This window comes from Mesosutterella faecium (genome assembly GCF_022809315.2).
GTDB lineage: Bacteria > Pseudomonadota > Gammaproteobacteria > Burkholderiales > Burkholderiaceae_F > Mesosutterella > Mesosutterella faecium.
Map to the genome: position 1 here is coordinate 1,302,412 of NZ_JAKZJU020000001.1, position 54,201 is coordinate 1,356,612.

Sequence of the window (54,201 nt, forward strand, 5' to 3'; positions counted from 1 at the left end):
CGTATTCTCCCCCTGAGGCGTCCTTCCTGATTTCAAGCTTTCCTCCTCGTTTTTCAACGCACCAGACCGATGCCGGGTTGGCCATTCCGATGGGGGCGGGCCCGGCGGAATTGTCGCGGTGCAGGGGCGCGCAGCCGGCGGTGCAGATGCCTGCTGCAAGGGCGACGGAGCCGGCCGCAATCAATTTGTTAATCTTATTCAAAGAGTTGTTGTTCCTAATCCTCATCCCCATATTCTTTTCTCTCCGCTAGAATAAATGTTCACCGTTTGGTCATAAACGGGTGCTATGGTAATTGCGTCAAGCTTCGTGCGTCTTGAAAAACTGATTTCAGGCGCTTCCTCTTTTTTGGTTAGGTTCAAAGAAAGATTTTATGGAAAACAAGAGCTCATCGCGTGTCGCGGCCGATAAAAATGCATCTGCTTCCCCGAAAACAGCACCCCGCAGGGCAAAGCGCACAGCCCGGGCTGCCGGAAAAGCGGCCGGCGCTAAAAAGGAGCTGCCGCTGACCTCTCCGAGTCTGTACACCAACAGGGAGCTGTCGTGGCTCTCGTTTAACCGCAGAGTGCTTGAAACGGCGCTCGAAGAGGACCGGCCTCTTTTGGACCAGGTGAAGTTTCTGAGCATTTTCTACACGAACCTTGATGAATTCTTCATGGTGCGTGTATCCAACATCTTCAAGCAGTACCAGACCGGAGCTTCCACGCTGGGACCGGACAAGATGTCGCCTGCGAAGCAGCTGGCCGAAATTCGCAAGCTCACGATGGAGCAGGTGGAGGCCGCCGCGAACCACTGGATCAACAAGCTTCAGCCCGCCCTGGCGGAGGCGGGGGTCCGCGTGGTTGAGTATTCGGATCTTGACCCCGAGCAGCAGAAGTACCTGCTCAACCGCTTCAAGAATGACATCTACCCGATTCTTACTCCCCAGGCGATCGACCCCGGGCATCCGTTCCCGAAAATTTCCAACCTCTCCATCAATTTTCTCATCGAGGTGGCTGACTCCAACGATGTGAGGCACTATGCGAGGCTGCGGGTTCCGCACAACATCCCAAGGTTTTACTTTGTGCCCCGCAATCCCTCGCAGGACGAACCGCAGGTGTCGGCCTCTTTCGATAAAAACGTCGACATCGTGCAGACCGAGAAGATCATCGGCGAGTTCCTGCCGTTGCTTTTCCCGGGCTACAAGGTGACGGCAAAGGGGATGTTCCGCATCACGCGCAACACCGATGTGGAAATTGAGGAGGACGAGGCCGACGATCTTCTCGAGGCGGTCCGCGATTCTGTGCTCCGCCGCCGGTTCGGGGGTGTCGTCCGCCTTGAAACCGAGTACAGAATTCCCGCGAAGCTCACGTCGTTCCTTGTGAGCAAGCTGCACCTTCAGCCCTCTCAGATTTACACTGTGAAGGGCCCGATGGCTTTTTCCGGGTTCATGCAGCTCAACGACCTCAACATTCCCGCGCTGAAGGACACGCCTTATTACGCGAGCTACAACCCTGCGACCCAGCCGGTTGAAGAGCTTTTCGAGAACATCGCCCGCGAGGACATCCTGCTCTATCACCCGTACCAGACGTTCACTTCGGTGGTGGACTTCGTGCAGCAGGCGGCGCGCGACCCCAAGGTGCTCGGCATCAAGATGACGCTCTACCGCGTGGGCAACAACTCCCCGATCGTGAAGGCCCTGATGGACGCCCGCATGGCAGGCAAGCAGGTGACCGCCGTGGTCGAGCTGAAGGCGAGGTTTGACGAGGAGCGCAACATCAACTGGGCCGAGGAGATGGAGCACCAGAACGTCAACGTCGTCTATGGCTTCGTGGGCCTGAAGGTGCATGCGAAGCTCTGCCTCGTCATCCGCAGGGAGGACAGCGGCATACGCACCTATGTCCATATCGGCACCGGCAACTACAACCCGGGTTCGGCGAAAAACTATACGGACCTGGGGCTTCTCACCGCAGATCCGGCGATCTGCTCGGATGTGACCGATCTCTTCAACGTGATGACGGGATACGCGAAGCGCACGAGCTATAACCGGCTGCTTGTCTCGCCCACGAGCATGCGCTCGGGGCTGGAACGCAGCATCCGCGCCGAAATCGAGCGCCACAGGCGCGAAGGCAACGGACGGATTGTGATCAAGTGCAACCAGCTGGTTGACGCGGGCATGATCAAGCTTCTCTACGAAGCCTCGATCGCCGGCGTCAAGGTCGACTGCCTGGTGCGCGGCATCTGCTGCCTGAAGCCCGGCATTCCCGGCGTCTCTGAAAACATCACAGTTCGCGCCATTTTGGGCAAGTTCCTCGAGCATGCCCGCGTCTACTGGTTCGGGCCCCTCGAGGATACGGAAAAGAGCTTCTGCTACATTGGCTCGGCCGACATGATGGGGCGCAACCTCGACCGCCGCATCGAGGTGGTGACGCCTATTCTCGACGGCCGGCTGAAGAAGCGGCTCGCTGAGGAAGTGCTGCAGCTGCAGCTGGCGGACAATCAGCGCACCTGGCTGCTGGAGAAGGACACCTACACCCGCATTGTGAAAAAGCCCTCGGAAAAGAGCGTCAATGCGCAGGAAGAACTGATCCGCCGCTACGGCGAGTAAAGGGCGGCCTATGGAAACAGCGCAGTACGGCCCCCTTCCTGCTGAAACGGAAACTTCTCCAGACAACCCGAGTCCGCTTCCCCCGGGGGCCCACCGCGTGGCCGTTGTGGATCTCGGAAGCAACTCGATCCGGCTGCTTCTCGCGCAGGTCGACGCCCAGGGGCGGGTTCAGGTTCTCAACTGCGTGAAATCCATGGTGAAGCTGGGCGAGGGGGCCTTCGAGCACGACGCGCTCCAGCCCGCCGCCATGGACCGCACCATCGCGGTTCTGAAGACGTTCGCGCGGACCTGCCGCATGTACGGCGTCGAGCAGATCGCTGCCGTGGCCACGGCCTCCGTACGCGAGGCCTCCAACGGCCGTGCGTTCGTGGAACGGGCGAAGCTCGAGACCGGCGTGCGCTTCAATGTCATTTCCGGGCCTGAAGAGGCCCGCCTGGTCAGCATCGGGGTGGAGGCGGGGCTTCCCCTGTCGGACCATCCCCGGGTCTTTATGGATATCGGCGGCGGCAGCACCGAATTTGCCGTGTCCCGCAACGGCGAGATTCTCGCCGCGGAGTCGCTGCATGTCGGCTGCGTGAGGCTTGCGGACCGCTTCTTTCGAAAGGAAAGCGGGAAGGTCCCGCGCTCCCTCTTCGAGGAGGTGAAGGACTATGTCCGTGAAAAATCCTTCCTTCCCTTCGAGCGCGTCAGGGCCTGCCGCCCCGCGGAGATGATCGCAAGCTCTGGCACCGCCGGAGCCCTTGGAGCGATGGCCGAGGCGATGAGGCATGGCAGCGCCGACGATCAGGGCGGGTGCTATGTGCTTCTTGACGAAGCCCGGGCCATTTCCGAAAGGCTCTGCGGCACCACTCCCGCCGAGCGGCTTCGCCTTCCCGGCATGTCCGCAAGGCGCGTTGACGTGATCATCCCCGGCGCGGCGATCTTCCTGACGGCGATGGAGGAGCTGGGGTTTGACAGGGTGGAGATCACGGAGCGGGGCCTTCGCGACGGGGTGCTCCTGCAGCATCTGGAGAACTCCGGCCTTATTCCCGGCAGGGCCCGCGAGCGGGAGCAGAAGATCAATGCGGTCAAAGGATTTGCCAGGACCTTCAGCGCGGATCTGTTCCATGCGAAGAAAGTCTCGGGCTTTGTCCTGCAGCTTTTTGACCAGGCAAGGCGCGAAAGCCTCGTGGAGCTTGATCCCGCCTGGCGCGACATCCTTTTTTACGCGGCCTGGCTCCAGGAAACGGGAATCGCCATTTCGTACCACAACCTCGCAGAGCACAGCGCTTACATTGTGGCGAACTCCGAGCTTCTGGGATTTACCGAATACGAGACCCAGCAGATCGCCGCGGTCATCTTCCGGAGCCGGTACCAGGGGCGGGAAGAACCCGGCTATATCGCCCTGTCATCCAATGACTGGAAGGAGGCGGCTCTGGTCGGGCTCCTTTTAAAGGTCGCCGAGGGGCTCGACAAGAGCCACCGCGGGGCCGTGACGGGCTTTAATCTGGAAGCCCGCGGCAGGCAGGTGGTGATGGGGGTGAGGGCGGACTCAGAAAGCCCGATTGAGCGCGAAAATCTGACCCGAATCGCCAAAACCATGACAAGCAGGCTGGGGAGAACCTTTACCGTGGTCTGGTCCGCTTCATAAGGGGCAATGCGATGAGGATCTACGGGCTCATTCTCGCCGGAGGCCGGGCGACCAGGATGGGAGGGGTCGATAAGGGGCTGCAGCTTTTCCGCGGCCGCCCTCTGGCGCTCAACGCCTTTGAAAGGCTGAAGCCTCAGACGGACGAAATCCTCCTGAGCGCGAACCGCTCGGAAGAGGCTTACAGGAGGATGCTTCCTGCCGGTACAAAAATCCTGCCTGATCTCCGCCCGGACTTTGCCGGGCCGCTGGCGGGGCTCGAAGCGGCTATGTCCTGCATCCCGGAGGGCGAGAGGAAGAAGGCCTGGCTGGTCACAGTGCCCTGCGACTGTCCCTTTTTTCCCGAGAATCTGGTTGAAAGCCTAAAGGAGTCCGGAACTCCTGCCGTGGCTGCGGCCGGCGGTCGGCTGCAGCCTTCGTTTCTCTGGGTTCCGGCTTCTTTTTTGCCGCGGCTTTCGGCCTATCTGGATTCGGGTGAGCGCAAGCTGGGCCTTTGGGCCCGTCAGGCCGGGTGCCTCGAGGTGAATTTCCCCGATGCTGCGGCTTTTCAAAACTGCAACTCTTTTGAAGAACTTTCCTTCGCGGAGGCGCTCAGCGCCCCCTCGCGCAAGGGATCAGTTTCTGTGTGATTCATAGCGCCAGGCGTCCTGGCAGATCTCGTCGAGGCCTCTTCGGGCCTTCCAGCCCAGGATGCTTTCGGCCTTGCCGGTTGCTGCGATGAACTCGGGGCGGTCCCCGGGTCTCCTGCGCGCGATTCGGAAAGGGATGCATCGTCCGGCAGCGCGCTCGCATGCGCGCAGGACCGAGAGCACGCTCGCGCCGGCGCCGGAGCCCAGGTTGAAAATCTCCGTTCCCTGATGCCCGAGGCTGTACTCGGCGGCTTTCACGCAGCCTTCCGCCAGATCCATGATGTGCAGGTAGTCCCGCACCGCGGTGCCGTCAGGAGTCGGGTAGTCGCCGCCAAAAATTTCAACCTGCGGGAGCTCTCCCCGGGCGGCCTGCCAGATGCGGGGAAAAAGATTGCCTTGGGGCTGCCTCGCCTTTTCTCCGAGCAGCCCGCTCGGGTGCGCTCCGGCCGGATTGCAGAACCGCAGGATGACGCTGCTCAGATCCGGGTCTGAATCGCCCAGCCTTGAGAGAAGCCGTTCGATCATGACTTTCGTTTCGCCGTAAGGGTGAGGCGCCGCGGCGGCGACGGTTTCCGGGCAGGGCGAGGGAGCATTTTCGGGATAGACCCCCACGGTGGAGGAGAACACAAGGCGCTTCAGTCCGCAGGCCCGCATGGCCTTGAGCAGGGTGAGGGTCCCCGATACGTTCACGTCGTAATAGTCAAGAGGCTTTTGGAATGACTCGCTGATGCTTTTAAACGCAGCGAAATGAAAAACGACGTCGGGCCCGAAGGCTTTGAGCGTCTGCAGAAGACGCTCGCCGTTTCTGATGTCGCCCTGCTCGAACGGGAGCCTTTCTCCTGTGATTCTGCGGAGGGCTTCTAAAGTTTCCGGACAGCTGTTGAACAGGCTGTCGTAGAGAAAGACCTGATGGCCCGCCTCGAGCAGGGCCGCCGCCGTGTGCTCCCCCACAAAGCCGCAGCCGCCGGTGATGAAAACTTTCATAAAAGCGCCGCTCCGTCCGTTCAGCCCGAAGCCCTGCCTTTAGACCGCAAATCCCACTTTTCTGGCGAAATGCACCGTCGCCGCAATGAAGCCCTGCTTGGATCCGCAGTCGAATCTCCGGCCCTTGAAGCGGCAGATGCGCATAGGAGTGCCGCGTAGTGAGGAAGCCATGGCGTCCGTGAGCTGTATTTCTCCGCCGACTCCGGGCCGCACTTTTTTGAGTTCCTCGAAGAGGCCGGGCTCGAACACATACCGGCCGATGACGGCAAGGGTGGAAGGAGCCTCCTGCGGCTTTGGCTTTTCGACCAGGCCGGCCACTAACGCGGGATCCTGTGCGTTCAGGCTCACGATGCCGTACTTCCCGGTGTCTTCTCTTGGAACATTTTCGACGGCAATGACGTTTCCGCCGCCGCTGCGCTTCCGTAGTTCGCAGAGTTCTCCAATGCAGGATTCAGGCGCATCGACCAGATCATCCGGAAGAATGACGGCGAAGGGCTCGTTACCCACTGCCTTTTGCGCGCAGAGCACGGCGTGGCCCAGCCCCAGGGGGGCGCCCTGCTCAATGAAAGAGAACACCGCGCCCTTCGGGCAGATTCCCCGCACAAGCTTCAGAAGGTCTTTTTTCCCCTTTTTCTCCAGCTCTTCCTCGAGTTCCGGGCTGGGCTTGAAATGGTCCTCGATGGCCTTTTTCGACGGGCTCGTCACAAAGACCATGTTTGTAATGCCTGCCCTGGCCGCTTCTTCCACGGCATACTGGATGAGAGGCTTGTCAACGACCGGCAGCATTTCTTTAGGAATGGCCTTGGTGGCGGGCAGAAACCGGGTGCCAAGTCCGGCGACGGGAAAAACGGCTGTGCGAACAGGCTGCATGGGCGTCGAAAACTCCAATGACAAATAAAGGGACAGGGGAATTATAGGGGAGGTCTTTCGGAGTCAAGTCCGTCGTCGGGCTCGAGCGGAACAATGCCCGCGATTTCCTTTTCATACTGTTGGAAAAGCCCCGTGAGCTTTTTCGCATACCACTCCGCGAACACCCGGCAGCGCCTGATGTGCCAGCTCGATTTCGAGAGAACTACGTAGCACTGCGCGGGAGGGCGCTTCCAGCCGGGAAGCACGGGCACCATCCGGCCTTCCTTCAGGTCTTCCCAGCACTGGACGACGGGCATGTCGAGCGCCACGCCGTAGCCCTTCAGGACGCCTTCCCGGATCGACAGCATGTCGGTGCTCGCGATGGTGCGTCCGTACGGGATCACCTCGTTTTCATGTCCCTTCCAGAGCACGCGGGTGGTCGAGCGCATCGGGCCCGTATAGAGAAAGACGGTGTGGTGCGCGAGATCCTGGGGGTTGAGCGGCATGCCGTGCGCCTTGATGTAGTCGGGTGAGGCGACCGGCAGGTACACGCAGCGCCCGCGCGGGATCTGTATGAGGGAAGAGTCTGAGAGCTTGCCGGTGAGCGCCGCCATGTCGCATTTCTGGCTTTTGACGTCCGAGGCCTGCATGCCGACCAGGATGTCGAAGCTGATGCGGGGATAGAGCTTGTAAAACTCCTCGAGGATCGGCATCAGGTTGCGGGTGGCGAAGCTGGGCGGCACGGACAGCCGGATCTGGCCTTCGAGCGTCGCTGTGTCGTGCGTGAAGCTCTCGATGAATTTCCGGTGGGCGGCGAGGATCGGCTCGATTTTCCGGGCGGCCCATTCGCCGCGGCTCGTGAAGGTGAGGGGGCGGGCGCTCCGGTTCACGAGCTTTTGCCCGATCGAGTTTTCAAGGGCGGAGATCGCCCTGCTCACGGTAGAAGGCTCCACGCCGAAGGCCTGCGCCGTCACGGAAAAGCTTCGCGACTGGATGAGCGAGGCAAAGAGCTTCCAGGCGTAGAGATCATCAGATTTGGGCATTCGCGCGAACCTTCCTGCCATCCATGGCTGATTTTGCGTGAACAGTATGGCATCTATTTGCGATAAACGCAAAAAGAGGCGGCCGCTGCGGCAGGAGCCGGACCGGAGCTGCGCAAGTCCCCCGGGCCGCCTGCCGGCGTATCATCAGCAGAATCTCCCTGAAGCGAATTCTTCCTTTTCCCATGTTCCGGCAGTCTCTCTGGTCCATCGCATCGGCCGCCTGCTTTTCCGTCATGGCGGCCTTCGTGAAGCTCGTGTCCGATCAGTTCGGGCCGATCGAGCTTATTTTCTACCGGTCGCTCTTCGGAGTGCTTTTCATCGCCTTCATGGTCCGCAGCACCGGCGTGACGCTCAAGACCCACCGCCTGATGGACCACGTGCTGCGCTCCTCGCTCGGAATCCTTTCGATCGCGCTCTGGTTTTTTGCGCTGCCGCGCATGGACTTCGGCGCCTGCATGACGCTCACCTACACGACGCCGATTTTTCTGGCCGCCTGGTTCATCGGCCGGGCGCTGGTGCGCCATGAAAAGGCCCCTTGGAAAGTGACGGGCGCGATCCTCGCGGGCTTTGCCGGGATCGTGGCCGTGGTGCAGCCCTCTTTCGCGGCCGACGAAGCCGTCCCCGCAATGGCCTGCATCCTGCTCTCTCTCATCGACATGGCGGTGTACTGGCAGATGAAGAGGCTGGGCGACATGGGCGAGCCTTCCATGCGCATTGTCTTTTACTTCACGGTGTTCGGCACGATCTTCGGGCTGCTGGGCACGTACCTGTTTGAGGGCGGCCTGCACCTGCCCACGCCCGAAAACGCGCTGGGGCTTCTGGGCATCGGCCTCATGGCGACCCTGGGGCAGATCGCGGTCACCCGCGCCTACGCCCAGGGCAACATGCTGCTGTCCTCCTGCCTCGGGTTCCTCGCGATCCCGATCTCTGCGGTCATCGGCTTCATCTGCTTTGGCGACAGGTTTTCCGCCGCGGCGCTGCTCGGGATGCTCCTCATCACCTTCTCCGGCCTTTTCGCCACGGTGTTCACCAAGCGCGAGGAGGCGCAGGCCCGGAGCGAAGGGAAAGCCGCGGCTTAGCCCCGGCCTTTTCTGCAGACAAGAAAAAGCGGGGCGGCCCCTTGACGGCGTCTGCCCCGCTTCTCTTTAAAAGCGGCCTTCCCGGGCGGCGCGCGGCCGCCCTGAAAGGAGGCTTTCGCGGCCTTACTTCCTGCCGCAGATCTTCTTCACCATGCCCGTGAACATCCGGAAGCCCACGTCCAGCGCGGGTTCGTTCACGTCGAAGTTGAACTGATGGTGGCCGGCCTTGCGGTCAGCTCCGGTCACAAAGAACGCGGCCTTGCCGCCGTGCTCGGTCACGCGCTTGGCCAGCAGCGAGGCGTCCTCGGAGCCTCCGAAGTTGGCTTCGCCCGTGATCTGCTTCACCTCCGGGATCGTGCCCGCCACTTCGCGCAGCATCTTCACCATCTCGGGGTCGTTCTTCATGTCGCAGGCCGCGCCCATCGTGCGGACGTCGTACTTCACGCCGTAGCTGATCGCGCAGCCCTTGATGATGTTCATCGCCTGTTCGCTCATGTAGTCGTTGATGGCGGCGGTCTCGCCGCGCACTTCCATCACGAGCTTCGCGTGGGCGGGGATCACATTGCGTCCGGTGCCGGCATGCAGGATGCCCACGTTCACGCGGGTCATGCCGGAGCCATGGCGCGGAATGCCGAGCAGCTGCATCGTGGCCGCGCAGGCGGCGGCCAGGGCGTTGCGGCCCGCGTTCGGCTCGACGCCGGCGTGGGCGGGCTTGCCGTCGTAGGTGACGTCGTACTTCGTCGTGCAGAGGAAGCCCCAGGGGTCGATCACAACTTCGCCGTACTTCGCGACCATGCCGATGTGCGAGCCGAGGAAGTAGTCGACGTCGTCGAGCACGCCCGAGGTGGCCACGGCGTTGGCTCCCCGCACGCCTTCTTCAGCCGGCTGGAAGACGATCTTGATGCGGCCGGTGAGCGAGTCCTTGTTGTCCACGATCCACTTCGCGGTGGTGAGGCCGATCGACATGTGGCAGTCGTGCCCGCAGGCGTGCATGAAGCCGTTGTGCTTCGAGCGGAAGCCGTCCTTGTTCGGGATGTGGTTCGGGTCGTCGGTTTCCTGCACGGGGATGCAGTCGATGTCGAAGCGCATCGCCATCGTGGGGCCGGGGCGTCCGGTGTCGAGGACGCCCACGCAGCCCGTGTAGCCCTCGGTCGCCTTCAGGAACTCTTCGGAGACGCCGTGCTCGCGCGCGGCCTGCAGCCCGGCCTGCACTTCCTTTTCATCGCGGCCGAGGCAGGCCTCGGGCTTCACGACCTTGGTGCCGAGGAGAACCTCGTAGCCCCAGGCCTTCAGCTTGCGGGCGAGGTAGTTCGTCGTTGTGAATTCCGTCCAGCCGGGCTCGGGCCACTGATGAAGTTCGCGGCGCTGGTCGACCAGCTGCTTGTAATACGATGACAAGGCCATTTCCATGCTCCTTTTTTTAACGTTCGGGCGCAGCGCAATGGCCAGGCGCTTGGGATGGCGCCTGAGACATAGGGCTGCGGCCCCGCTGAAATGCCATCTGCATAACGGTAAAATTATAATCTCTAGGGAATCGGACGTACGCTTTTTTCGCCGTCCGGGAAAGCCGCTGAAGGCTTGCTGATACAGGAGGGATGATGAAGAAAATTCAGGCGCAGCTCGCCCGGTCCATGGATTTCCTCGGGCAGTGCCCGCTCGTGGTCGTGACGGCCCGCCGCGGCGCGCTTAACTATGCGATGCCAGTCGCCTGGGTGATGGGCAGCGACTACGATCCCCCGCGGGTCGCCATGACGCTGGGCGCCTGGAATGCGACTTACCCCGTGCTCCTCGAGTCGGGCGAGTGCGTGCTCAACGTGGTGCCCCCGGAGTTGGCCCGCGAGGTGTTTGAGCTTGGGAGCGCGCACTGCGACGGAAAGGCCGACAAGCTCGCGCGCTTCGGCCTCGCGTGGCACGACGCGGACAGCGTGAACGCCGCCGTGCTCGAGGGGGCCTTTGCGGCGCTTGAGTGCCGCGTGGTGAAGAAGGATGAAGCCCTGGGGCTTTTCATTCTGAAGGGGCTGCGCTTCTGGCTCGCGGAGGACTGGAGCGCCGGGCGCTACCACGTGCTGCATTCGCTGGGCGACGTGCTTTACTCCGACGACGGGCGGCGCTTCGCCCGGGCGGATCTTCTGGGAGACAAGGCCTGAGCAGCCCCTTTCTTTCTAAGAAAATGAAAAATGCCGCTTCTCCCTGCAGAAGCGGCATTTTTTATGGACTGGATCTGCTTAACTTCCTCATCAGGCGCCGTTAAACGGGAAGCGGGCGCTCACGCTTCGGGTGAGCAGCGTCATGAGCTCGTTTTCGAGGGCTCTGGCCTGTCTCAGGGCGTCCTCCAGGACCGCGGTGTTCTCGCGCTCGAGATAGAGGTCGGCTGCCGCCTCGCCCTTCAGGGCGAGCAGGTCGCAGTAGCGGGTCTCGATCAGCGCTGTTTTGCGCAGCGCCTGGGCCTCCCAGCGGTCCCAGACCCGGCGGACGACGGGCTCCAGCCGGCCGTAGTCCATCATCGCGAGCGTCTGGGGCTTTCTGAAGGCCCAGCCGGCGCTTTGCCCGTCCGCGTCGTGGGTGCCTGTCCGATAGGCCTGCGGCACGTCGCGGAAGCCCTCGAAAAAGGGCACGAAGACCGAAAGCGAGGGCATGCCCCACGACACCCAGCTCACGGCGCCGACCGAAAGCGGCAGCCAGGGCTTGCGCACGAGGATGTGGGAGTGCGAGCAGCGGAAGACCGAGATGGGGCGCGCCTTCACGTGCGGGTTCCCGGTCGCATAGGGGTCGGAGTCCGTGCCCTCGAAGCGGTTGCGCAGCCCCGCGGCGACATCGAGGATCGTGAGCGGCCGCGCGGGCCTGAAGAAGACGGGGAAGTCCGGGTCGTCTTCGGAGCGCAGGGGAGCGCCCCCGCGGTACTTTTCAATGAGGACGCGGTTCCTCGGATAGTTGTAGTAGAGGTCGGAGGGCTTTTCGTCCACATAGGCCGCCCGCACGTCAAACGGGCGCTTTCCCGTGGGCCAGAGCCCGTGCGCTTCGGCAAAGGAGACGAGCCCCGGCGAAGAAAGGAAATTCTCCGTGTCCTGCGGGTCGAACGCCCGCAGCCGCGCGTGGTTCGCGGTGACGTAGCAGCACTCCTGCGGAAGCCTCGCCGCGGCCCACTGGTGGGCGCAGCACGTCTCAAACCACCAGACCTCGCGCTCGTCCACGAAGGCGACGCCGCAGCCTTCGCCCGCGCCGTGCTCCTCGATTGCACGGCCCAGGATCCGCACGCCCTCGCGGGCGGAGTGCGACAGCGGCAGCACGTAGTCCTCGATCATGTCCTCCACGACGCCGGTAAGCGGCAGGTAAGGGTCGAGCGCAAGCGAAGCCTCGCTCGCGAAGATGGTCTCGGTCGCCGTGATCCCGACTCCCGCCTCGTTGAAGCCCGCCTCGCCTTCCGAGGCCCCGTCGGTCGCGGAGTCCGAGACCGACTGGTAGCCCAGGGCCGCCGCCTCAAAGGGAGCCGCGAAATCGTTTCTGAAGGAGCGGAAGACCCGGCCCGGACGGGCCTCCTGAGCGGGGTGCCAGAGCAGCCGCTTCGCGTCGTCGGGCGCGCAGTCTTCGTTTCTTGCAATGATGAGGGAGTGATCGGCAGTCGCGCCGCTTCCTGCAAGAATGGTGGTGCAGGGCATGGATTTAAAGCCTCTTGTAGTGAAAGGGGAAAACGGCTTTATTGTAAGGACGGCCGCCGGACCCGGACGGGGCGGGCAGCGGGGGGCAAAACTTGGGGGGCGGCCCCGGACGGAGCCGCCCCCCTTTGGAAGACCCCGGGCGCACCGCTTTCTGCGGCCCGCTCGCCCGAGGACCCTCCCTGTGTTTTCAGCCCAGATGGTTCAGGACAAACTTCACGAAGACCGCCGAGCCCATCGGCAGCAGCGTGTCGTCCATCGTCATGTTGATCTTGTGCAGGCCCGGGGTCACGCCGGTGCCCACTCCAAAGTAGCCGTTTTTGATGGAGGGCTTCGCGAGCTTGTAGAAGTGGAAGTCCTCGCCGCCGCCTCCGCAGCCCGGAGCGAGGCGGTCGGCTCCGGCCGTGTCGCGGATGCACTGCGCGAGCTCCTCGGTGATGTCGGGATCGAGGTTCGCGGCCGGGCAGATGACGTCGTACTTCACATCGACGGTCGCCCCGTAGGCCTCGGCCGTGTTTTTGAAGATCCGGTTCATCTGCTCGGTGAGCGACTTGACGAGCTCGTTGGTCTGCCCGCGGAAGTCAAAGCACAGGGTGGCGGTCGCGGGCACGACGTTGAAGGCCCCGTCGTCGGCGCGCAGCTGCGTGGGCTTCACGGACCAGACGTTTTCCGGGTTCATGTGGATCTGCGCGACGGCGTTGACGATCGCGGTGGCGACATAGATCGCGTTCACGCCCAGATGCGGGCGGGCGGCGTGGCTCGATTTCCCGTGAATCGTCACATGCACGTGGCCGGAGGACGTGTGGCACACCGAGGGGCACAGCGTCCCGGGCTTCAGGTCCTGGACGGGACGCACGTGCGCCCCGATGATGATGTCCACGTCGTCAAGGATGCCTTCCTTGATCAGGGCCTGCGCCCCGGTGATCGGCTCCTCTGCGGGCTGGAAGATGAGCTTCACCTTGCCGCGCCTGATTTTCCCCACGAGGCGGCTGGCCGCCTCGAGCAGCATCGCCATGTGGCCGTCGTGCCCGCAGGCGTGGATCGCCACGGTCTTGCCGTTCTGCTCGAAGGGAAGCGCGTCCATGTCCGCCCGCAGCGCGATCACGGGGCCGGGCGCGCCCGAGTCGATGTATCCCGTGACGCCGTAGGTCTCGCCCACGCGGTGGGCGTCAATGCCGATTTCCTTGAGCCGCCGGATCACGTAGGCGGAGGTGTTTTTGACGTCCATGCCGATTTCCGCGAGCGGATGCAGCTCGCGGCGCAGCTTCGTTGAATCCAGTATCTGGGCCATGACAGAACTTCTCCTCGGGGGCGGCCTTCGACGGGCTTTTCGCACCCTTCTTCTGGTGGATCAGGAGTCCGGGAGCCGCCTGACGCAAGTGAAAAAAAGAATTAAGAACTGAAAAAGTCTATACCCGCGGCAGGAGGCCGGAAAGAAAGCAAGGGGGCGTCCGGGGGCCGGAAGGCTTTTTCTCCCGGAGCGGGGGGAGCCTTCCGGCCTGAAAGGATCAGGACGGGCGCCGGCCCGGGCCGCCGCTTTTTGCGCCGTCGCCCGCCCGCCTGAAGAACTCCTGCACGGAAAGCTCTTCGGAGGGGTTTGGAGCCGGAGCCGCTTCCTTTTCCTTTCGGACCGCCTCCATCGCGCTGCGGCGGGCCTGCATCGAGGCGTCTGCCGAGAGGTCCAGCTTTTCGCCCTCCTCGCGCGCCTTCTCCGGATCGGTCATGCGGCGCGGTTCAGGCGCCCCGGCCGCGGGGCCGGCCCCCTTGGGGGAGGGCGGCTCTTCGGCGCGGGGCGCGGCCGCAGCCTGCTGCTGCAGCGTTCCCTCGGCCGCCCCGGGGCGCGCGGCCCTCACCGCGGCAAGCCGCTCGCGGCGGTACTCGCGGATCTGCCCGATCACTTCGGTGAGCATCTCGTCGTTGGTGCGGTAGGCCGCCACCGCCTGCTCGTAGTCGTAGCGGCTCGAGGAAATCTCGCGCAGCGTCTTTTCGGTGTGGAAGCGGAAGATGTCGGCGATCTCCTTCGCCTCGTAGGGCGAGAGGAGGCCGAGGTCGATCAGGCAGCGCCGCCCTGCGAGCAGCGAGGGCTCAAGGTTCCTGCTGTAGGGGTGCACGCCCTTGTTCATGAAGTCGAGCTCGTCCTTCACCTCGCTCACCTGCGAGATGATCTCGACCAGCGGGAAGGCCTCGCGGGCCGCCTCGATGATGTGCCGGGCGCCGGCCTTCTCGTTTCCCACGGCGACGACGAGGATCTTCGCTTCGTCGGCGCCCGCGGCCCGCAGCAGCCTCAGGCTCGAGGCGTCGCCGTAATAGACCTTCACCCCGAAGTGCCGGGCCTGGCGCACGCGGTCGGGGTCGCTGTCGATGATCGTGGGGGTCACGCCCATCGCGAGCAGCATCCGCGCGACAAGCGCCCCGAAGTCGCCGAAGCCCGCGATGATCACCTTGCGGTTGGGGGCCGCGGCCAGGGCTTCCGCATCGTCCTTGGGCCCGCTGCGGTTCACGCGGTTGAGCCAGTAGCGCGTCGCGCCCGTCATGAGCTTCATCAGGATCGGCGTCGTGCCCATCGAAATCGCGACGGCGGCGGTGAGAATCGCGGCCCAGCTGCCGGGAAGCACTCCCTGGCTCTTTGCGATGGCGAAGACCACGAAGGCGAATTCCCCGCCCTGCGAGAGCACGACGGCGAACTTGAGCCTGTTTGCCGCTCCCTTGATCCGCATCGCGATCGCGACGAAGAAGATCATCACGGTCTTCACCGCGAGCAGGGTCGCGATCACCGCGGCGAGCGTCACGGGCTCGGCGAAGACGAGGTTGAGGTCGATGCTCATGCCGACCGTGACGAAGAACAGGCCGAGCAGGAGCTCCTTGAAGGTGGAGATTTCAGCTTCGAGCTGGTGGCGGAAGCCGGAGCTGCCGAGAATGACGCCGCCCACGAACCCGCCCATCGCCGAGGAGAGCCCCGCGGCCTCCATGATCCAGGCCGAGCAGACCGTGATCAGGAGGGCGAACGCGGTGAGCATCTCCCGCGCGCCGCTTCTCACCGTAAAGCGCAGGAACGGCACCGTGAGGAACCGCCCGAGCCCCACCATGACGACGAGCGCGAGCAGCGCCCGCACCACCGTGTTCATGAAGGCGGGGGAGCCGCCCGCGGCTCCCGCCGCCCCGGCCGCCCCGGCCGTCACCGCGGCCACGGCCGGAATCGCGCCGATGAGCGGAATGGAGGCGAGGTCCTGAAACAGGAGGATCGAGAAGGCGTTCTGCCCGGAGGGCTGCGCCATCATGCCCCGGGCGTTCATCTCCTGCACGGCGACCGCGGTCGAGCTCATCGCCAGGGCGAAGCCAGCGAGCACCGCGGGCGCGGGCTCGAGGCCCGCCGCGTACATGATCCCGGCAAAGGGCAGGGCGCAGAGCAGCATCTGCAGCGTTCCGCCCCCGAAGACCGGCAGGCGCATCTTCCAGAGCCTTCCCACGTCGAGCTCGAGCCCGATCAGGAACATCATGAGCACGATCCCGAACTCGGCGAAGTTCATGAGGGTTTCGACATGGGTCACGGTTCCGAGCCCGTAGGGCCCGACGAAGATGCCGGCCGCGAGGTACCCGAGCATCGTGCCCAGCCCCAGCCGGGACATGACGGGCACGAAGACCACGGCCGCGGCGAGCGCGACCAGGGAGCCGGCCACGATCGTGTCGGTGGCCGGCATGATGGCGCTCGCCCCGGCGTAGAACTCCGTGCAGAGATCGATGAACTTGTGCAGCGCGGCCTCAATCATTCTCGGCCTCCCATTCGGCCATCCGGTCGGCCACGGAGTCGAGGACCGAGGCAAAGTCTCCGCTGGTCATCGGGACGCGCGAGTCGATCACCTGGGGCTCGAGCCAGGTGGCGCCGCAGCTCTCCCACATGCGCTTGATCGGCGCCTGCACCTCCGAGATCTCGACCGGGCCCTGAAAGCCCCGGCCGTGGAAGCCCGAGCCGATCGAGGGCATCCACAGCACCGCTTTGCCGCGAAGCGTCGGGGCGCCCTCGCCGTAGGCGAAGCCGTAGCCGAGCACCGTGTCGAACCACTGCTTCAAAAGCGCCGGCACGCTGTACCAGAAGACCGGGTGGAGCACCAGCAGCAGCGAGGAACGGGAGACCGCCTCGCGCTCCTCGGCGACGTTGATCGCCCCGTCGGGATAGAGGTCGTAGAGCATGCGCGCGTCCATCCTGGGAAACTGGTTCTTCAGTCCCATCAGCAGCGGATAGGACACGATGGAAAAGCGCGGATAGGGGTGTGCGAAAAGCGCAGTGATCATCTTCGACTAAAGCCGGCCGGGCTCCCCGGGCGGTGAAAAGCGGGCTTTTTCAGGAAACTTCCGGGCCCGCTTCCGGGCGGCGGGAGCGTTTTTTGGGGTTCTTTCGCGTATTGTAAGGGGGCGCGGGGCGTCTCTAAGGGGCTTACGCGCACGAAAAAGTGTTTCCGAATTTCTCTTCAGGGCTCGCCGCTCATGCCGAACTCGATCGGGATGCGCACGAAAAAGACGTCCACGCCTTCTTCCCGCAGCCTTGTGAAGAGCCTCTCCGCGTCTTTTTCGGAAAGCGCGAAGCGCACTTCGACGCAGGTCTGCCCGGACTCGAAGAAGGAGGCGCTTCGCAGCCAGCCGTCGCGCCCGTAGCCTTCGGCCGCCGAAAAAAGCGAGCCGCCGGGAATCCCCATCGAGCGGGCGGTCTCAAGAATCCAGCTGCCCAGCGGGCGGCCGTCCTTTCTGCGGCTCTGCTCCGTGAAAAACGAGATTTGGAAGCCTCGGTTCATTTCGGTCCCCTTCAAAGTCCATGCAGGCGGCGAAGCGCCGCCACGGTGGCGATGCCGGCGGCGGTTGCGGCGAAGGATCCCGCCACATGCAGCCCCACTTCCGCGGCCGCCATGAGGTACTCGCCCCGCGAGAGCAGGGCGACCGTCTCGGCCGAAAACGTCGAAAAGGTGGTGAGTCCGCCGCAGAAGCCCGTCACGATGAGCAGCCTCCAGACGGGCGAAAGCCCGGGCATGGAGGCGAAAAACGCGGCCGCGGCCCCGATCAGGTAGCCGCCCAGGAGGTTCGCGGCGAGCGTTCCCGGCGGAAGCGCCGGAAAAAGGCCGTTCAGCCATAGGCCGAGCGCCCAGCGCAGCAGCGCCCCCGAGGCCGCTCCGGCCCCGATCGCGAGAATGGAGAGAAGCATCGGGAAGGCGTCCTTTTGTCGTCAGATCCAGAGAAAGCGGACGTCCCGGCGGATTTCGGGCGAGAGCGCGCGGCTTACCGGGCAGGAGGCGACCATTTTTTCAATGACGCCGCGCTTTTCGGCCGGGCAGCAGCCCGCGGGCATCGAAATCACGGCGGTGATCGAGGCGATGCGCGGGCCGTCGGCCATCTCGCAGGTGAGGGCGGCCGAGGCCCCTTTCGGGTCCAGGCCGAGGGACCCGGCGGCATAGGCCGCCGTCGTGAGCATGCAGCCGCAGAGCGCCGAGAGCAGCCCCTCCACGGGGTTCATCGATTCGCCGAGCCCCTCGGGCGCGGGCTGGTCGAAAACGAGCTCGGTGCCGGTGCGCCCGCAGCGCGCCTCGACTCTCTTGTTTCCAACATACTGTGCAGTGATTTCCATGAGCGGTGCTCCTTGCTTTGATGGGTTTCCGGCCGGGGGCGAGGGGCGGCGGCGCGCTCCGGGCGTTTTTATAATGCCCGGGGGAAAAGAAGCGCCCCCGGGCTCCCGCTCCCCCCGCGGCTTGGTCCCTCAAGCATAAGCCCCGGAGAGCGGACCGGGAGGGAATTCTCCGACTGACAGAGGGCAGGAATATGGAAGAAAAGAACGAAGGAAAAGCGCCTGTGTTCGACTGTGTCCTGGTGCGCGGGGGGCAGGATGCCTCGCCGGATCTCAGGGCCTGGCGGGAGGCGCTCCCGCAGGCGGGGCTGCTCGCGGACGAGGCCTCAGCCGCGGAGCTTGAAAGCGCGCGGCTCTCGGACGGGTTCCTGGAGCTGGGGGGCAGGCTTTACAGCTCGGTCGTCCTCGCTGGCCTGCGGCGCATTTCCGCCTCTCTTCTCGACACTCTCACCGCCTTCATCCTGATGGGCGGCAGGCTTGCGGCCTCGGGCCCCGCCTTTTCGGGCCCCGAGGCCGTCACCGGCCGGGAGGGCCGAAGCGAAGGGGCTGTCCGCTCGCAGCTTCGGACGCTCGAGCGCTATACGAGCCGCACCGAGCCGGACGACGTGATCGATGCGGCGCTCGCGCTGCAGGCGCTGCCGGGCGTGCGCTCCGGGCGGCCCGCGCTTCGCGGCCCAGGGCCCCTGCCCGAGCGGGCGGTCTTCCGCTCCCGGGGAGCGGGGCCTGCGAGATGGAGCCTCGAGCTCGAGGCTCCGCGCGGGTTCGAGGGTCGGCTCGCGCTTCCCTGCCCCGCCTCGAGGCTTGCCTGGGCCGCCGAAGGCGGCGCGGCCTGCGAGGCGGGCTCCGCCGCCGGCCCGGTCCTCGAGGTCGCCCTGGCCCCCGGGTTCAAGGGCAGGCTCGAAGTCGAGGAGGGGCTGCCGCCCGCGGCCTATCCGATGAGAGCCGGGGCCTCGCCCTGGTTTGCGGAGGAGCCCGGGGCGCTGCCGCGCGCGCTTCGAAGCGACCGCGACTGGGCCGAGTGCAGCTCCGGGGAGCCGAAAGGCGGGGAGCCTCGCCTCCTGCGCTTTCGCCTTGCCTTTGCCGATGCCGACGTCCCCGCGGTTCCCGAGGGCGGCACCCTGCGGGCGGACCTTTCGGCCTCCGAGGGCGGGATCGCGGTGCTGCTCAACGGCGTGAGGCTCCTTCCCGCGGAGGGCTCGGGAAGGCTTTTCACTGTGCCGCTGCGGCTTTTTGCGCAGAGCAACGAGCTCGTCATCGAGGCCCGCCCGGAAAAAGGCGGCGAGGGGGCGGGGCCCTTTGCCGAGCCGCTCTGGCAGGTCTATCCCGAGTCCGACCTCGCCTGCCTCGCGCTCAAGGCGCTCTGAAGGCGGGCCGAAAGGGGGCCTTTACGGTCCGCCTCCGGGAGATAAAAAAATGCCCCCGGCTCCTCCTAGAAAGAAAGGAGCCGGGGGCGAGTGCCCGCCCATTTCGGGGCGGGCTTTAGGAGAGATTCTTTTTCTTCAGCGCATCAGGCCTTCGCGAGGTTTTCGCCCGCGACCATGCCGAAGGTGAGGGCGTCCAGGACCGCCACCGTGCCCAGGCGCGAGGCGCCGTGCACGCCGCCCGTGATCTCGCCGCCCGCATAGAGGCCGGGGATCGGCTTGTGGGTCTTCGAGGAGATCACCTGCGCCTCCGGGTTGATGAGCAGGCCGCCCATCGTGTGGTGGATCTTCGGGGCCACCTCAACGCCGTAGAACGGGGGCTTGGAGATCGTGAGCCCGTTGTTGAACTTGAGGATTCGGTGGAAGTCCTTGTCTTCGCCTTCCTTCACGAACTGGTTGAAGCGCTTCACCTCGGCGAGGAACGCGTCCTTCTTGATGCCGAAGTGATCGGCGATCTCTTCGAGCGTGTTGGCGACGAACACCGTCTTCGCAGCAAGCGGCGCTTTCACGAACGAGGGGTTGATCGCCTTCACGATCGAGTCGTCGCAGATGGCGATCGGGTAGTTCTTGTCCTTGCCGATCACCTTGAGCTCGGCGTCAGTCTTGATCTTGCGGCCGGCGTGCTCGTCCATGAAGCGCTTGCCGGTCTTCTTGTTCACGACCATGCCGAGGTCCATGCAGGCGTGGTTCGTGAAGTTCACCGTGACGCCGAAGCCGTCCTCGTGCGGATTGCAGTAGGGCAGGAACTGCAGCCAGGAGATCTGCAGCGGGGTCGCGCCGATTTCAAGAGCCTTGAGCAGCACCCCGGCAGTCGCGCCCGGCTGGTTCGTGGAGTCGGTGGAGGGGACGACGCGCGGATCCTGCACCTGGCGGAACCAGATGTCGCGCGAGAAGCCGCCCGCGGCGAGCATCACGCCCTTGCGGGCCTTGTAGACGCGGCGGTGTCCGGTCTTGTTCTCCACGTCGTCGGAGGCGAGCTTGCGGTTGAACCGATAGCCTTCGCGGCAGACGACGCCCGTGACGCGGCCGTCCTTGTCGAGCACGAAGTCGTCGAACTTCGTGCGGGTCTTCATCACGCAGTTCTTCATCTTCGAGAGCGTTTCGTACATCGGGACGATGTAGCCCGAGCCCGAGCCCGCCTTGATCTCGTAGGAGCGGGGCACGGAGTGTCCGCCTTCAAAGAGCATCTTGTTCGGAACGAACTCCGCGCCGCAGTCGGTCACGAACTTCACCGTGTCGTTGCCGCGGCGGTAGAGCACGTCGAGCAGCTCCGTGTGGTTGATCCCGAGGCCGTCCTTCAGGCAGTCGGCGATGAACAGCTCCTCGCTGTCCTTGATGCCCTGGGCCTTCTGGACCGGGTTCACCGGGCAGGCCATGTTGCCGCCGCAGATGGCGGAGTTGCCGCCGAAGACCCCCATCTTCTCGATCATGAGGACCTTGAGCCCGGCCTTGGCGACCTTGTAGGCGCAGGCCATGCCGGCGAAGCCGGAACCCACGACGATCACGTCGTACTCGCCGTCGAACTTGACGGACTTGTCGTTTTCAGAGGCGTGAGCGGCGGCCGGGGCGATCGCGGCGGCGGCAGCGGCGGTGCCGGCCTTCAGCAGGCTGCGGCGGGAGGTTTCAAACTGAGCCATTTTCCATTCTCTCCTGGTTTGTACGGTTCCACGCGGGGAGGCGTTCTCAGGCGCTCAACCGTGTGCAGAAAGAAATATAGGACTAAAGTCTCATGAAAGCAAGACCAAAGTCCTAGTTCGTTGGTCTTAATCAGCCAGAAACGGGCTGCAAGTCTCCCAGCCTGTTGAATATAAAAGGCTTTTTAAGGTTACTAGGGGAAACACTAAGAAGCGTCAGAAGCTGACGTGGTCCGGGTCGAGGCCGGAGAAGCCAGACGGGGGCAGGGCGTCGATCGCGTGCATTTCCGCCATCGAGAGCGTGAAGTCGAAGATCTTCGCGTTTTCCTCGAGATGGGCGGCGTTCACGCTCTTCACGATCGGGGGGACGCCGTGCTCAAGGCTCCAGCGCAGGCACACCTGGGCCACCGTGCGGCGGTGCTCCCGGGCGATCCGGGCGAGCACCGGGTTGGCAAGCAGCGCTCCCCGTCCGAGCGGGGCCCAGCCGAGCACTCCGATGCCCTGCGCGCGGCAGAAGCGCAGCGCGGAAAGCTGCATGTAGCCGGGGTGGAACTCGATCGAGTTCACCATCGGGCGGATCCTCGCCCGGGCCAGCAGCGGCACCAGGTGGTGCGGCATGAAGTTCGACACCCCGATCGCACGCACGGTCCCCTTCGCATAGAGCTCTTCAAGGGCGCGCCAGGTGCCGTAGTTGAGCGCCTGCCAGGTGGTGGTCTCGCCGTGGATCGCGGGCCAGTGGATGAGGTAGAGGTCGAGATAGTCGGTGCCGAGCCGCTCGAGGCTTCTCTCGCAGGCTTCGAGCGTCGAGCTGTAGCCGCGGTCCGTGTTCCAGACCTTGTCGGTGATGAAGAGCTCGCGCCGGGGCACGCCGCTCGCGCGGATCGCCTCGCGGATCCCCTGCTCGTTCGCGTAGATCGAGGCCGTGTCGATGTGCCTGTAGCCCAGCCTGAGCGCCGCGGCGAGCGATTCAGACAGTCTCTCGTCCTCCGGAATCTGCCAGGTGCCGAATCCGAGGCAGGGGATCTGCACTCTGTTTTCGAGCGTAAGGGTGTCGCGGGGGCTTTTGAGCATGGGCCTTATCGTTGATAATGGGGCAGGGCGCAGCTCCGGCCGGGCGAAGCGCCCGGTTTCATGCGCATGAAGCGTATTTTAGCGGCGAAGCGGGAAAATGAAAGGCGGGCCGGGCGGCTCCGGCCGCGAAACAGTCAAAAGAGTCGGAGGGGCGGAGTCGATGGAAGGAGAGATGGTTTTCTGGCTGGCGGTCTCGGCCGCGGCGGCGGCAGCAGCGGCGGCGTTTCTCGCGCTCCGGGCGGCGGGGATCCTTCGGGGGGCGGCCCGGGCCGAGGCGCGCCGGCCTTCCCGCCTCAGGAAGGCGGCCGGGCGCCGGACAGGCCGCGCCGCGCGCGGGGGCTGCGCTCCTGCTGCCCGCGCCCCCGTCCCGGTGCAGGCCGCCTCGCCCGTCCTCGTGGGCTTCCGGGCTCCGGGCCGCAGCCTGCCCTTTCTCCTTGTCTCCCCCGTGAGGGACTGCGAGAGGCGCTTTTTCCTCGAGACTACCGCCGCCTTCCCGGCCTTCGAGGTGCCGTTTGCGGCGGCGCTGCGGCTGCCGGGGGAGCCCGGCCCCGGCGGCCTTTTCCCCGCGCTTTTCGAGCTCGCGGCCGATCCCCTTCAGGGCCCGCAGCTTGCCGAAGCGGCCCTGCCCGAGGCTTTGGGCTACGGCTCACGGGGGCTTCCCATGGGATCGGCCCGAGGCCTCGCCGACCGGCTGGCCTATGACGCGGCCGGGGCGCTTCTCGCGCTCGCGCGCGCCCCATGGCAGCCTCTGGCGCTGCGGCGCGCCTCGCAGCTCTCCCGCGAGGCGCTCTCTTCCGGGGCTCAGGCCTCAGGCGGAATGTCCTGCGTCCTTCGCGGCCTCGCCGATTCCGGCTCGGGCGCCGGAGAAGGCGGGGCCTCTTCCGCCCGGTCCCCCGAAGGGCGAGCCTTCCTTTTGCGGGCGGTCAGCGTCCTGGAGCGCTCGCCCGGGGCGGACTGCCCGAAGCCCCTTCTGCCGCTGCTGGACGCCGCGCTGCACGCTCTTTCGGAGCGTCCGCGCTTTGCCGTGCGGCTTGACGCCGCGGGGCGGGTGTCCGCGCTTTACCGGTTCGATGCGTCGGCCGGGGAGGGCGGGGACGCCCCCTAGCGCTTAAAATCAGGACAGCCGGCCCGCGCCCCGGGCACTTGGAAGGCGCGCTCCGGCTTTTGTTTTTCCGTCGACTCTATTTTTGTCAGGACGCTCGCGCCTCATGCTGCCAGAAACGCTCAGCCCCGCCCAGCGGGAAGCCGTCGAGACCACCGAGGGGCCGGTCTGCGTGATTGCGGGCCCCGGCGCGGGAAAGACCCGCACGCTCACGCACCGCTACGTCTACCTCGTGCGCGACCTGGGCGTGAACCCCCAGAACATCCTCTGCGTCACCTTCACCAACAAGGCCGCGCAGGAAATGAAGGCCCGCATCCGCGCGATGACCGGGGACCTCGACCTCGGGCAGATCTGCACCTTCCACGCCTTCTGCGTGCGCTTCCTGCGCGACGAGGGCTACGCGGTCGGCATTCCGAAGGATTTCGTCGTGATCGACGAGGACGACGAGGCGGACCTGCTCGCCGAGGTCTACGAGACTTTCGCCATTCCGGGCAATCTCCTCAAGTTCTCCGCCGCGATGGACGTGATCGGAAACTTCAAGGACGACTCGAACTACGTGAAGGACCTGGTCGCGACTTCGCCCGAGGCGCTGCGCGCCAGGGCCCTGTCCAGTCCCGACATTTCAAAGAAGGTCTTCTACGGCTATCTCTGGGCCGAGCGGAAAATCTTCGGGTTCGACTTCGACGACGTCATCTGGACCACGTTCTACATCCTCGACCATTTCGAATCCGTGCGCAGGCGCTGGCAGGAGCGGCTGCAGTACATCATGGTCGACGAGTACCAGGACGTGAGCAACGATCAGGCCGCGCTCGCGAACCTGCTCTCGGAGGTGAACAAGAACCTCTTTGTCGTGGGAGACCCCGACCAGACGATCTACACCTGGCGCGGCTCTTCGCCCTCGATCATGCTGCGCTTTCCGAAGAGCCACCCGCACTGCAGGACGGTGCGGCTGCTCGAGAACTACCGCTCGCTGCCTTCGATCGTGCTCGCGGCCAACTCCCTGATCGTGCACAACCGCGACCGCTTTCCGGTCGCGGGCCGTCCGGTGCGCTCCGACAGCGATCCCGCGCGCCCGACCCGCGTGGTCTACGACGGCGAGAAGACCGAAAAGGAGGCTCTCGCCTGGCTCGTGAAGTCGCTCGGCTACCTGCACGGCCGGGGCCGCGGCTGGGAGGAGTTCGCGGTGCTCTACCGCACGCGCCAGAGCTCGCGCGCGGTCGAGGAGGCGCTCGTAAAGGCGGGGATCCCCTACCGGGTGTGGTCCGGCGTCGCCTTCTACGCCCGCCGCGAGGTGAAGGACGCGCTTTGCTACGTCCGCATGATGACCCGCGCCGACGACGCCGCATTCATGCGCACCGTGAACGCCCCCAAAAGGGGCTTCGGGCCGAAGAAGGCCGAGGCGCTCAAGGCCCTTGCCCGCGCCGGGGGCTCGACGCTCTACGAGGCGCTGCTCGCGCACATCGGCGAGAAGCCCTTCGCCACGAAGCCTCTGCGGGCCTATGTCGAGGCGATGGAAAAGTGCCGCGCCGCCGCCCCGGGCCGCAAGGTCTCCGACGTTTTCAACATGGTCATGGCCGAAAGCGGCTATGAGGCCGCCCTGCAGCTCTCGGGCGAGGACGAGAGGCTCAACAACATCGCGGAGCTGCGCCAGGCGATCGCGCAGTACGAGTCCGACGCCGACAGCCCCGGCTCGCTCTCGGAGTTTCTGCAGCGGGCCTCGGTTTTCGCCGAGGACATCGGCGAGCAGAAGGGGCCCGCGATGAAGCTGATGACGATCCACGCCGCGAAGGGGCTTGAGTTTCCCGTGGTCTACGTCTGGGGCTTTTCGGAAGGAATCCTGCCCAGCGCCCGCACGAGCACGGTCGAGGAGATGGAGGAGGAGCGGCGCGTCGCCTATGTCGCCATGACGAGGGCGAAGGACCTGCTCGTGCTCATGCACGCGCAGGGCACCACCGAGGGCAGCGCCTTCCGGTATCCCAGCCGGTTCTTTTTCGAGCTCGACCGCTCGCAGCTGAAGCTCGTGCGGCCGCTGGCCGAGGGCGAGGAGGAGGCGGCGCGCGAGGCTCTAGCCTACAAGGACCGCTTCCTGACCGGCGAGCCCGAGAAAAAGACCTGGCTTGCGCCCGGGGACCGCGTCCGCCACAAGGTGTTCGGCGAGGGAGAGGTGCTGCAGGTGGAGAAAAACGGCGCGGTTTCGATCAGGTTCGAAAAGCTCGCGACGCCCCGCACCCTGATGGCGGGCGCGCCGCTTGAGAAGCTGGACGGGGGCAGGGGCTGAAAGGCCACCCGGAAAGGGGCTCTTCTTTTCCTCTGGCGCTGGAAAAGGGGGCGGCGCTGTCCCTACAATGGGCTCAGGTTCTTTTCTTTCATTTCCATGAAAAAGGAGGGCAGGCCCATGGCGCTTACTTTGAAAGAATGCCGCGAGCGGCTCGACGCGCTCGGTCGCGTCCCGCTTGGCTTTTATCCGACGAAGCTTCACCGGCTCGAGCGGCTCTCGCGCGAGCTCGGAGTCGATCTCTGGATCAAGCGCGAGGATCTATCCGGCGTGAGCCTTTTCGGCGGCAACAAGGTGCGCAAGCTCCAGTACCTCATGAAGGACGCGATCGCGCAGGGCTGCGACACCGTCTTCACCTACGGGGCGACGCAGTCGAACCACGTGATGCAGACCGCGACCGCCGCGAGGCGCTGCGGGCTGCGGCCCGTGCTCTACCTCGGGGCGATCGTGGAGCCGAAGCCCGGCGACGCGAGGGCGAACTTCCTGCTCGACAAAATCCTCGGGGCCGAAATCCATGTGCTGCCCTCGCTCGGGCGCTCCACCCGCGAGACGATGGAGGCGAACCGCCCGCTCTTTGACGAGCACATCAGGCGGCTCGCGGCCGAGGGGCACAAGGTCTACGACATTCCGGTCGGGGGCTCGACTCCCCGCGGGGCCGCGGGATTCGCGGAGTGCTTCGTGGAGCTCATGGAGCAGTCGGCGGCCCTCGGCCTGAAGCCCGATTTCCTTTGCCTTGCCACCGGCAGCGGCGGCACGCTGGCGGGGCTGGCGGCCGGGCGGGCGATGACGGGCGCCTCGGACGTCTCGATCCGCGGCTACACGGTGGGCCGCAAGGACCCCGGCTCCTATCCCGCGGGGATCGCGCGGCTGGCCGGCGACGTGCTCGCCCTGCTGGGGCTGCCGCAGGAGAAGGTGCAGCCCGGCGACTTCACGGTCCGCTTCGATTTCTTTAAGCCCGGCTACGAGCGCCCGAGCTCCGAGGCGAACGCCGACATCAGGCTGCTCGCCCGCACCGAAGGCATCTTTACCGATCCGGTCTACACCGGAAAGGGCTTCCACGGCATGCTCGAGGATATCCGCAGCGGTGCGATCCCGAAGGGCTCGACCGTGGTTTTCCTGCACACGGGAGGCGCGACGGCGCTCTTTTCCGAGCCCGAGATCCTGGGCGATCTCGCGGACTGAAGGCTTCTCTGCAGTCTGAGGCGGCGGGCTTCGGATTCCCGCCGCCCCTCATGTCCCGCCGGAATTTCTAAAAGGCAAAAAAGAAGGCGGCCGAGCGGAATTCCGCTCGGCCGCCTTTTCAGCGCCTGTGCCCTTCCGGATCGCAGCCGCGGTCCGGAAAGCTTCTTTCAGAGCATCAGACGAAGAAGTTCATGAGCCACATGCCGAGGCAGGCCATGAGAATGGAGTTCACCATCAGCATCGGCCAGTACTTCTTCGGGCAGTCCGTGAGGCCGAGCAGGCGGCCCATGTACTGGATCTGGGAGGCCATCAGAAGCAGCGCCGGGATCATGATCGTGATGTCATGGGGGGTAAGGGCGCCTTCGGTGGCGAGGCTCGCCGCGACGCCCACGCCCGCGCCGCAGGACAGCCACGTGGCGCACAGCACCGTGATTGCCTTCCCCGGCAGGCCGAAGACGGCCATCACGGGTCCGAACGTGTTGCCGATCCACTGCATGACGCCGAAGATGTTCAGCATGTAGGTGAGCACGAACGCCATCAGCACGTTCGGCAGCAGGTTGTAGAGGCCGAGGTTCAGGCCCTTGCGGCATCCGCCGATGAAGATATCGAACGGATTGTTGGATTCGACGACAGGTGCGTTACTCATTTGCGAAATCCTTCCTGTAGACAGTGTTCAAGATCAGGCGGACAAGGAACCCGCCGACGAATTTCAGGCAGAGCATGATCACGAGCGGAATCCAGATCGGGACGAGGAAGTAGGCGATGAGGCCGCCCACCACGGTGGTGAGGTAGTTGCTGAGCATGCCCGCACCCGCGTACTGCCAGGCGCACATCACGACCAGGTCCTTCTTGCGGATGAGGCCGTTGTCGAAGAGGCCCTTGGTGAGGCCGGCGCCCGCGTCAGTCGACTGCAGGTCGGTGATCAGGGCAAGGCCGGTGAGGCCGGGCAGCCCGAGGATCGGCTTAAGCAGCGGCGTGAGCAGGAACTGGCACGCGCGCAGGGCACCGTAGTGAGCGAGCACGTCGATGAGCCCGAGCGCAAGCATCACGCCGGGGATCAGGGTGAGGGAAAACAGGAAGCCGTCGCGGGCGCCGACGCCGCCCGCTCCGCGGAAAGAGCCTGCGCCTGCGATCTTGCCGAACTTGCCGATGAGGGTCGAGAAGTCAAGGGCCTGCAGCCACTCCCAGCCGACCGGCGCGTTGTGGAAGATGCCCGCAAAGAGGATGACGGCGAACAGGAATGAAATAAAGCAGCCGATGGTCAGCTTTTTCTCTTTGGGAACCGCAGCAGCCTTTTTCTCTGGCTTCGGTTCGACTTTGGTTTCAGTCATTAATTTCTCCCTGATTAAGGCGGAGTCTGCGGCCGGATGGCGGAAACCTCCAGGCTGCCGTCCGCAGCAGTGCGCCGCCTCAACAGATAGATGAGAAAAAACCGGAAGGGAGGACAGGAACTCCTCTGATCCGGGCTTTCAGTCCCGGCGCTGGAAAAAGTCCCAGGCCGGTCACCCCCGGACTGCTTGACTACTTCTTTTCAGGGAGCCTTCACAGAACAGGGCACTACCGCCTTACACGGGCAGACAGCGTTGCGAAGAATAGTCGAAATGACTTGTTACAGTCAAGGCGCAGACCTGCCAAATTTTCAGCAGGCGCAGGGCTGCCGCATGTTACTGATTGTTATGGCTCAGAAAAACGCCCGGAGGGCAGGAGGCTGCCGCAGCCGGGCGCAGAGTTTTTTGGGGGGCGTTCTTTCCCCGGGCGCAGCCGCCACGGGGAAAGGGCGCCGGCGCGGGTCAGATGAGCGAGTAGAGATTCGACTGCATCTTCACCGCGGGCTCGACCGAGCGGAGCGTGAGGAACTCGCGGTCGGTATGCATGTTGTCGCCCGCCGGGCCGCAGCCGTCGCACACCGGCACGCCGAACTCCGCAATGTGGTTGCCGTCGGCCGCACCGCCGGCGTCGACAAAGTGCGCCTCAAAGCCTGCCATTGCGGCGGCTTTCGTGAGAAGCTGGTTGAGTTCCTTCGCGCTGTCGGAAAGCGGCATCGCAGGAATCCAGAACTCGCGCTTCGTTGTGGCGGTGACGCCCTTCACCCAGGTCTGGGCGGCAAGCTGGGCGATCCGCTCTCCGACCCGGCGCCCCTCCGCGTCGGAGCAGTAGCGGGTGTCGATGCGCACCATGGCGTGGTCCGGAATGGCGTTGATGATCTTGCCGCCTTCGACCACGCCCGGGTTCACGGTGGTGCCGGTCTCGAAGTTGTTGAGCTCGTCGTAGAGCGCCGTGGCAAAGCGCATCATGGCGACCGCCGCGTTCGCGCCATCCTGAGGGTTGTTGCCGGCGTGGGCTGTGCGGCCGTGGAACTCGACCCTGTAGGTGGCCGAGCCCTTGCGGGAGCGCACGAGCTCGCCGTTCGGACGCGCGGGCTCGCAGATCAGCACGCGCTTGGCGCGCCGGCCGATCGACACCAGCCAGTCGGTCGAGTGCGTGGAGCCGGTCTCTTCGTCCGGGTTCATCGCCACGGCGATGGACAGCCGCTTGATGTCCTCGGGCCTCGCGCTTTTAATCCCGTAGAAAATGGAGAGGATGCCGGCCTTGCAGTCGAGCACGCCCGGACCGTAGGCTTTTTCAGCGTCGCGGCGGAAGGGGCGGCGCGCGGCCTCGCCCTTCGGGAACACGGTGTCGAGGTGTCCGTTGAGCATGATGTCGTAGGTCTGGGCGCCTGGCTTGTTGGTCGCGAGCAGCCCCCGGCCCACTTCGGGCCCGAGGTCCACGAGTTCAGTGGAAAAGCCGATGGAGTCGTAGAGCTTCTTCATGTACTGTGCAGCCTGCGTGACGCCTTCCGGGTTGGAGGTGCCGGCCTCGCAGCTGACGAGCTGTTCAAGATCCTTCAGATAGTCTTCGAGCAAAGTCATTGCAGAAATTCCCCTGAAAGCCTGGCGGCGCCGGAGAAGGCCGGGGCCGGCGGGCTCAAAAACAACCGAAATGAGAAATAAAACTGATTTGCGATTTATCACCCTCGAGGCGCTCTCAGCGGGTACGAAAAAAGGCCGATTGAGGTTTTGATCCGCAGCCGGCCTTTTTCGCTTTTGTCCGCTTCGCGCCTTAGGCTGCGAGGACGATGAGCTTCATCACCCACAGGGAGATCAGGGCGACGATGATCGGGATCGCCATGGTGATCGGGATCATCTTGCCCTCGATGCCGATCACGCCCAGGCAGCGCCCGAGGTACTGGACCTGGGAGCCCATGAGGAAGATCGCAGGAGCGAGAATGCCCAGATCCGCGCCCACGAGCTTGCCGCCCTCAAAGAGCGCCACGGCAACGCCCACGCCGCCGCCCATCGACATCCAGGCGCCGAGCAGCACCATGATCGCTTCGCCCGGCAGTCCGAAGATCGCCATCACCGGTCCGCAGACCTTGCCGACCAGCGCGAGGATTCCAGTGATGTTGAGCGCCTTGATAATCACGAAGGCCATCAGCACGTTCGGAATCATAGAGTGGGTGGCGATGCCCCAGCCCTGGTAGGCGCCGCGCACGAAAACGTCGGTGACCATCTCTTTTTTGGCCGGTGCGGCCGCTTTCTTTTCTTCAGTCATTTCGAATTCCTTTTCAGCTTTCAAGAAGTACGGGCAGCAGCATCAGGCCTTGCCGGCCTTGCGGATGAGGAAGAGCCGCATGAGCTGCGCGGCCACCACTTTGCCGAGCAGGATGATGCCAAGCCCGACGCCAATGGAAACCGGAATGACCGGGTTGCCGTCCGCGCCGGTGAGCGTGTAGAGGATCGAGCCCGAGCCGAGGAAGTTCGTGATCGGGGCGTCGGCGGTGAGCTGGAAGGCGGCGAAGACGTTCGTCTCCTTTTCCGTGAGCTGGCCGGCGTCCTTCAGCTGCCGGGTGAGGGCCGCGCCGCCGTCGGTGGACTGCAGCGAGCCGATCAGGGCGAGGCCGGCGGTGCCGGGGATGCCGAGCAGGGGCTTGAGGATCGGGGTGAGGAGGATGCGGGCCGCTTCGAGGGCGCCGTAGTGCTCAAGCACCGTGATCATCGCGATCGAGAACATCACGGTCGGCACCAGGGTGAGGGCGAAGCAGAAGCCGTCGATCGCGCCCGAGCCGCCCTTGCCGCGGAGATTCGACATGACGGTGTGCAGCGTTCCGGACTGGTCCATCGTCACGTTGGACACAAGCTTGCCCCAGCCGCCGTTGAGGGTGGTGAAGTCAAAGACGCCCCACCATTGGGTCGAGGCGAGAGCTCCGGAGAAGAAGACGCAGGCGAAGATGAGCGCGATGTACGCGCCCACGCCCACCTTCTTTTTGGGACTGGTAACGGCATCAGCCATGATTGAATGCTCCATTAAGTTTTAGGAGACCGGCGCAGGGCAGGTCTCTTCCAGGAAAAAAGCCCTGCGTCCGGACGTTTCCGGCCCTTTCCCGGCCGAAACGCCCGGAAAAAGGGCACCTGAGCAGTTTACAATATGAGACAAACGGCGCTATTCCCCTTAAGAGGTATAGCCCTGACGTAAGCCGTCCGCTAACCTCAGCGCTCTCGCCGCCCGCCCATCTCTGATAAGATTCAACAATTAACTCTGCAGTTTCTTCAGGGTTTGAGGTATTGAGAAAAGAGCGAGGCGCCATGAGAATCGGCGAGCTTTCCAAGGCCACGGGGCTGCCCGTGGAAACCATCCGCTACTATGAGTCGCAGGGGCTCATCGATCCGCCGGCAAGGCTGGAGAACAACTACCGCGCCTACGGGCCGCGGCACTACTCGCAGCTGCAGTTCGTCTCGCACTGCCGCAAGCTCGGCATGGGCCTGGCCGAAATCCATGAGATCCTCGCCTACGACGGCAGCAACCCCGAGCAGGCCGCCCGCATCCACGACGTGCTGCACAGCCAGATCGCGGCCGTGGACCGCCAGATCAGCGGCCTGAAGACCCTCAAGAAGAAGCTGCTCGAACTCGAGGGCAGCTGCCATGGGCATGTCGCTGGACGCCAGTGCGGCATCATCACCGAGCTTTCGAGCCCGGTGCCCGACAACCTTAAGGACAAGTGAGCAACATGGTTCATTTCTCGACCGCCCAGGCGCTGCTTTCGGCCGGGCTTATTTTTCTTGCAGTGGCGATACCGGTCTGGGTGCTTTACCTGGTGGGTCGCAGGATCCCGCCCGCGCTCGAGCGCAGGGGCCGCAAGTCCGGCTTTGCGGGCTCGCTCGTGCTGCTGGACGCCGCGTTCGTCTTTTTCTTCCTTTACTGGGTGCTTTTTGCGGCGATAGACGCCGCTCAGGCTTCGCGCTTCCTTTCCTACCGGGTCGACGTGCCCGCCTGGCAGATCCTCGCACCGCTCATTCCCGACGTGGTCTTTGTCGCGCTCTTCGGGTGGGTCGCCGTGCGGCTCGCGCTGGTGCGCCGCCCCCGCGTCCAGGCCGAGGCCATCGCAGTGGTCTGGGTGCTGGGGCCTCTGGCCGGCATCGCCGAGGGCCTGATATACAAAGGCGCGGTTGACTGGCAGGGACTCGCGTTTTCAGCCGCCTTCGCCGCGGTGGCGACCCTCTACCTTCTGCTCTCGGACCGCGTGAACCTCACCTACGGCACGCGCCGCGGCACGACGCTGCCGGAGCTCGATCCCCCGGGCTCCCGGACCCGCCGCGCCGGAGGAAAGTGAGCATGGGCTCCTCTGGCTTCAACTGGCAGGGCTGGATCGGGGCCGCGATTCTGATCGGGCTTCTCTTTGTTCTCGTCGCGAGCCTGCGGCAGAGCGCGGCCCGCGTCGACGCGGGCCGCGGCGACCTCGCGCCCTGGCGCGGGGGCATGACGGGGCTGCTCCTCGGCTTTCTCGCGCTCGTGGTCCTCATGGCCTTCCAGAACCTCGTGCTTCTTACCGTGATCGTCTCCACGCTCTGGAGGCCGATCGTGGAAATCCCGGGGGGCTCCGCGCTGTTCTTCCGCTACGTCGTCCCTGCGGCGGCCTCCTTTGCACTGTACTCGGCGGCCGTGGCGCTTCTAGTCTGGTGCCGCAGGACCTGGGTGCCGCGCGCCGCGGCGCTGCTGCTCTGGGCCGCGGGACCCGCCGCGGCCATTCCCTCCTTTGCGCTCTACGGCGTCCAGCCCGGCCTCATTGACTTCGGGATTCCCTCGGCCGTCGCGCTCGCCGGCACTTTCTTTCTCTTTTTCTCGCGGCACGTGAAGACGCTCTACCGCGCGGGAGGCCCCCGCCCATGACGGAAAGCCCTCCCGAGTGGATCGGCCGCGCCGATCTCGACCGTTTCCTCGACCTCACGGTGCGCGGGGGCTGGCCGGTCGCGCGGCTGCCCGCCGCCGAGGCCTCCGACCGCCGCGCGGTGCTCGCGGCCTATGCGCTTTATCTTTTGTCTGATCCGCAGGCCGGCCCCGAGGAGGCCGCGCGCTCCTTTCTCTCTTCGGCCGGCAGCTTTTTGAGCGGCACGCCCTCGGAGCTTGCTGCGCTCGCCCGCGCCGAGGGCTGGATCGGCCCCGACGGGCTTGCCCGGGCCGCGGCCTCGCCCGGCCTGAGCGCGCGCCGCCTCGCCCTTGAAGTGGAATTTGCGGAGAACCTCAGACGCGACCGCCGCGAGAGGGTCCGCCGCGAGCTGCAGAGGAAAAACACTCTCGCCAACGCCCCCCGCTCTCCCGGGCCCGCGCCGGGCGAGGACGAGCGCTTCATGCGCGAGGCCCTCCTCGAGGCGCAGCGCGCAGGAAGAGAGGGCGAAGTGCCGGTCGGCGCGGTCCTTGTGAGCGGGGGCGAAGTGATCGGCCGCGGCCGCAACGCGCCGCTAGCCCTCCACGACCCCACGGCTCACGCCGAAGTGCAGGCGATCCGGGACGCGGGCGCGCGCTGCTCGAACTACAGGCTCAGCGGCTGCACGCTCTACGTGACCCTCGAGCCCTGCCTCATGTGCGCCGGGGCGATCGCGCACGCGAGGCTCGGGCGCGTGGTCTACGGGGCGCCCGATCCGAAGGCGGGAGCCTTCGGCGGCGCCTGCGACGTGCGCGCTCTCGCGCCGTACCCCCGGCGCCTTGCCGTCGCGGGCGGGGTGCTCGAGAGCGAGTGCGCGGGGCTCCTCAGGGACTTTTTTGCGAAACGGCGCCGATCGCAGTAGGCTTTCCACGCCCCAACCACCAACTCGGAAAAAGCAAGGCCTTGAAATGGAAAACGTGAAGCCCCTTGTCTCACTCGTGGTCCCGAGCCGCACCTATGTGCTCGAAGATCCCTCGGAAACCGACATCGAGCGGCTGGAGGGCTCGGTCCGCGGGCTTGAGGAGCTCGGCTTCGAGGTGGTCCGCACGCCCGGCCCCTGGCGGAACTGGAAGCGGTTCGGCGGCACCGATGAGGAGCGGCTTGCGGAGTTCATGACCGCGCTTTCCGACCCCGACGCCGATCTGGTGCTTCCGGTCCGGGGAGGCTACGGCATGACGCGGATTCTGCCCGGAATCGACTGGAAGCGGGTCGCGGAGCGCAATCCCGTCGCAATGGGCTTTTCCGACTTCACGGCCTTCAACATGGCGCTTTTCGCCCGCACGGGCCTGTCCTCCTGGCAGGGCCCGATGGCCGGAGGGCTCGCTCCCGGGCATACGACCCGCTCCTCCCAGAGAAGCTTCCTGCGCGCACTTACCGCCTCGGACTGGTCGCTCGACTGGGTGCAGCCGGGCGACCCCGCCTCGCTCGAGGCCGCGGGCACGATCTGGGGCGGCAACCTTGCCATGATCGTCTCGCTGCTGGGCACGCCCTGGTTCCCCAAGCCCGAAATGATCCGCGGCGGCCTCCTTTTCCTTGAGGACGTGGGCGAGGCGCCCTACCGGATCGACCGCATGCTCACGCAGCTCGAGCAGGCCGGAGTCTTCGACCTGCAGAGTGCCGTGGTCCTCGGACAGTTCACGGACTGCGGCGAAAATGGCGCGCGCGGAGACTTTACCCTCGGGGATGCGCTTGACGGACTGGCCGGGAGGCTGGCCCGAAAAGGCATCGGCTGCGTGCGGGGGCTGCCCTTCGGGCATGTCCGGGAGCTCAGCGCGGTGCCCTTCGGGGTGCCGGGGCGGCTGCAGGCGCTCCCGAGCGGCAGCGCGAGGCTCAGCTCTTCCTCCACTCCGGTCATTTTCCGCGGCAGGGCAGAGCTTGAGACAAGGCTCGCGGAACTGAGCTCGCCGCACTTCGAGGACTGACGGAACATGGGGGCGAAGCTCAACGCGTTCCGCAGCTCGGTGCGGAGGGTGTTCGGCATTTCAGGCGGCCGCGAGGCGCTCGCGCACCGTACGAGCCGGGTGCTCGCCCAGCAGCTCGAGCGCGCCATGAACATGATCGCCGTGCCCCTCATCCTTGAAGGAGCCTCCGCGGCGCTGCTCATTTTTTCGCTCTGGGAGCACGCGCCGCGGCTCGTTCTTCTGATCTGGGGAAGCGCCGTCGCGCTTTCCATCGCGGCTTCGATCGAGTTCTACCGGCGCTTCATGGCCGACAAGGCCCGGGTCGCGCGGATCCGCTTCTGGCTTCGCGCGCAGATGGCCCACAGCGTCATCACCGGGCTGCTCTGGGGGGCGGCGGGCTCCGTTTTCCCCTTTTTTGACTCGAGCGTCGTCTCGCTGGTGAGCCCGGTCACCGCAGTCGTCGTGGTGGCGCTCGGCTCCTGGCCCTTCTACGCCATGTGGCTGCCCGGCCTTTCGGTTTTCTCCCTGCTGTCGCTCGGGACCACGGGACTGTCGCTGATCGGCAGCTACTTCTTCACCAACCAGCTTTATGCAACGGTCTTTTTCCTCGCTCTGATCGCGGTGATCCTCTACTCGGGGCTGAAGCTGAACGAGCTCATGACCTCCTCGATCCTTGCCGAGAGCGAGAACCGCAAGCTCCTGCAGCGGCTCGAGCGCGAGCGCAACGCCGCGGAGGCCGCGCGGCGCGAAGCCGAGGAGGGAAGCCGCCGGCGCGCGGACTTTTTCCGCGCCGCGAACCACGACCTGCGCCAGCCCCTTCAGGCGATGGGCATCTACCTGCAGATCCTGCGCATGAAGAAGACCCCGGACACCGCTCCCGCGATCGAGCAGCTCTCGGTGTGCGCCGGTTCGATCTCGACCCTGGTCGAGCAAATCCTCGAGCTCAGCCGCATGACGGCCGACGACTTCACCGTGCACCGGGAGCTGGTGTCCGTGCCCGAGCTGCTTCGGGACCTTGCGGGCGAGTTCGCGCCGGTCGCGGCTGAAAAAGGCGTCGGCCTGTCGATCCGTCCCCTCGAGCTGCGGATCGACACCGACCGGCTGCTGGTTTCCCGCGCGCTTCGCAACCTGGTCTCCAATGCGATCAAGTACTGCAGCAGCGCGCGCCCGGAAGGCGGCGAAGTGATCGTGGCCGCAAGGCGCTGCCCCGCGGGCCGGGTGCGCATCTGCGTCTACGACAACGGCCCGGGCATTCCCCGCGAGGAGCGCGAGAAGGTGTTCCATTCCTTTTACCGCGGCAGCGCCGGAAGAAGCGGGCCGGGGGGCTATGGACTCGGGCTTGCCATCGTGAGCGCGATCTGCAGGAGGCTCGGCATCGGCCTCAGCGTGGGGTCGCTTCTTGGCCGCGGGACTGTCTTCCGCATGGAGTTCGGCGCGGCCGAGCGCACGGAGCCCGCGGGGGTAGCCCCGGCGGGCCGGGCGGCCGGCCCGGAGCCCGTGCAGCCTCTGCCGCGGCGAGTTCTTTTTCTGGAGGACAACTCGGCGGTGCGCCGCTCGGTAAGCGAGCTGCTTCGCAGCTGGGGCGCGGAGGTGGTGGCCGAGCCCTTTTTCAGCCCGCAGCTTGTCGAGCGCATGAAGGCCTTTAAGCCTGAGGTGCTGCTCACCGACTACGATCTGGGCGAGGGCGTGCCCAACGGCATCGACAGCTGCCTCACCCTGGCCCACGAACTGCGCACCCCGCTTCCCGCCGTGGTGCTCACCGCGGTGCCCGACGGGGTGATCGAGGAGGCCTGGCGCGAGAGGCTGCCGACGAGGGGGCTCGCGGAGATGCCGGAAATCCTGCAGAAGCCTGCGGGCGAGGCGGAGCTTAATTCCGCCCTGCGCAGGGCCTGCGAGTCGGGGAGCGCGGGCAGCGGCCCCCGCTCCCAGGCGCCTCTGCCCGATTTTTCCCGCTACCCGTCGTAAGCCGCTTCAGGGGACCGTTCAGAAATCCGGACTCCGGTGCGGCCGGGAAAGCGGCGGCCGCAGCAGGGCGGTCAGGGCAGGGGCGGGATGATTTCTCGAGGCCCCGGAAAAGGAATAAATCGCCATCGTTTCCTTCCGGAGGACGGATCCCCTCTGGAGCCAGGCCCCGGAAGCGGCCTTGGTCGGAAAAGCGCCGGAATCTGCCGCCTGGCCGCCTAAAGCCTTACGTCGTAGCCCGCGCGGTGCGCGGCGATGAGCGCCTCGGTGCGGTTTCGGGCGCCAAGCGCCCGGTAGATGGCGGAGACGTGCGTTTTGACCGTCCCTTCAGAAAGCCCGAGCGTCTGGCAGATCTTCTTGATGGGGCTGCCCTTCGCAAGCTCGCGCAGCACGTCCATCTGCCGGGGCGTGAGGGCCTGGGGGGCCGCGGCGGGCTCGCGCATGGCCCGGGAGGCCTCGTCGAAGAAAAGCGCGCGCTGGCTCTCCTCGATGATCCGCGAGGGCAGGTACACGCCGCCCTTGAGCACGAAGTGGATCGCGGTGGTGAGCAGCCCCGCGTCGAGCGTCTTGGGAACGAACCCGGCCGCCCCCTTCTGCAGGACCCCGAGCACGGTCCTCCGGTCGAGCAGCCCCGAGAGCACCAGAATCTTGAGCGAGGGGTGGGCTTTCACAAACTCTTCGAGCAGGCTCGTGCCCACTACTCCCGGCATCGACAGGTCCAGGATCAGCAGGTCGGCCTCCTCGCCGTGCTCGGCGAGCAGCCGCCGCGCCGAGACGACGTCGTTCGCCGCGTAGACCTCGGCCGAAGGGGAGTCGGCCCGGATGAGCGCGGAGAGCGCCTCGGTGATGAGCGAGTGGTCGTCGACGACGATGAATTTGAGACTGCCGGGCAAGATAAGGCCTCCGAAGCGCACGTGTGGGGAAAAGAGCTCTTGAGCCGCCCCATTCTATAGCTCGGGCCGCCGCCCCGGGATTTTTCTCGGCTAAAATGACAGGGCCCGCAGCGCCCCGGCCTTCAGGGCCCCCGCCCGCCGCGGGCTTTCAGGCTTTTTTGTTCACTCGGAGAATTGCGCCGTGCCGCTGCCCTTTAACGCCGCCCAGCTCGCCTTTCTGCTCTCAAGGCTTCCCGCCGCGAGCCAGCAGGCGATCAGGCTTCTTGCCAAGACGAAGGGAAAGACTCCCCAGGAGGTGTTCGCCGAGTGCCTGAAGGAATACCTCGCGGGCCGCATCCCGCCGGTGGACGTCTCGGCCGCGCTTTCCACGACCCACGAGGTCATGTACAACATGGGCTACGCCTTCGGGCGCCTGAGGACGCTCGCGAGAAACTGGTCCGAAGGCAGAAGGGGCTGAAAAGGGCCCCTCTTTCAGGCCGTTTTTTCTTCTTCAGGGCTTTTTCCCGGCGGGGCCGGCGTCGTCCGAGAAATCCATGTGCGAGAACGCCTCCGGCAGCTCCACCGATTTCGACGCTCCGGCGGCAAGCTTTGCGAAAACCGAGACCATCCCCTCGAAGTCAGCCTCGTCAGCCCGCTCGCCAAAGCGCCGGAGCAGCTGTTCCCAGGAGGAGAATTTGCCGCTCACGTGGCTGAAGATCAGCACGAAGTTCTCGATCGCCGCCTCGGGCGTTCCTTCGGCAAAGGACGGGCTTTTCTCGTACAGGTTGCCGGGAATCGCGGAGGCGAGCCACTGCGCGGCCGGCGCTCCGGCCCAGCCGGGGAGCGCGGCCCCGTTGAGCTTTCCGGACAGCAGCGCCGAGAGCAGCATGAGCCCGCGCATCTCGGAGTCCATCAGGGCCTGGATCTCGGGGCCGGGCTCGGGGGCCTGCTCGGCGGGCACCCCTGCTGAGGCGCACTTTTCGTAGTGCGCGCTGATCGCTGCCGCGGACCTGCGCGAGGCCAGGCCCGAGGCGCGGAAAAGGGCGGCGAGGCTCTCCGGGTCCCTCAGGTTCACGGGGCCTTTTGCCGTAAGGGCTTCGAGCGCCGCGAGGACCGGCACCTTGTCCTCATCCTTCCTGCTGGTATTGTCATTCATGGCGGTTTTCCCGTTTCTCCCGCAGGCCGGAAGGCCGGCGGGCATCAAAACAAACGCGAAGGGGCGCGGACGGCCGCGTCCTGAAGAGGCGGCCCTTCAGCGGTCTTCGGCGCGCACGGAGATCACTTTGGTGTGGTTTCTTGCGTCCCAGGGCTGGGCCGGACGCTTCTTGGACCACAGATAGGCGAAGGGCAGCAGCAGAGGATAGCAGAAGTACCAGTAAAGGCCGAAGTAAAGGAGGTCGGTCGAGCGGCGCAGCGCCTGCATGAAGCCCGGCCGGCGGCCCGTTTCCGCGTCCACGACCCGCAGCCCCGTGGCGAGCTTTCCGGGCGTCGCCCCGAACCAGGTGAGCCACAGGCACTCCCAGGCGCAGTGCACGGCGGCGATCGTCGCGAACGTGCAGACGAGGTAGAGCACCATGGGGCCGGTCTTCGTCACTTCCTGCCCGGTCGACTCCTCGAGCTGCAGGAAGGAGAGGTAGACGAAGAAGCCGCTCGGAAAGCCGAGCAGGAACACGGTGAGGGAGTCGATGCCCCGGGCGATGGCCCGGCGCCGCAGCAGGCGCTTGTCCTCGGGCGGTACTTTCAGAATGTCGCTGGTGCTTGCCATGAAAAAGCCTTCGATGAGCCTCCGGGGCCGCTTTTCTTGTCAGCAGATCCGGGGCAGCTGGTCGGCGTTGAGCCAGTCGACCATGCGCACGCCCCCCATCAGGGTCGTCATCTGCACGTAGCCCGGGTCTTCGGCCGTCACAGTGCCGACGATAGCAGACTCTTCGCCGTGCGGGGCGGCGCGCATGGCCTTCAGGCACGACTCGGCCTCCTCTTCGGGGACGATCGCGATCAGCTTGCCCTCGTTGGCGACATAGAGGGGATCGAGCCCCAGGAACTCGCAGGCCTGGGCCACGTCCTCGTGCACGGGGATCGAGGCCTCGTCGAGCATGATGCCCACGCTGCTCTGGGAGGCGATTTCGTTGAGCGTCGTGGCAAGCCCTCCGCGGGTCGGGTCGCGCAGCACGTGCACATGCGGGGCGGCGCGGCAGATCTCTTCGACCAGGGCGTTGAGGGGCGCCGAGTCGCTCTGGATCCCCGAGCCGAAGGACAGCCCCTCGCGCTCGGACATGATCGCCATGCCGTGGTCGCCCATCGAGCCCGAGATGATCACCCGGTCGCCGGGCCGCGCGAGCCGCCCCGAGACCCGGATCCCCGGCAGCACCTCGCCGATCCCGGTGGTCGTGATGTAGAGCCCGTCGCCGTGGCCTTTTTCAACGACCTTGGTGTCCCCGGTCACGATCTTCACGCCGGCCTCGCGGGCCGTGCGGCCCATGGACTGGACGATCCGGTCGAGGTCTGCGATCGGGAAGCCTTCCTCGATGACGAAGCAGGCGGCGATGTAAAGGGGCTTCGCCCCGCACATGGCCACGTCGTTCACGGTTCCCGCCACGGCCAGCGATCCGATGTCGCCGCCGGGGAAGAAAAGCGGCCGGATCACGTGCGCGTCGCAGGACACGACGGGCGTGCCGTGGATCTCGGGCAGGAAAGCCCCGTCGTGCCCCTCCTCGAGGATCTCGTTGCTGAAGGCGCGCGCGAAAACCTGGCTGATCAGCTGAGCGGTCGCGCGGCCTCCGGCGCCGTGGGTGAGGTCGATGATGCCCTTCTTCACGTCAATGGGCGTGGCGAAATAGCGCCTTTTCTCTTCTGCCATGACTTGCTTTGTCCTTAAAAATCTTTTTTGGGGAGCCGAAGCTCGCCTGTCCTTTCAGGCCGCGGGGCTCTTTTCTGAGCCGCGGCGCAACCGCCCGTAGCTGTAGAAGGCCGCGCAGGCGCCTTCGCTTGAGACCATGCAGGCCCCGATCGGGTGGGCGGGGGTGCAGGCGCGCCCGAAGGCCTTGCACTCGAAGGGTTCCTTTTCCCCGCGCAGGATCGCGCCGCACTGGCAGGCCTTGCTGTCGGGAACCTGGCGCTCGACGAGCCCGAAGCGCCGTTCGGCGTCGAACTCTTCGAATTCGGGCGAGAGCCTGAGGGCGGAATGCGGCACCGAGCCGAGGCCCCGCCACTCGAAGCTGTCGCGCACGCGGAAGACCCGCTCCATCAGCTTCTTTGCGATCAGGTTGCCCTCCGGGGTCACGGCCCGGGTGAATTCGTTTTCCACCTCGTGGCGGCCCTCGTTCACCTGCCGCACGAGCATGAGGATCGTCATCAGCATGTCAAGCGGCTCGAACCCGCAGATCACGACGGGCATCTTCCACTTGTCGGCGAACACCCGGTAGGGCTCCGAGCCGATCACGACCGAGACGTGCGCGGGGCCGACCAGGCCGTCGAGGACCGGAGCGGCCTCGCGCCTGGGCGCGGTGACGAGGATGTGCTCCATCGCGGCGGGCGTGAGCACGTGCGAGCAGATCACGGAAAAGTTTTTGATGCCTTCTTTCTTCGCCTGCAGCAGGCACACCGCCGTGGGCGGCGTCGTGGTCTCAAAGCCGATCGCGAAGAAGACGACTTCGCGCTGCGGGTTATCGCGCGCGACGGCGAGCGCGTCCATGGGCGAGTAGACCATGCGGATGTCCGCGCCTTCGGCCTTCGCCATGAAAAGCGACTTCCCGCCCGAGGCGGGCACGCGCAGCGTGTCCGCGTAGGTGCACAGTATCGCCTTGTGCTGCAGGGCGGCCTCCATCGCCATGTCGATGCGGCCGATCGGCAGCACGCACACCGGGCAGCCCGGGCCGTGGATCATGCGCACGTTGCCCGGCAGCAGGTCCGTGAGCCCCCAGCGGGCGAGCACGTGGGTGTGGCCGCCGCAGAATTCCATGAAGCGGTACTGCCGGCCGGGCTGCGCGGCGTGCTCGAGCTCGGAGGCGATCGCCCGGGCCTGCCGGGAATTGCGGTATTCGGTGACGTACTTCATGCCGCCGCTCCCGCTCCCTGGAGGGCTTCGCCCGAGCGCGCCGCCGCTTCGAGCGCGCGCAGCGTCTCCTGGGCCTGCTCTTCGTCAATCCTCTGCAGGGCGAAGCCCACGTGGATGATCACCCAGTCTCCGGGCTTCGGGTCGTCGATGAGGCTCACGTTCACGGCTTTCCTGATGCCGCCCAGGTCCGCGACGGCCTCCTCGGGAGAACTCACGCTCACGATTTTTCCTGGAACTGCAAGACACATAGCTGAAATCCTCTTTTCGGTATTGTTCTAACGACTTTGGTTCTGTACAAATGAAGCGCCAGTTTGAAGGACGTCGCCCGGGCCGGGGACGCCCTCCCTCTGCGCCATGAGGGCGCACCAGGCCTGCCCGAGCGCGACCCCGCCGTCGCCCGGCGGCACCCGCGAGGGCAACAGCGGCCGGATCCCCCGGGCTTCGAGCAGCTCGATAAGCCGCACCGTGAGCCTGCGGTTGAGAAAGCAGCCGCCCCCGAAGCAGACGGGAAGGTTCGATGCCCCCGTCTCGAGGAGCCAGTGGGCGAGCGCCTGCGCGAGCCCTTCGTGGAAGTCCGCCGAGGCCTGTGCGAGGGCCTCGGGATCGTGCGGGACTTCGAGGAGCCGCTCAAAGAGCGGCAGCAGCGACAGCGTCCCGTCGGGCGCGATCTCCCAGGCCTTCCCCGCCGCTTGCGGGGCGGCGCCCGCGGCGGCCGACTCGAGCCGCATCGCCGCGGTGGCCTCGTCCCTCTGCTCGAGACAGAGCCCGAGAAGCGCCGAGGCGGCGTCAAAGAGCCGGCCCATGGAGGTCGTGCGTCCGGTAAGGCGCGGGTTTTCGATCAGCCGCGCCATGGCGCCCGAGCCCGGCATGGACGGAAACCTCTGCGCGATTTCGTCCGAGCGGCCCAGCGCCCAGAGCACCGAGGCGGCCATGCGCCAGGGCTCGCGGGCCGCGCGGTCTCCGCCCGGCAGCGGCAGGGGCAGAAGGTGCGCGCGCCGCTCGAACCCGGCGGGGGAGACGACCAGCAGCTCTCCGCCCCAGGCCGAGCCGTCGGTGCCCAGCCCCACGCCGTCCAGCGCGAGCCCGAGCGCGTTCGAGCCGATCCGGTGCTCGGCCATCACCGCCGCGATGTGAGCCCGGTGGTGCTGCACCGCGTAGCGCGCGATCCCCCGCTCGCGCTCGAGCCTCAGGGCGAGCTGCGTGGAGAAGAAGTCGGGGTGCAGGTCGTGGGCGACGGTCTCGGGCTTGATTTCGAGCAGCCGCTCGAGGTGTTCGACCGCGAGCTCGAGGGCCCGGCAGGAGGAGGCGTTCGAGAGGTCTCCGATGTGCTGCGAGAGAAAAGCCTCGCCGCCCCGCGTGAGGCAGGCCGTCGACTTGAGCCAGGGGCCCGTGGCGAGCACGGGCCTGCCCCCGAAGGCAAGCGGCACGGCCTCCGGCGTGTAGCCGCGGGCGCGGCGCACCATGCGCGGCGCCCCGGCCACCACCCGCACCACCGAATCGTCGCAGCGGATCAGGATGTCGCGGTTGTGGACAAGCAGATAGTCCGCGATCGAGGACAGGCGCCTGAGCGCCTCGCGGTTGCCGATCACGAGGGGCTCGCCCCCGGGGTTCGCGCTTGTCATGACGAGCACGAGAGGGATCGAGCGCTCCAGCCACTCGACGCCCTCGGGGCGGCCCGCCGCCTCGTGGAAGAAAAGCAGGTGCAGGGGCGTGTAGGGCAGCATGACGCCAAGCTCTGAGAGTCCCGGCGCGATCCCGGGCAGCCTCTCGTCGCACCCCGGCTTCTTCCTTGCGAGCACGATGGGCCGGGCGCGCGAGCGCAGCGTCTTCTCCTCAAGCTCCGAGAGCTCGACCAGGCAGCGCGCCGAGGCGACGCTGCCCGCCATGACCGCAAGCGGCTTCTCGCTGCGCTTCTTGCGCTCGCGAAGCCTTGCGACCGCGGCGGCGTTTTCCGCGTCGCAGACGAGGTGAAAGCCCCCGAGCCCCTTCACGGCGAGGATCGAGCCCCCGCGGATCAGGGCAAGCGCGCGCTCGATCACGTCCCCGCAGGCGATCCGCTCTCCGTCTGCGCTCCAGAGCTCAAGGTGCGGCCCGCACTCGGGGCAGGCGTTGGGCTGCGCGTGGAAGCGCCGGTCCAGGGGATCGCGGTACTCGGCCTCGCAGGCCGGGCACATGCGGAAGGACGCCATCGAGGTCTGCGGGCGGTCGTAGGGGAGGGCGCGCGTGATGGTGAAGCGCGGCCCGCAGTGCGTGCAGTTCGTGAAGGCGTAGCGGTAGCGGCGGTTGCCGGGCGTGAACATGTCGCGGGCGCACTCGAGGCAGGTCGCGGCATCCGGCGTGATCGCGGTGGTGACGGCCCCGCCCCGGCTCTCGACGATCCGAAAGCCCGCCTCGCCCTTGGGCGGGAGCGCGCTTTGCGTGATCGAGTCGATCCTCGCCAGCGGCGGGCAGTCCTTCCGCAGCGCCTCGGCAAAGCCCCCGACCGCCTCGGGCGCGCCTTCAAGCTCGATGCCGACCCCGGCCGCGTCGTTGTAGACGAAGCCCGAGAGCCCGCGCTCGAGCGCGAGGCGGTAGACCGTGGGCCGGAAGCCCACGCCCTGCACGAGTCCCGTGACCCGAAGCAGCCTGCGAATCCTGTGCTCTGCCTGCATCAGAAATGCGGTCCTTCCGCGCGCTTTTCTGCTTTAAAGGGAGGCGAGCGTGAGCTCGGCCTCAAGCCACTTGATCCAGCGCTCGAGCCCGTCGCCCTTCGTGGCGGAGACCCGCATCGAGCGGATCTTCGGGTTCACGCGGCGCGCGTACTCCTCGCACTTGTCGATGTCGAAGTCGACATAGGGCAGCAGGTCGATCTTGTTGATCAGCATGAGGTCGGCCGCGCGGAACATGTCCGGATACTTGAGGGGCTTGTCCGCGCCCTCGGTCACGGAAATCACGACCACCTTGTGCGCCTCCCCGAGGTCGAACTCGGCCGGGCAGACCAGATTGCCGACGTTTTCAATGAGGCAGGCGCTGCCCGGTTCCGGATTGAGGTGCTCGAGCGCGTGGGCGACCATCGCGGCGTCGAGGTGGCAGCCCTTGCCGGTGTTGATCTGCACGGTGCGGGCGCCGGCCGAGCGGATGCGGTTCGCGTCGTTGTTCGTCTCCTGGTCGCCCTCGATCACGGTTATCGGGAGCTTCTTCGGATCCGCGCGGCGGATGGTGGCCGCGAGCAGCTCGGTCTTTCCCGAGCCGGGGCTCGAGACGAAGTTGAGGGCGAGGATGCCGCGGCTCGCGAAATAGGCGCGGTTTTTGGCCGCATCGGCGTTGTTGCGCGCGAGGATGTCCTCCTCGACGCTGATCGTCCTCGCGCCCTCGTCGTGGTGGTGATGGTCGTGATCGTGGCCATGATCGTGATCGTGGCCGTCCTCGCCCGCGTGGATCGTGACGTTGTTGTTTTCGTCGGTGTGGGCGTGGATATGGCTGTGGTTTCCGCCGCAGCCGCAGGTAGTGCACATATCAGCAGTCTCCTTCAATCATCTTTAAAAGTTGCGTTGTTCGTCCGGGGCGTCGTCCGGGCCGGAGTCGGCCTTGAGGTCGATCACCTTCATGTCGCGGCCCTGGGTGGGCGCGAGGTGGTAGCCGCCGCAGAGCGGGCAGGCGTCGCCGAAGCGGTGCAGCGGCACCTCGCGCCTGCAGTCGAGGCACCAGGCCCGCCCCTCGGGCCGCTCGATCACGAGCCGGGCCCGGTCGGCGACGGTTCCCTTCTTCACGGACTCGAAGGCGAAGGACAGCGCTTCGGTTTCGACCGCGGAGAGCTCTCCCACCGCGACCCGCACCTCGCTCACCGACTTCGCCCCCGCCTTCGCGGCGGCGTTGGAAACAATCTCCATGATCCCTTCGGCTATCGAGACCTCATGCATGGCTGCTCTCCGTGACGATCTTGTAGGGAATGCAGGCGTCGAACTGCCGCAGCACGATCTCGGCCCGGGTCTGCCAGCTCTTCCAGTCGGAGACCGAAAGGGCGTTGAGCGCCTGCTCGGCCGCGCCTCCCGGCACGAAGTTCCATTCGGTGGGCGCGACAATGGAGGCCTCGCGCACGACGCCCCCGGCGATCCTCACGCGGTGGGTGAGGGTGCCGCGGGCGGTCTGCACGAAGCTGATGCCCACCCCCGGCTCCGGGCTGAAGCCCGAGACGAGCTTCTCGGGCGGCTCGAATCCGCCGCACCAGGAGCCGAGCTCGAGCACGCGCGCGTAGTAGTAGTCGAAGCACCCGGGGCTGCGCCGCAGCAGCTCGGGCATGAGCGCGGGGCAGGTGGCCCGGCGGGTGAGGGCCGAGGTCTGCGCCGGGCCGCTGAAAAGCCGCGGCTCAAAGCAGAACGCGCTGTCGCGCAGCCCCGAGGCGAGCTCCTTGCGCACGGTGGGGGATTCCGGATCGAGGTCGCGGACGCCCGTTGCGCCCAGCGTGCGCGGCAGCGTGGAGAGGTAGGTGAGCGCCGAGCGCAGCGTCGCCGGCAGGCGCGTGATCCAGTCCTCGATTTCATGCTGGCCGCGCCACTCGGAAAGCTTCGGGATCATCTCTTCGGACCCGAAGAGGAGGTTCGCCGCGACGCCGCGGATCACGCGGAGAAGGTTCTCGCGGCCTGCGGCGTCCACGCCGCGCACGCCCGTGATCTTCATGCGCAGGAACCCGAGGGGGCGCAGGTCGAGCTGCTCGTCGATTCCGAGCGCGCGCGGCAGCTCGACCAGCAGGCACCTCAGGTGCTCGCTCATCGCCTCGAGCTGCACGATGGAGCCCCACTGCGCGAGCTTCTGCTCGGGCAGCCGCCCGGTTTCGGCGAGCGCCGCGGCCGCCTCCCAGGCGCAGCTCTGAGCCGCGGGGCAGAGCGCGAAAAGCATGGAGATCAGCTTCGGAATGGAGGCGTCGGCGGGGCGCCCCACGAAAAGGTTCGCCACGGGAAGGCGGCGGGTGCTCCTCACGGTCACTTTCCCGGGCGCTCCGGCCGCAGGATGAATGATCACTTCGACGGTGCCGATGTCTGGAAACGCGCTCATGGGGTGTCTCCGGAGTCAGAATCAGAGGGCCGGCCGGCCGGGGCTTCGCCTCTTGCGGGCCGGGTGAAGAAGTCCCGGCGGGAGAGCCGGGACGGGGCCGCGGCCTGGGCGCCGTCCGCCCGGGGCGTCCCGGGGGCCGCCTCATCCTGCCCGTCAGGCGCGGTGAGCATCGTCTCAAGCGAGATCCGGACCACGGCCTCGGCCGTCTCCTGGTCGCCCACCTCCCAGGTGGGCGAGAGCAGCGAGCAGCTCTGATACTCGCCCATCTCGAGGTCGCGCACGCACATGAAGCTGAAATCCCCGCCCGGCAGTTCGATCGAGCCCACCTTGGTCTCCGCGATCCGCTCCCAGCCGGCCGGAGTCGCGCAGGCGCGGATCACGAGCAGCGACCAGGGCGTCACAACGCCCCCGATCCACTGCCCGTCCACGAGCCTGAAGGGCAGGGTGGAGACGTGCAGCTTCGGGTTGCAGATCGGAACCCCTTTCATGCGGGTGTTCGCTATTTTCCGAAAGCCCGCGAGGAAGAACTTCTCGGGGCTTTCGCGGAAAACGCGCACGCGCACCCGGGGACGCGCGGCGGATGCAGCCGGGTCAGTCATTTTCGTGCCCTCTTTCTCGGTCGAGGATGATGAAGGAGGAGTGCGGGCAGCCGCAGGCCGGGCAGTCGTAGTTCTCCGGGATCTCAAGGAAGGGGGTTCCGGGCGGCACCTGCCACTCGAGGCACCCCTCGTCCGGATCGTAGACGAACCCGCAGACCTTGCACTGCATGCGCGTGCGCGGGCCGATCCTCTGCTGCTCGAGGCGCTCGAGGTAGAAGAGAGGGTCGTTCGTGGTGAGGCCCGCCTTCTTTTCAGTCATTTCCTGCTCTCCCTTCCGCGTTTGCCGGGGCGTCAGCCGATCGCGCCGCGGGAAATGTCGATCTCCACCCATTCGATCATGTCGGAGAGCTTCTTCACGGCCTCCGCAAGGTCGTCGGGCGTGCTCGGGATCTCGGGCGGCAGGGGCGAGACCACGACCTGGTCGAGCAGCTCGCGGCCCGCGTTGTTGAGGATCTTGCTCCGCCAGAGCCCGCGCACCCGGGTCTGCGTGATCGTGCTCTTTGCAAAGCCCTGCATCTGGACGTGGATCGAGCCTTCGCCCAGGATCTCGTTGATGTAGGCCTTGTCGGCGGGCGAGAGCGGCTCGCGCGAGAGCTCGACGGCATGCGGGACCGCGTGCGGGTCGAAGCGGGTCATGTCGCAGTGCCGCAGCTGCGAGCGCAGCTCCGAGAAGATCGCGGGCGTCGCGAAGAGCCCGTCGGGCTTCTTTTCGGGCTCGACGATCGTATCCGCCCCCTCGGTGCGGCTGAAGCGCAGCACGACCTCCGGGATGTAGGCGGTCACGATCATGTCCTGCTGGCCCACGAGCATGCGCCAGAGCGTGGGCACCCCCGTCTCCTCCATGCGGATGCGGCCGCCGTCCATCGTGATGCGGATTTCACCGCTCTCCAGCGTGTCAAACAGAAATTTCTTGAACTCGTCGCTGCGGCCGTTCAGGTCGGTGACCTCATGCAGCCCGCCGCCCTCGCGCTGCGTCTTCTCGAGTAGCGCCCGGGTCGACTTGAGCCACTCGAGGGCTTCGCGGGCCACGGCGACCTTTTTCTCGTCGCGCGCGAAACTGCGGGCCTGTCTGCCTGCCTCAAGGATGCTGCTGGCGGAAATCACATTGTCCATGGAAATGGTGTCCTGGGATGGTTTGTGCGCTTCGGCCCTCAGGGCTGCGGCCCGGGGGACCGGAGCGCGTTCAGTTGGATTGGATGGAAATCGTGTGCCTTGCGGGCTGCTGCCGGGCGCCGATCTCGGTGAGCCCCTGGATGTACTCCGACCAGCCCTTGAGGCCCTGCAGCGCCCCAAGGAACTCGCCGTCGCGGAAAAAGCCGACGGCCGGCAGCCGCGTCAGTCCGTAGCGCGAGGCGATCGCGCGGCCCACCCTCGGGTCGGTGAATCCGCGCCCGGAGAGATAGGCGCCGAACGCGCGGCCGATCTCGGGCGCGATCACCGCGATGTCGATGCTTTCCTTGAAGGTGGTGGGGTTGTCGGCGAACACGGCGAGCACGAGCCCCTTCTGGGACGCGAACGCGCCGAGGTTCTCCTCGGTGACGCGGGTGAAGCCCTCCTCGCCCCAGAGCCTCTGGAAGGCCGGATGGCGGTCGACGTCGACCTGGGTGATTTCGCGCGTGGGTTCGTTAAGCTTGACTGGCATCTTTTTTCTGTTTCTTCTGTTCCGGTGTTGGATGAAAGTCGAAGGGAAAGGGCGCGGCTCACGAGCCGCGGGAGCGGGGCTTGAGAAAGTCCGGCAGCTCCCCGGTGTGGGCCGTGATGTCGGCAAAGGCCGCGTCGATGTCCTCGCGGGTCGCGGTGCCTTCCATGACCGAGGAGAGGGCCCCGAGGGCCGCGCGCATCTGCAGCGCCTCGCTCTGCTCCATCGGGCGCACGGCGCTGCCCTGGAAGACGAGGAGCCAGTCGCCGGGCTGCGCCCGGCCCGTGAGCTCCGTGTTCACCCGGACTTCCTCCGGGCCGTTGCGGCAGCAGGCGCTCAGGCCGTCGCTTGAGACCACCTGCATGGGAATGGCGATGCACATGTGCTTGAAAGCCTCCTTCGATCGGCCGCGCTCAGCGGCTGCCGCGGCGCGGTTCCTGCGGCGTGCAGAAGCGCGGGTCTGCGAACCGGCAGGCCTCGTCTTCGGCCGGGCGCCCCTGCTCGTAGACGTCCTGCTCGAGGCAGGATTCCGCAAGCGGGGCGACCTTCTCGCCGGCGCCGCGCGGCTCGAGCTCGAACCCCCAGAGCGACAGCTCGCGCCGGGCCGCCTCGAGCACCTTCGGGATCGCGGCCTGGGTCGCGGGGGTGAGCGAGCCGCCGTAGTCTTCGATGTTTTCGGGCTGGCAGCCGAGCACCGTGACGTGCTCCGGATAGCGCCCGAGCAGCATCGCCGTGGCAAAGAGGTCGTTGAGCCCCGCCTGGTGCACGGACACCTTCGTCGCAAGCCACGGCCGGATGTCCTCATCGGCAAAGCGCGTCACCTCGCCCGGGCGGCCGTGGAAGTCGCAGCAGTCGAAGACCAGCAGCCGTTCGGCGTTTTCGATGTACTCGGCGAGGAAGTAGCCGAGCACGCCCCCGTCGATCACCTCGACGCCGGCCGGAACCTTCCAGCGGCGGTGAAAGGCGTCGACCGCCCGCACGCCGAAGCCTTCGTCGGCCCAGAGGATGTTGCCGACGCCCATGACGACGACCTTGTATTTTTTCGCGACCGCAGGCACCTCGCCCCTCCATTCGATCTCGCTGCGGGGCGGGGCCGCGCGTCAGGCGCGGGCGGCCCCGGCGCCCGTTTTGCAAACGTTTGTTAGGTTAACAAAAAAAAATCGGCGGGACTTCCACCATGGGAGGGAAGTCCCGCCGTGAGGTTCATACCCCTCTCGTCGTAGATAAGAATGTCATCCGCGGCAGGAGAGGGGCGAAAACCGCCTTGCTTACTTCGCGTGCTTGAACATGCGCAGGCCGTTCGTGATGGCCGACATCTCGGTGGCGCCGCCCATGATGTCCTCGCGGCTGGCCATGTAGAGGTGCGCCACCATGAACAGGCAGAACACGTACATCAGGGCGTGGTGCGTCGTGCGCACGGCCTGGGAGTCGCCAAAGAGCGGAATCACCCACCCGGTGAGCGTCTCCCAGCCGGTGCCCGCGCCGAAGGCCTGGCCGTAGAGGGCGAACCCCGTGATGATGATCCCGAAGGACCCCAGCACGAAGAACGCGAACATGGCGACCGCGGCGAGCGGGTTGTGGGCCGCGTACTCCGGGGCGCTCTTCTTGATGAAGAGGTAGTAGAGCGCCTGGTTCACGATGCCCTTGATGAACTTCCAGGACCACAGCGGCGGCAGGAAGATCTGACGCGCGTAGCGGTTGCCCATGAAGGCCCAGAAGATGCGGTAGATGAACAGGCCGGTGAAGGCGAACGCCGCAATGAAGTGAAGCATGCGGATGTAGCCGAACTGATAGGTCTGCCACGTGTCAGCCATGTTGGAGCTGAGCGGGCGGCCGATCAGGTAGCCGGTCACGATCATCGTCACCATCGTGACGACCATAAGCCAGTGCCAGACGCGCACGGGAGCTTCCCATACGTAGATCGCGTGGCACTTGCCGTCCGAGAGGTCGACCTCGTAGGTGGTGTTGTCGATTTTCATGAGGATGCCTCCTTACTCGGAAACGACCTTCGTGATTTCCTTGCCGTCGGCCGAGAAGAGATGCGACGCGCAGGCGAGGCACGGGTCGAACGAGTGAATCGTACGAAGGATTTCGACCGGGCGCTTCGGATCGGCGATCGGGGTCCCCTTGAGGGAGGCCTCGAACGGGGCGATCTCGCCGTCGTCGGAGCGCGGCGAAGCGTTCCAGGTGGTGGGCACGATGGCCTGCCAGTTGGTGAGCTTGCCGTCCTTGATGACGCACCAGTGGCCGAGCGCGCCGCGCGGGGCTTCGCACAGGCCCACGCCCTTGCACTCCTTCGGCCAGGTCGAGGGCTCCCACTTCTCCATGTTGGCGGCGGCTTCATCGCCCGCCTTGATGTTGGCGGTGAGGTCGTCGACGTACTGCACCATCTTTTCGGCGGCCCACTTCGCCTCGAGGGCGCGGGCGGCCGTGCGGCCGAGGGTGGAGAAGGCGGCTTCCAGCGGCAGGTTGAGTTCCTGCAGCAGCTGCAGCGCGGGCTGCTTCACGTGATCGACGTCAAGGGCGATGCCGACCGCGAGGCGGGCGAGCGGGCCCACTTCCATCGCGTGGCCCTTCCAGCGCGGCGCCTTGATCCAGGAGTACTTGCCGTTCGTGGTGAGCCAGGAGAACTTCGTGCGGGTGCCTTCGGCGCCCTTGGGCAGCTCGTAGTGCGGCGTGGTGTCGCCTTCCCACGGATGCAGGCCCTTCTTGCCGTCCTCGTACTTGAACCACGAGTGATCGACGAACTCCTGGATTTCCTCGGTGTTGCGGGGATCGACCGGCATGACCTCCTTGAGGTTGCCGTTGAGGATCGCGCCGGCGGGCATCTGGCAGCTCTTGTTGTCCCACTGGTTCGCGACCTCGGGGAAGTCGCCGTAGCACAGGAAGTTCTTGTAGCCGCCCACCTTCGTCCACTCGGGGTAGAAGGCAGCGATCGCCTTGAGGTCGGGCAGGTAGACGTTGTTCACGAAGTCGACGGCGTACTTGGCGATGTCGCGCATGTAGTTGAGCGTCACTTCGTTCAGGCCGTTGCCGGCCGCGCCCGAGCCGCTCACGTTGATCGGGCAGGCGACGCCGCCCACGAGGTAGTTCGGGTGCGGGTTCTTGCCGCCGAGGATCGTGTGGATCTTGATCACTTCGCGCTGGAAGTCAAGGGCCTCCAGGTAGTGCGCGGTCGCGAGCAGGTTCACCGCGGGCGGCAGCTTCATGGCGGGGTGGCCCCAGTAGCCGTTCTTGAAGATCGAGAGCTGGCCGGTGGCGACGAAGTCCTTCAGGCGGCGCTGGATGTCGCTGAAGTAGCCCACGCCGTTGAGCTCATGGTGCGGCGCGATCTTCGCTTCGATGGCGGCGGTTTCGCGCGGGTCGGCCTTGAGCGCGGAGACGACGTCGACCCAGTCGAGCGCGTGCAGCTGGTAGAAGTGCGTCACGTGGTCCTGGGCGTAGAGCGTCGCGTTCATCAGGTTGCGGATGATGTTCGCGTTCTTCGGGATCTTGATGCCGATGGCGTCCTCGACGGAGCGCACGGCGGCGAGCGCGTGGATGCCGGTGCACACGCCGCAGATGCGTTCGACGAAGGCCCAGGCGTCGCGGGGATCGCGGCCTTTCAGAATCACTTCGAGGCCGCGCCACATCGTGCCGGTGGAATAGGCGTCGGCGAGCTTGCCGTCACCGCCCATGACTGCCTGGACGCGCAGGTGGCCCTCGATTCGGGTCAGCGGGTCAACGACGATACGGGTTTCACTCATTTGCCTTCTCCAATGTGCTTGTTATTGCCTTTCGCGCGGGCCTGAACCACGGCGCTTGCCGCAATGTGGGCGGCCGCGGCGACGCCCACGACGGCCATCACTCCGAGGCCGACCTTGTCGACGGTCGCCTCGACGCCGCCCCAGCCCGGAGGCAGGACGGTGGTCTCGTGGTCATAGAAGGAGCCCTTGTCGAAGAAGTTCGCCTCGGAGCAGCCGATGCAGCCGTGGCCGGACTGGACCGGCCAGGACAGGCCTTCGTTCCAGCGCAGGGTCGAGCAGGAGTTGTAGGTGGTCGGCCCCTTGCAGCCCATCTTGTAGAGGCAGTAGCCGAGCTTCGCGCCCTCGTCGTCGAACTTCTCGACGAACTGGCCGGCGTCGAAGTGGCCGCGGCGGTAGCACTTGTCGTGAATGCGCTGGCCGTAGAACATCTTCGGACGTCCCTGGCGGTCGAGCGGGGGCAGGCGGTCGTAGGTGAGGATGTAGGTGAGCACGCCGGTCATCACCTCGGGAATCGGCGGGCAGCCGGGCACGAGCACGATCGGCTTGTCGGAGATCACCTCGGTGATCGGCACGGAGCCGGTGGGATTGGGCTTGGCGGTGTTGATGCAGCCCCAGGCGGCGCAGGAGCCCCAGCCGATCACGGCCTTGGCGTCCTTGGCGACGCGGATGAGCTTGTCGCGGAAGATCTGGCCCGAAGGCACGCAGAACGTTCCGTCGTTGCCGAGCGGCACGTTGCCCTCGACGGCGAGGATGTACTGGCCCTTGTACTTGGTGATCGTGTCTTCGAGCGCTTCCTCAGCCTGCTCGCCGGCGGCGGCCATCAGCGTGTCGTCGTAGTCGAGCGAGACCATCGACAGAACCACGTCCTTGATGATCGGGTGGTAGGAACGGATAAAGGACTCCGAGCAGCAGGTGCATTCAAGGCCGTGCAGCCAGACGACCGGGACGCGGGGTTTGGTCTGCATCGCCTGGGCGATGTCCTTGGCGCCGGCGCTGCCGAGCCCGAGGCTCGCGGCGGTCAGTGAGCAGAACTGCAGAAAGCTTCTGCGGCTCACGCCCTGGCGGCGAAGGGCCTCATACTGAGTTTCAGCCATAGCTATCTCCTCTTTCAAGCCGTCTGTTCGACCGGCCCGCGGCGCCCTTTACTCCAGGGGCCTGGGCCGGCTGCGGCTTTGGATTTCGCTTCTGTGGTGGGTAAAAAACCTGGGAGTGAGGTGCACTCGTCTCCCGTCGCCCCCACTGTAAGGGAAGACCCGGCAAAAATAAATACCTGCCGGATTTTTCAGAAAGATTAGGTGTTATCACTAGTGTATTTTCATACAGTATTAATGGTTTGGCCGGCAATTATTTCTTTTGGGGTAGTGATTTGATTCTGGTCAAATTGAGAAAGCGCGAAGACCACCCATAAAGGCGGGAT

The 54,201-nt window shown here is 65.8% G+C and carries 54 protein-coding genes (1 of these 54 only partly in view); 16 read left to right on the top strand and 38 right to left on the bottom strand.

Going from position 1 to position 54,201, the window contains the following annotated elements; translation table 11 throughout:
- A protein-coding gene (locus MUN46_RS06080; RefSeq protein WP_243376264.1) for a putative hemolysin crosses the window boundary here: on the bottom strand, positions 1–202 show its 5' portion. 77 nt of this gene lie to the left of the window's left edge; 202 of the gene's 279 nt are visible here — the first part of the coding sequence; the start codon lies at positions 200–202; its stop codon lies off the left edge, out of view.
- Positions 203–371: 169 nt separating this feature from the next.
- Here MUN46_RS06080 and ppk1 point away from each other — a divergent pair, with 169 nt between their 5' ends.
- The 3 genes from ppk1 to mobA are packed head-to-tail and all read left to right on the top strand — an operon-like array spanning position 372 to position 4,841.
- Positions 372–2,585 (top strand): polyphosphate kinase 1, encoded by a 2,214-nt coding sequence (gene ppk1 / locus MUN46_RS06085; RefSeq protein WP_243376263.1) that lies wholly within the window; start codon positions 372–374, stop codon positions 2,583–2,585.
- A gap of 10 nt (positions 2,586–2,595) precedes the next feature.
- Complete coding sequence (locus MUN46_RS06090) at positions 2,596–4,215, top strand: Ppx/GppA phosphatase family protein (protein ID WP_243376262.1); 1,620 nt, start codon at positions 2,596–2,598, stop codon at positions 4,213–4,215.
- Positions 4,216–4,226: 11 nt separating this feature from the next.
- On the top strand, positions 4,227–4,841 hold the full coding sequence (gene mobA / locus MUN46_RS06095; RefSeq protein ID WP_243376261.1) for a molybdenum cofactor guanylyltransferase MobA: 615 nt from the start codon (positions 4,227–4,229) through the stop codon (positions 4,839–4,841).
- On the opposite strand, the gene galE is transcribed toward mobA, so the two are convergent.
- From galE to MUN46_RS06110, 3 genes are read right to left on the bottom strand one after another with little or no spacing between them, the layout of a single operon-like run.
- Entirely contained in the window at positions 4,827–5,825 is a 999-nt protein-coding gene (gene galE / locus MUN46_RS06100; RefSeq protein WP_243376260.1) for a UDP-glucose 4-epimerase GalE, read from the bottom strand. The genes mobA and galE overlap by 15 nt on opposite strands.
- Positions 5,826–5,864: 39 nt before the next feature.
- Positions 5,865–6,695 (bottom strand): UTP--glucose-1-phosphate uridylyltransferase GalU, encoded by an 831-nt coding sequence (gene galU / locus MUN46_RS06105; RefSeq protein WP_243376259.1) that lies wholly within the window; start codon positions 6,693–6,695, stop codon positions 5,865–5,867.
- A 41-nt stretch (positions 6,696–6,736) separates the two neighbouring features.
- Complete coding sequence (locus MUN46_RS06110; protein ID WP_243376258.1) at positions 6,737–7,717, bottom strand: LysR family transcriptional regulator; 981 nt, start codon at positions 7,715–7,717, stop codon at positions 6,737–6,739.
- Positions 7,718–7,899: 182 nt separating this feature from the next.
- Between MUN46_RS06110 and MUN46_RS06115 the strand changes: the two genes are divergently transcribed.
- Positions 7,900–8,796 (top strand): DMT family transporter, encoded by an 897-nt coding sequence (locus MUN46_RS06115; RefSeq protein WP_243376257.1) that lies wholly within the window; start codon positions 7,900–7,902, stop codon positions 8,794–8,796.
- A gap of 123 nt (positions 8,797–8,919) precedes the next feature.
- Here the strand turns inward: MUN46_RS06115 and MUN46_RS06120 are convergent, their stop codons facing one another.
- Positions 8,920–10,200: an amidohydrolase gene (locus MUN46_RS06120; RefSeq protein ID WP_243376256.1), complete on the bottom strand. Its 1,281-nt coding sequence runs from the start codon at positions 10,198–10,200 to the stop codon at positions 8,920–8,922.
- 191 nt (positions 10,201–10,391) lie between these two features.
- On the opposite strand from MUN46_RS06120, the gene MUN46_RS06125 reads away from it, so the two are divergent.
- A complete protein-coding gene (locus MUN46_RS06125; protein ID WP_243376255.1) occupies positions 10,392–10,943 on the top strand; it encodes a flavin reductase family protein in 552 nt (183 codons plus the stop codon).
- A 90-nt stretch (positions 10,944–11,033) separates the two neighbouring features.
- On the opposite strand, the gene MUN46_RS06130 is transcribed toward MUN46_RS06125, so the two are convergent.
- From MUN46_RS06130 to MUN46_RS06160, 7 genes are all read right to left on the bottom strand, one after another.
- Positions 11,034–12,452, bottom strand: a complete 1,419-nt coding sequence (locus MUN46_RS06130; RefSeq protein ID WP_243376254.1) for a C69 family dipeptidase — start codon at positions 12,450–12,452, stop codon at positions 11,034–11,036.
- Positions 12,453–12,639: 187 nt separating this feature from the next.
- Positions 12,640–13,740 carry an amidohydrolase gene (locus MUN46_RS06135; RefSeq protein WP_243376253.1) on the bottom strand — a complete coding sequence of 367 codons (1,101 nt, stop codon included), beginning with the start codon at positions 13,738–13,740 and terminating at the stop codon, positions 12,640–12,642.
- A 217-nt stretch (positions 13,741–13,957) separates the two neighbouring features.
- Positions 13,958–16,216, bottom strand: coding sequence for a cation:proton antiporter domain-containing protein (locus MUN46_RS06140; protein WP_243376252.1), 2,259 nt, complete (start codon positions 16,214–16,216; stop codon positions 13,958–13,960).
- Positions 16,209–16,739, bottom strand: coding sequence for an NAD(P)H-dependent oxidoreductase (locus tag MUN46_RS06145; RefSeq protein ID WP_243376251.1), 531 nt, complete (start codon positions 16,737–16,739; stop codon positions 16,209–16,211). The genes MUN46_RS06140 and MUN46_RS06145 overlap by 8 nt, the downstream gene beginning before the upstream one ends.
- Before the next feature lie 176 nt (positions 16,740–16,915).
- Positions 16,916–17,236 (bottom strand): DUF190 domain-containing protein, encoded by a 321-nt coding sequence (locus MUN46_RS06150; protein WP_243376250.1) that lies wholly within the window; start codon positions 17,234–17,236, stop codon positions 16,916–16,918.
- Positions 17,237–17,247: 11 nt separating this feature from the next.
- Positions 17,248–17,640, bottom strand: coding sequence for a fluoride efflux transporter CrcB (gene crcB, locus MUN46_RS06155; RefSeq protein WP_243376249.1), 393 nt, complete (start codon positions 17,638–17,640; stop codon positions 17,248–17,250).
- Between the two features lie 21 nt (positions 17,641–17,661).
- Positions 17,662–18,060 (bottom strand): OsmC family protein, encoded by a 399-nt coding sequence (locus tag MUN46_RS06160; protein WP_243376248.1) that lies wholly within the window; start codon positions 18,058–18,060, stop codon positions 17,662–17,664.
- A gap of 191 nt (positions 18,061–18,251) precedes the next feature.
- Here MUN46_RS06160 and MUN46_RS06165 point away from each other — a divergent pair, with 191 nt between their 5' ends.
- Positions 18,252–19,421 (top strand): hypothetical protein, encoded by a 1,170-nt coding sequence (locus tag MUN46_RS06165; protein ID WP_243376247.1) that lies wholly within the window; start codon positions 18,252–18,254, stop codon positions 19,419–19,421.
- A gap of 143 nt (positions 19,422–19,564) precedes the next feature.
- On the opposite strand, the gene MUN46_RS06170 is transcribed toward MUN46_RS06165, so the two are convergent.
- Positions 19,565–21,115 carry a flavocytochrome c gene (locus tag MUN46_RS06170; RefSeq protein ID WP_243376246.1) on the bottom strand — a complete coding sequence of 517 codons (1,551 nt, stop codon included), beginning with the start codon at positions 21,113–21,115 and terminating at the stop codon, positions 19,565–19,567.
- 213 nt (positions 21,116–21,328) lie between these two features.
- Positions 21,329–22,183: an aldo/keto reductase gene (locus MUN46_RS06175; protein WP_243376245.1), complete on the bottom strand. Its 855-nt coding sequence runs from the start codon at positions 22,181–22,183 to the stop codon at positions 21,329–21,331.
- Positions 22,184–22,343: 160 nt separating this feature from the next.
- Here MUN46_RS06175 and MUN46_RS06180 point away from each other — a divergent pair, with 160 nt between their 5' ends.
- The 3 genes from MUN46_RS06180 (at position 22,344) to MUN46_RS06190 (ending at position 26,742) form a co-directional block, all read left to right on the top strand.
- On the top strand, positions 22,344–23,288 hold the full coding sequence (locus MUN46_RS06180; protein ID WP_243376244.1) for a hypothetical protein: 945 nt from the start codon (positions 22,344–22,346) through the stop codon (positions 23,286–23,288).
- Positions 23,289–23,391: 103 nt separating this feature from the next.
- Complete coding sequence (locus MUN46_RS06185) at positions 23,392–25,563, top strand: ATP-dependent helicase (RefSeq protein WP_243376243.1); 2,172 nt, start codon at positions 23,392–23,394, stop codon at positions 25,561–25,563.
- Between the two features lie 117 nt (positions 25,564–25,680).
- The gene (locus MUN46_RS06190; protein ID WP_243376242.1) at positions 25,681–26,742 is read left to right on the top strand and encodes a 1-aminocyclopropane-1-carboxylate deaminase/D-cysteine desulfhydrase; all 1,062 of its coding nucleotides are present in this window, start codon (positions 25,681–25,683) and stop codon (positions 26,740–26,742) included.
- Positions 26,743–26,917: 175 nt separating this feature from the next.
- Here MUN46_RS06190 and MUN46_RS06195 read toward each other — a convergent pair whose 3' ends face one another.
- The 5 genes from MUN46_RS06195 to MUN46_RS06215 form a co-directional block, all read right to left on the bottom strand.
- A complete protein-coding gene (locus MUN46_RS06195; RefSeq protein WP_237979130.1) occupies positions 26,918–27,388 on the bottom strand; it encodes a YjiG family protein in 471 nt (156 codons plus the stop codon).
- Positions 27,381–28,073, bottom strand: a complete 693-nt coding sequence (locus MUN46_RS06200) for a hypothetical protein (RefSeq protein ID WP_243376241.1) — start codon at positions 28,071–28,073, stop codon at positions 27,381–27,383. The genes MUN46_RS06195 and MUN46_RS06200 overlap by 8 nt, the downstream gene beginning before the upstream one ends.
- Positions 28,074–28,532: 459 nt before the next feature.
- Complete coding sequence (locus MUN46_RS06205; protein ID WP_243376240.1) at positions 28,533–29,651, bottom strand: M20 family metallopeptidase; 1,119 nt, start codon at positions 29,649–29,651, stop codon at positions 28,533–28,535.
- A gap of 190 nt (positions 29,652–29,841) precedes the next feature.
- Positions 29,842–30,333, bottom strand: coding sequence for a YjiG family protein (locus tag MUN46_RS06210; protein ID WP_237979133.1), 492 nt, complete (start codon positions 30,331–30,333; stop codon positions 29,842–29,844).
- A 42-nt stretch (positions 30,334–30,375) separates the two neighbouring features.
- A complete protein-coding gene (locus MUN46_RS06215; RefSeq protein WP_237979134.1) occupies positions 30,376–31,071 on the bottom strand; it encodes a nucleoside recognition domain-containing protein in 696 nt (231 codons plus the stop codon).
- Between the two features lie 293 nt (positions 31,072–31,364).
- Here MUN46_RS06215 and MUN46_RS06220 point away from each other — a divergent pair, with 293 nt between their 5' ends.
- From MUN46_RS06220 to MUN46_RS06245, 6 genes are read left to right on the top strand one after another with little or no spacing between them, the layout of a single operon-like run.
- Positions 31,365–31,781, top strand: a complete 417-nt coding sequence (locus tag MUN46_RS06220) for a MerR family transcriptional regulator (RefSeq protein ID WP_237979135.1) — start codon at positions 31,365–31,367, stop codon at positions 31,779–31,781.
- On the top strand, positions 31,778–32,389 hold the full coding sequence (locus MUN46_RS06225; protein ID WP_237979136.1) for a hypothetical protein: 612 nt from the start codon (positions 31,778–31,780) through the stop codon (positions 32,387–32,389). Before MUN46_RS06220 ends, MUN46_RS06225 begins: the two co-directional genes overlap by 4 nt.
- A gap of 2 nt (positions 32,390–32,391) precedes the next feature.
- A complete protein-coding gene (locus tag MUN46_RS06230; protein WP_243376239.1) occupies positions 32,392–32,946 on the top strand; it encodes a hypothetical protein in 555 nt (184 codons plus the stop codon).
- The gene (gene tadA, locus MUN46_RS06235; RefSeq protein WP_243376238.1) at positions 32,943–33,842 is read left to right on the top strand and encodes a tRNA adenosine(34) deaminase TadA; all 900 of its coding nucleotides are present in this window, start codon (positions 32,943–32,945) and stop codon (positions 33,840–33,842) included. The genes MUN46_RS06230 and tadA overlap by 4 nt, the downstream gene beginning before the upstream one ends.
- Positions 33,843–33,888: 46 nt before the next feature.
- Positions 33,889–34,902: a S66 peptidase family protein gene (locus MUN46_RS06240; RefSeq protein WP_243376237.1), complete on the top strand. Its 1,014-nt coding sequence runs from the start codon at positions 33,889–33,891 to the stop codon at positions 34,900–34,902.
- Between the two features lie 6 nt (positions 34,903–34,908).
- The gene (locus MUN46_RS06245; protein ID WP_243376236.1) at positions 34,909–36,846 is read left to right on the top strand and encodes a hybrid sensor histidine kinase/response regulator; all 1,938 of its coding nucleotides are present in this window, start codon (positions 34,909–34,911) and stop codon (positions 36,844–36,846) included.
- 215 nt (positions 36,847–37,061) lie between these two features.
- Here MUN46_RS06245 and MUN46_RS06250 read toward each other — a convergent pair whose 3' ends face one another.
- Positions 37,062–37,736 (bottom strand): response regulator transcription factor, encoded by a 675-nt coding sequence (locus MUN46_RS06250; protein ID WP_243376235.1) that lies wholly within the window; start codon positions 37,734–37,736, stop codon positions 37,062–37,064.
- 181 nt (positions 37,737–37,917) lie between these two features.
- Between MUN46_RS06250 and MUN46_RS06255 the strand changes: the two genes are divergently transcribed.
- Positions 37,918–38,193, top strand: a complete 276-nt coding sequence (locus MUN46_RS06255; RefSeq protein ID WP_243376234.1) for a hypothetical protein — start codon at positions 37,918–37,920, stop codon at positions 38,191–38,193.
- 33 nt (positions 38,194–38,226) lie between these two features.
- Here the strand turns inward: MUN46_RS06255 and MUN46_RS06260 are convergent, their stop codons facing one another.
- The 18 genes from MUN46_RS06260 to MUN46_RS06345 all read right to left on the bottom strand — a co-directional run bounded on the left by MUN46_RS06260 (position 38,227) and on the right by MUN46_RS06345 (position 53,878).
- Positions 38,227–38,871, bottom strand: a complete 645-nt coding sequence (locus MUN46_RS06260; RefSeq protein ID WP_243376233.1) for a hypothetical protein — start codon at positions 38,869–38,871, stop codon at positions 38,227–38,229.
- 96 nt (positions 38,872–38,967) lie between these two features.
- Positions 38,968–39,480 carry an RDD family protein gene (locus tag MUN46_RS06265; protein WP_243376232.1) on the bottom strand — a complete coding sequence of 171 codons (513 nt, stop codon included), beginning with the start codon at positions 39,478–39,480 and terminating at the stop codon, positions 38,968–38,970.
- Positions 39,481–39,519: 39 nt separating this feature from the next.
- Complete coding sequence (gene hypE, locus MUN46_RS06270) at positions 39,520–40,572, bottom strand: hydrogenase expression/formation protein HypE (RefSeq protein WP_243376231.1); 1,053 nt, start codon at positions 40,570–40,572, stop codon at positions 39,520–39,522.
- A gap of 54 nt (positions 40,573–40,626) precedes the next feature.
- The gene (gene hypD / locus MUN46_RS06275) at positions 40,627–41,769 is read right to left on the bottom strand and encodes a hydrogenase formation protein HypD (protein ID WP_243376230.1); all 1,143 of its coding nucleotides are present in this window, start codon (positions 41,767–41,769) and stop codon (positions 40,627–40,629) included.
- Positions 41,766–42,017: a HypC/HybG/HupF family hydrogenase formation chaperone gene (locus MUN46_RS06280; RefSeq protein ID WP_243376229.1), complete on the bottom strand. Its 252-nt coding sequence runs from the start codon at positions 42,015–42,017 to the stop codon at positions 41,766–41,768. The genes hypD and MUN46_RS06280 overlap by 4 nt, the downstream gene beginning before the upstream one ends.
- Positions 42,018–42,044: 27 nt before the next feature.
- Positions 42,045–44,420 (bottom strand): carbamoyltransferase HypF, encoded by a 2,376-nt coding sequence (hypF, locus tag MUN46_RS06285; RefSeq protein WP_243376228.1) that lies wholly within the window; start codon positions 44,418–44,420, stop codon positions 42,045–42,047.
- 33 nt (positions 44,421–44,453) lie between these two features.
- Positions 44,454–45,263 carry a hydrogenase nickel incorporation protein HypB gene (gene hypB / locus MUN46_RS06290; protein WP_243376227.1) on the bottom strand — a complete coding sequence of 270 codons (810 nt, stop codon included), beginning with the start codon at positions 45,261–45,263 and terminating at the stop codon, positions 44,454–44,456.
- Positions 45,264–45,287: 24 nt separating this feature from the next.
- The gene (gene hypA, locus MUN46_RS06295; RefSeq protein ID WP_243376226.1) at positions 45,288–45,668 is read right to left on the bottom strand and encodes a hydrogenase maturation nickel metallochaperone HypA; all 381 of its coding nucleotides are present in this window, start codon (positions 45,666–45,668) and stop codon (positions 45,288–45,290) included.
- Complete coding sequence (locus tag MUN46_RS06300) at positions 45,661–46,800, bottom strand: nickel-dependent hydrogenase large subunit (RefSeq protein WP_243376225.1); 1,140 nt, start codon at positions 46,798–46,800, stop codon at positions 45,661–45,663. The genes hypA and MUN46_RS06300 overlap by 8 nt, the downstream gene beginning before the upstream one ends.
- Positions 46,797–47,399, bottom strand: coding sequence for a [NiFe]-hydrogenase assembly chaperone HybE (gene hybE, locus MUN46_RS06305; protein ID WP_243376224.1), 603 nt, complete (start codon positions 47,397–47,399; stop codon positions 46,797–46,799). The genes MUN46_RS06300 and hybE overlap by 4 nt, the downstream gene beginning before the upstream one ends.
- Positions 47,392–47,658, bottom strand: a complete 267-nt coding sequence (locus tag MUN46_RS06310; RefSeq protein WP_243376223.1) for a rubredoxin — start codon at positions 47,656–47,658, stop codon at positions 47,392–47,394. Before MUN46_RS06310 ends, hybE begins: the two co-directional genes overlap by 8 nt.
- A gap of 32 nt (positions 47,659–47,690) precedes the next feature.
- Positions 47,691–48,512 carry a hydrogenase expression/formation protein gene (locus tag MUN46_RS06315; protein ID WP_243376222.1) on the bottom strand — a complete coding sequence of 274 codons (822 nt, stop codon included), beginning with the start codon at positions 48,510–48,512 and terminating at the stop codon, positions 47,691–47,693.
- A 70-nt stretch (positions 48,513–48,582) separates the two neighbouring features.
- Positions 48,583–49,041 carry a thioredoxin domain-containing protein gene (locus tag MUN46_RS06320; protein WP_243376221.1) on the bottom strand — a complete coding sequence of 153 codons (459 nt, stop codon included), beginning with the start codon at positions 49,039–49,041 and terminating at the stop codon, positions 48,583–48,585.
- A 58-nt stretch (positions 49,042–49,099) separates the two neighbouring features.
- Complete coding sequence (locus tag MUN46_RS06325) at positions 49,100–49,420, bottom strand: HypC/HybG/HupF family hydrogenase formation chaperone (protein WP_243376220.1); 321 nt, start codon at positions 49,418–49,420, stop codon at positions 49,100–49,102.
- Between the two features lie 31 nt (positions 49,421–49,451).
- On the bottom strand, positions 49,452–50,096 hold the full coding sequence (locus MUN46_RS06330) for a HyaD/HybD family hydrogenase maturation endopeptidase (RefSeq protein ID WP_243376219.1): 645 nt from the start codon (positions 50,094–50,096) through the stop codon (positions 49,452–49,454).
- 210 nt (positions 50,097–50,306) lie between these two features.
- Positions 50,307–51,017, bottom strand: a complete 711-nt coding sequence (gene cybH, locus MUN46_RS06335) for a Ni/Fe-hydrogenase, b-type cytochrome subunit (RefSeq protein ID WP_243376218.1) — start codon at positions 51,015–51,017, stop codon at positions 50,307–50,309.
- A 12-nt stretch (positions 51,018–51,029) separates the two neighbouring features.
- The gene (locus MUN46_RS06340) at positions 51,030–52,784 is read right to left on the bottom strand and encodes a nickel-dependent hydrogenase large subunit (protein ID WP_243376217.1); all 1,755 of its coding nucleotides are present in this window, start codon (positions 52,782–52,784) and stop codon (positions 51,030–51,032) included.
- The gene (locus tag MUN46_RS06345) at positions 52,781–53,878 is read right to left on the bottom strand and encodes a hydrogenase small subunit (RefSeq protein WP_245398869.1); all 1,098 of its coding nucleotides are present in this window, start codon (positions 53,876–53,878) and stop codon (positions 52,781–52,783) included. The genes MUN46_RS06340 and MUN46_RS06345 overlap by 4 nt, the downstream gene beginning before the upstream one ends.
- Positions 53,879–54,201 lie beyond the last annotated feature (323 nt).

Excerpts from the sequence above, each read along its gene's own strand:
- crcB (WP_243376249.1), bottom strand. The coding sequence starts at position 17,640 with ATGCTTCTCTCCATTCTCGCGATCGGGGCCGGAGCGGCCTCGGGGGCG.
- MUN46_RS06210 (WP_237979133.1), bottom strand. The coding sequence starts at position 30,333 with ATGACTGAAGAAAAGAAAGCGGCCGCACCGGCCAAAAAAGAGATGGTC.
- ppk1 (WP_243376263.1), top strand. The coding sequence starts at position 372 with ATGGAAAACAAGAGCTCATCGCGTGTCGCGGCCGATAAAAATGCATCT.
- hypB (WP_243376227.1), bottom strand. The coding sequence starts at position 45,263 with ATGTGCACTACCTGCGGCTGCGGCGGAAACCACAGCCATATCCACGCC.
- cybH (WP_243376218.1), bottom strand. The coding sequence starts at position 51,017 with ATGAAAATCGACAACACCACCTACGAGGTCGACCTCTCGGACGGCAAG.
- MUN46_RS06315 (WP_243376222.1), bottom strand. The coding sequence starts at position 48,512 with ATGGACAATGTGATTTCCGCCAGCAGCATCCTTGAGGCAGGCAGACAG.
- MUN46_RS06090 (WP_243376262.1), top strand. The coding sequence starts at position 2,596 with ATGGAAACAGCGCAGTACGGCCCCCTTCCTGCTGAAACGGAAACTTCT.
- tadA (WP_243376238.1), top strand. The coding sequence starts at position 32,943 with ATGACGGAAAGCCCTCCCGAGTGGATCGGCCGCGCCGATCTCGACCGT.
- MUN46_RS06135 (WP_243376253.1), bottom strand. The coding sequence starts at position 13,740 with ATGGCCCAGATACTGGATTCAACGAAGCTGCGCCGCGAGCTGCATCCG.
- MUN46_RS06345 (WP_245398869.1), bottom strand. The coding sequence starts at position 53,878 with ATGGCTGAAACTCAGTATGAGGCCCTTCGCCGCCAGGGCGTGAGCCGC.
- MUN46_RS06165 (WP_243376247.1), top strand. The coding sequence starts at position 18,252 with ATGGAAGAAAAGAACGAAGGAAAAGCGCCTGTGTTCGACTGTGTCCTG.
- MUN46_RS06310 (WP_243376223.1), bottom strand. The coding sequence starts at position 47,658 with ATGACTGAAAAGAAGGCGGGCCTCACCACGAACGACCCTCTCTTCTAC.
- MUN46_RS06265 (WP_243376232.1), bottom strand. The coding sequence starts at position 39,480 with ATGGCAAGCACCAGCGACATTCTGAAAGTACCGCCCGAGGACAAGCGC.
- hypF (WP_243376228.1), bottom strand. The coding sequence starts at position 44,420 with ATGCAGGCAGAGCACAGGATTCGCAGGCTGCTTCGGGTCACGGGACTC.
- galE (WP_243376260.1), bottom strand. The coding sequence starts at position 5,825 with ATGAAAGTTTTCATCACCGGCGGCTGCGGCTTTGTGGGGGAGCACACG.
- hypD (WP_243376230.1), bottom strand. The coding sequence starts at position 41,769 with ATGAAGTACGTCACCGAATACCGCAATTCCCGGCAGGCCCGGGCGATC.
- MUN46_RS06280 (WP_243376229.1), bottom strand. The coding sequence starts at position 42,017 with ATGTGTCTTGCAGTTCCAGGAAAAATCGTGAGCGTGAGTTCTCCCGAG.
- MUN46_RS06215 (WP_237979134.1), bottom strand. The coding sequence starts at position 31,071 with ATGGCTGATGCCGTTACCAGTCCCAAAAAGAAGGTGGGCGTGGGCGCG.
- hybE (WP_243376224.1), bottom strand. The coding sequence starts at position 47,399 with ATGACTGACCCGGCTGCATCCGCCGCGCGTCCCCGGGTGCGCGTGCGC.
- MUN46_RS06245 (WP_243376236.1), top strand. The coding sequence starts at position 34,909 with ATGGGGGCGAAGCTCAACGCGTTCCGCAGCTCGGTGCGGAGGGTGTTC.
- MUN46_RS06320 (WP_243376221.1), bottom strand. The coding sequence starts at position 49,041 with ATGCCAGTCAAGCTTAACGAACCCACGCGCGAAATCACCCAGGTCGAC.
- hypE (WP_243376231.1), bottom strand. The coding sequence starts at position 40,572 with ATGGCAGAAGAGAAAAGGCGCTATTTCGCCACGCCCATTGACGTGAAG.
- MUN46_RS06340 (WP_243376217.1), bottom strand. The coding sequence starts at position 52,784 with ATGAGTGAAACCCGTATCGTCGTTGACCCGCTGACCCGAATCGAGGGC.
- MUN46_RS06160 (WP_243376248.1), bottom strand. The coding sequence starts at position 18,060 with ATGGAAATCACTGCACAGTATGTTGGAAACAAGAGAGTCGAGGCGCGC.
- MUN46_RS06230 (WP_243376239.1), top strand. The coding sequence starts at position 32,392 with ATGGGCTCCTCTGGCTTCAACTGGCAGGGCTGGATCGGGGCCGCGATT.
- MUN46_RS06190 (WP_243376242.1), top strand. The coding sequence starts at position 25,681 with ATGGCGCTTACTTTGAAAGAATGCCGCGAGCGGCTCGACGCGCTCGGT.
- MUN46_RS06220 (WP_237979135.1), top strand. The coding sequence starts at position 31,365 with ATGAGAATCGGCGAGCTTTCCAAGGCCACGGGGCTGCCCGTGGAAACC.
- mobA (WP_243376261.1), top strand. The coding sequence starts at position 4,227 with ATGAGGATCTACGGGCTCATTCTCGCCGGAGGCCGGGCGACCAGGATG.
- MUN46_RS06140 (WP_243376252.1), bottom strand. The coding sequence starts at position 16,216 with ATGATTGAGGCCGCGCTGCACAAGTTCATCGATCTCTGCACGGAGTTC.
- MUN46_RS06150 (WP_243376250.1), bottom strand. The coding sequence starts at position 17,236 with ATGAACCGAGGCTTCCAAATCTCGTTTTTCACGGAGCAGAGCCGCAGA.
- MUN46_RS06170 (WP_243376246.1), bottom strand. The coding sequence starts at position 21,115 with ATGGCTCAGTTTGAAACCTCCCGCCGCAGCCTGCTGAAGGCCGGCACC.
- MUN46_RS06110 (WP_243376258.1), bottom strand. The coding sequence starts at position 7,717 with ATGCCCAAATCTGATGATCTCTACGCCTGGAAGCTCTTTGCCTCGCTC.
- MUN46_RS06120 (WP_243376256.1), bottom strand. The coding sequence starts at position 10,200 with ATGGCCTTGTCATCGTATTACAAGCAGCTGGTCGACCAGCGCCGCGAA.
- MUN46_RS06130 (WP_243376254.1), bottom strand. The coding sequence starts at position 12,452 with ATGCCCTGCACCACCATTCTTGCAGGAAGCGGCGCGACTGCCGATCAC.
- MUN46_RS06185 (WP_243376243.1), top strand. The coding sequence starts at position 23,392 with ATGCTGCCAGAAACGCTCAGCCCCGCCCAGCGGGAAGCCGTCGAGACC.
- MUN46_RS06145 (WP_243376251.1), bottom strand. The coding sequence starts at position 16,739 with ATGATCACTGCGCTTTTCGCACACCCCTATCCGCGCTTTTCCATCGTG.
- MUN46_RS06205 (WP_243376240.1), bottom strand. The coding sequence starts at position 29,651 with ATGACTTTGCTCGAAGACTATCTGAAGGATCTTGAACAGCTCGTCAGC.
- MUN46_RS06240 (WP_243376237.1), top strand. The coding sequence starts at position 33,889 with ATGGAAAACGTGAAGCCCCTTGTCTCACTCGTGGTCCCGAGCCGCACC.
- MUN46_RS06325 (WP_243376220.1), bottom strand. The coding sequence starts at position 49,420 with ATGTGCATCGCCATTCCCATGCAGGTGGTCTCAAGCGACGGCCTGAGC.
- MUN46_RS06300 (WP_243376225.1), bottom strand. The coding sequence starts at position 46,800 with ATGAGCGCGTTTCCAGACATCGGCACCGTCGAAGTGATCATTCATCCT.
- MUN46_RS06200 (WP_243376241.1), bottom strand. The coding sequence starts at position 28,073 with ATGACTGAAACCAAAGTCGAACCGAAGCCAGAGAAAAAGGCTGCTGCG.
- hypA (WP_243376226.1), bottom strand. The coding sequence starts at position 45,668 with ATGCATGAGGTCTCGATAGCCGAAGGGATCATGGAGATTGTTTCCAAC.
- MUN46_RS06195 (WP_237979130.1), bottom strand. The coding sequence starts at position 27,388 with ATGAGTAACGCACCTGTCGTCGAATCCAACAATCCGTTCGATATCTTC.
- MUN46_RS06180 (WP_243376244.1), top strand. The coding sequence starts at position 22,344 with ATGGAAGGAGAGATGGTTTTCTGGCTGGCGGTCTCGGCCGCGGCGGCG.
- MUN46_RS06115 (WP_243376257.1), top strand. The coding sequence starts at position 7,900 with ATGTTCCGGCAGTCTCTCTGGTCCATCGCATCGGCCGCCTGCTTTTCC.
- MUN46_RS06260 (WP_243376233.1), bottom strand. The coding sequence starts at position 38,871 with ATGAATGACAATACCAGCAGGAAGGATGAGGACAAGGTGCCGGTCCTC.
- galU (WP_243376259.1), bottom strand. The coding sequence starts at position 6,695 with ATGCAGCCTGTTCGCACAGCCGTTTTTCCCGTCGCCGGACTTGGCACC.
- MUN46_RS06175 (WP_243376245.1), bottom strand. The coding sequence starts at position 22,183 with ATGCTCAAAAGCCCCCGCGACACCCTTACGCTCGAAAACAGAGTGCAG.
- MUN46_RS06125 (WP_243376255.1), top strand. The coding sequence starts at position 10,392 with ATGATGAAGAAAATTCAGGCGCAGCTCGCCCGGTCCATGGATTTCCTC.